Raw genomic sequence first — 46,693 nt, 5'->3', positions numbered from 1 at the left:
CCATGAGCATGACCGCCGCCCCGAGGAGGTACCTGGACAGGCCGCCCTCGTCATCGGTGTCGGTGGTCGCGATGAGGACGAGGCCGGACAGGTAGACCAACAGCAGGAGCGGCTTGTACAGGAGGCAGGCGAAGAGCCAGCCGATGACCTTCGGGAAGATCTTCAGGCCGGGAACCAGGGAACTCGCCGCGGCCAGCGGCAGCAGGCAGGAGAGCAGGTAGACGATCGACTTGATCATCGCCAGGACGATCATCTGCGCGATGAGGCCGAGGATCACCGCGAGGCTGATCAGATAGGTGACGGCCTCGCGCGCGGGGCCCTCGGCAATCCCCAGGTCGTTGTCACCGGCGCCCACCCGCATGATGCTCGGGTAGACCTCCTGTGCCGCGACGAGGAAACTGACCTGCCGCGAACCGTTGCTGTTCTCGTAGGGCGCCGAATACGTCCCGGTGTCCAGGATCATCTGGGTCAGCGCGCTGCTGAAGCCCGACAGGACGTAGACGAAGAAGAGTCCGGCGAACGTGGTGATGATGACCGTGAGGAGGCCTCGGACCAGGTCCATCATGGGATCGAGCCGACGGGTCCAGAGCAGGCGTATGGCCGCCACCAGGATGCCCAGCGTGGCCAGGAAGAGGATCAGCGGGTTGAAGACGTTCTGGAGTTGCAGCACGCCCTCTTCGACGACGATCCGGTTGCTGCCGTACTCCTGTTGGAGGGGCGCCCCGCTGCCGCTGGTGATGAGCAGGCCGAACATCCGCTCGATGAGGCCCTGAAGGCTCTCCGTGATCCAGCTCGCCGTCGCCTCGTTCTCCATTTACTCACCCCCCTGGTTCAGAATTCGACCGCGCCCCCTCTTATGGAAGGCCGTACTATCCGACGTTGCAGTAGTCGTCCCCGACTTGGTCCTCGCGCTTGTTCCCTTCCGCCCATTCGGGGAATTCCGTGCAGATGTAGTACTTGTGCATCGCGGGTTCCCCGCGCCCTGCTCGTGCGTATTCACTCGGAACGTCGTCGAAGTGGTCGACAGGGTTGTCGGGACACGAATCGCTTTGGTTCCACAGGCTTGAGGGGAGGTTGGCGCAGTGGTACCTGGCCCAGATCCAGTTGTCGCCGTTCAGGAGGTCCATGTCGTCCTGGCCCGGGGTACAGGGGGAACGCGTGTAGGTGTTGCCCTCGTGGAATCCGGAGACGAAGCAGTACTCGTAGCAGTCCTCTTTGCCGTCGTACGTGCAGCGCTCGTCGTCGGGGCCGGTCAGCGGCACGGTGTGGGAGAGCCGCTCCCACCCGTCGTCGTCGGGGCAGAGGAACTCTTGGGAGTCGGGGTCCCGGAGGGCCCCCTCGCAGCCGGCGGCATCCTGTTCGATCTCGTTCTGCTCGGCCGCGACCCCCGCGATGAGGGACCCGAGGTCGTTCTCCGTCTCGTGGTGGGAGCCCTGGAGCAGCATCCCGGCGAGGGAGCCGGACGCGATCAGCAGGACGACCCCGAGGACCACCCAGGGGAGTTCGGCCATACCGCGCGCGGCGATCCAGGGGTCCCCGGTGAAGTTGGCGTGGATCATGCGCCCGCCGATGATGATGAGCGCGAGGACGCCGATGACGGCCCCGACCCAGGCGACGTAGCCCAGCACCTCGTTCCCCGACTGCTGGAACTGCGCCATCGCCAGCGGGGTCCGCGCCGCGTCAGCGGGGATCAGCTCATACGCCATTCCGCTCTTCCCCCCGACCTCTCACGATCCGGTTCACGACCCGATGAGCGTGGTGACCACGGGAACGGCGACCAGCATCAGCGAGACGCCCATGACGGTCCACACCACTCCGCCGACACCGTCGGCGGCCACCTCGGATCGGCCCAGCTTGCCGATCGCCATCTTGGCCGCCGCGTACAGGATGCCGATGACCCCGATCACGACGACGACGCCCTGCGCGATGTTGAGGAGCCGACCGACGGGGTCCCCGTCGGGATCCTGCGTTCCCCCGACCCCCCAGTCCGGCATCCGGGGCCGGACGTCCCAGGTCACCTCGGCGGGCAGGGCCGCGGCCAGGTGCACCGCCTCCGCGAGGGGCGGCAGGAGTTCCGGCGCCACCGTCAGCCGCCCGCGACGTTGGCGACGGCCCGGATGATCGGGATGGCGACGAGCATCAGGGAGATGCCCATGACGGTCCACACCAGTCCGCCGACACCGTCGGCGGCGAGGTCGGAGCGGCCGAACTTGCCGATGGCCATCTTGCCGGCGGCGAAGAGGATCCCGATGATGCCGATCACGACGATGATGCCCTGGCCCCAGTTGAACACCTGCTGGATCGGATCGTGCCCGTCCTCGAAGGCGGGCAGGTCCGGGTTGGTGCTCCAACCGAAGGCGCCGTCCATCGGAACGGCGGCCATGTGCGTGACCAGGTCGTTGGTGGCGTTCAGAACGTCCATGCGTTTCCAGTTCTCCTTACCCTGAGGCCTGTCGCGCCAGGGTCTCGCTCGCCGCCGTGTGGCACGCGTTCCTGATCTGGTCCAGGGCCCGTCGCGCCCTCGTCGGAAGTTTCACCCGGTCCGCGTCGACGGCGTCCACGTAGCGCAGGGCCGGGACGAACGGGAAGCGGACGAGGAGGCCGACGCGGTCGCGCACCAGGCCCAGACGCGCCGCGGACTCCGCGGGCTCGGGCCCGGCTCCGTCCGCCACGACCACCAGAACCGCGGGCCGGAGGCCGTCGCCCTCAAGGACGTTGATGACCTCCGCTGCGCGGGCGGTCGAGGCGACGCTGTTCCGCGAGGCGAGGACCAGGGGGCGTCCGAAGGCGCCGATCCCGCCCCTGTCGGACGAGTAGGCGCCAAGGTCCCAGGGGGTGTTCAGCAGCACTCGCAGCGTGGTGGTGCCCGCTCCGCCGTGGCAGCCGAGCACGACCATCTCCCTGGCCCAGTCGGGCAGAGGCGGGTCCGCCGGTTCGCCCTGATCGGTACCGCCGGTCTGTCGCCTCCTCATGTGGGTCCCCTCGTCCGTGTCGTGAAGGCACCGCCTCCCCTGCCGGGGTCGGCACTCCCGGCGCGGCTGTCGTCATGCCGCGCAGGGCTGGAATCCGGGGGAGTCCGGAGGGCGGTCACCCGCCCTCGGAAGGCCCCGTGCCTCTCCGCACCGTGGGAAGTGTCGCGGCGGTCGCGAGAATGCGGTGGCGCCGTCGAACCGGGTTCGGGGGCCGAACAGCAGGCTATATATACCGCACCGACCCGAATCCGATCAAGTGATCGTTTTCATCCCCACTACTTTGCGTGATCAGCCGAGGATGGGAAACACTGGAAAGTGAATAAAGGCGATCTGTTTTCACAAACGCAGAAGAGCCGACCCACTCTGCTGCGTGACAAGCCTTGATCAATGACCATCCGACAGGCGACCACCGCAGGCATCCCCCGTTCTTTCCGAGAGGAAACCAGCGGGCCGTCAACCGAAACGTTATCGGATATCACTCTTCGTGATGCTCTTGTTGTCCTAATCCCATTGCATTCTCGCATCTCCCCCTGTACGCATGGGTGAATCTGTCCGCCCTCACGTCTGGTGGGTACCCATGATCAGAACAGCGTGTCCGTCATGAGCGACTTCTCCGGCGGTTCGCGGGAGAAGACGATCGTGTTCGGGATCCTCGCCGCCCTGGTCGTCGCCCTGGTCGTCCTGGCCCAGCAGATCCTGTCCGACCCGGACGAGGAGGCCGCGCCCCCGACGGACGCGTCCGTCGAGTCCGGCGGGGGCGAGGCCGTCGGGGACGTGATGTCGCTGATGCCGTACTCGGAGGCGGAGATCCGGTCCGGCGCGGAGATCGCTCGGGGCTTCATCGAGGCCTACAGCGAGATCGACCCCGACGAGAACAGCGAGGATCGGCTCGCCCGTCTCTCCCCGTTGATCGCCGAGGAGTTCTTCGGCACCGTGGAGAACCTCATCCTCACCACCCCGAACAGCGGGACCTCCCGGGACCCGCAGCGGACCAGCGCGTCAGCTGTTGTCACGGGGATTCGCAACGTCGGCACCGCAGCCATCATCTTCGAGGTGGAGGTGCGGACCCTGAGCGACTCGGGAGAGGACGAAGCGTCCGAGCCCCTCGCCTACGCGGTCACCATGGTTCCCGAAGACGACAGCTGGGCCGTCTACGCCTTCCAGGACGCGTCCATCGGAAACGACGGTGAAGGCGCATGAGCGGCATTCGCACCGTCTCCGCCGCCACGGCGGGTAGCTGGCTACGAGTACGCGATTTCCTCCCCCGGTCCGGACGCGACGGCGACCGGGGCAACGCGACCGCACGGGTCGGGGGCGGCGTCACGGCGCTCGCGGTCATGGGGGGCATCGCCTACGCCGCCACCATGTGCGGCCCGACCACCGGCACCACCGCGAGCGGGGCCGACTCGGCGACCTCGTCGTCCGGTATCGTCCAGGCGTCCTCGTCGTCCTCGGCCACGACGATCACGATCAGCTCACACGGAGAGAATGGCGCCCCTCCAAACAAGTCCGTCCGGGTGGACATTCCAGAGAACATCCTGCGGATGCACCTCACCGCCGCTGAGACCTATGGCATCTCTTGGGAGATCGTCGCGGCGGTCGGCGCGATCGAGACCCAGAACAGCCAGTACAGGTCCGGGGACCCCGCCTGGCCCACCGGCCTGGAACCAGGGGAACGCAACCCCTACGGTGCGGCCGGAATCGTCCAGTTCGGAGTACTCGACCCTCTCAACGGCCCGAACGACGAACGACCACCCCGTGACAGGGTTGGCGCCGCGTCGAACGCGTGGGGCGGAGAACCGAGTGAGGCTGTCTCGAACCGCCCCGCGTACAGGCTGGGGGATCCCAATCCGGGTATGGGTCCGGATTCGAAATATCCCGGGACGGTCGTCCCCTACTTCGGCGTCGACGGAAACGGTGACGGGGAAGTCAACGTGTGGGACCCGCAGGACAACATCACCTCTGGAGCGTTCCGGCTCGCCTACTACAAGAAAGAGGCCGAGAAGAACGGATCGGGCTCCGTCTGCCCGGGGCAAGGGGACATGACCCCGACCGAGTGCACGATCTACAAGCACAATCCCGCCCCGTGGTACGTCGCGCAGGTACTGGAGGTGCACGACTACTACCGCGACTCCGGCATCGCTCCGCAGTCACCCTCACTCCAACAGGTCTCCTCGGCCTCGGGTCAGGGCCGGGACTGCGAGGAGCGGGGCGGCGGCGCGACGCAGGCCGCCTTCCTGGGCGGCGTCGGGGAGAGGCACCGCACCGTGGTGGAGTTCGTGAGGGACAAGATCGGGACCCCTTATGTCTGGGGCGGGGTGGGTCCCAGCGGATACGACTGCTCCGGCCTTCTCCTGGCTGCGTGGGACTCCGCAGGGGTGAAGATCCCCAGGGTGACCGATTCCCAGTGGAACATGGGTGAGCCCGGACCCGGTTACGGTGCGCCCGACCCGGACAACGGCTACGTGGCGGCAACGGCCCATGCAGTGCTGAACCGGGACCAGGGGGACACGCTCGACGTCTCGGTGTTGCAGCCGGGAGACTTCGTCTTCTTCCATTACCCCGGCGGATCGCCCTTCCCGTCGCATGTCGGTATGTACAGCGGTGGAGGGCAGATGATCCATGCTCCGGCTCCGGGTAAGCACATCATCGAGGTATCGATCGAAAGCGGTCACTACCAGTCCGTCTTCGTGGGAGCGGTCCGGATCAGCCCCGACTCCTCCGGCGATGAGGACAGCTTCGCGGCGTGACGGCCCGTCCCCGTGTTCCATGATCCGATCGAGAGGATGATTCACATGGCCTTTCCGATTTTGGCCGCTGTCGGCATCGCAGCAGGTCACGGCGTTCGTTTGCTCGCACAGAGGGCGGGCACCGCAGCCGCCACCCGGGGTGGGGCCTGGCTCACCGCGAGAGGCGGTTGGAAGGGCCTCGCCAAGGGGGCGTTCCTGGGCGGTCTCAAGTTGGGTGCGAAAGCCGGTGCCAAGGGCCTCATGGCCTTCGGCGGCCTGGCCGTGGGCGCCGGCGCGGCCGTCCTGTCGGCTGCGGCCAGCAATCCCACCGGGATGCTGGGCGCGATCGCCGCGATCGCCGCAGGTGCCGTCAGCGCGTCCCAGGCCTACGGGATGGGCACCCCGAGCCTGGGGTTGAGGAAGACCGTCAAGGGTGCGCAGGCCTTACCCTCGTGACGCCGTCGCCCCCGGGCCGCTCCCTCGGGGGCGGTCCGTCCCGTCACTACCGACTCGTGCGCTTTCGCCTCGATCGCGCTATCTTCACGCTGGTGACCGCCTGCCCCGGGTTCTCCCGCTGACACGCCTCCCCGCCGCCGGGAACGGCGGTGGCGCTCCACCTCCAGCACTTCACGCGGAAAGACGCCCTCTCCATGAACACCCACGTCTTCCCCCCCTCGGACTCCCCCCTGTCCTCCGACGACGCGGTCATCCGCGCCGATGAGTTCGACGGCATCGCCGCCTCCGTCGAGGCAGCGGTCCTGGGCAAGTCCGATGTCGTACGCCTCGCGCTGGTCGCGATGCTCACCCAGGGCCACATCCTGCTGGAGGACGTACCCGGCACCGGCAAGACCACCCTGGCCCGCGCCATCGCCGCGAGCGCGAACGGCGACTGGCGGCGCATCCAGTTCACCCCGGACCTCCTGCCCTCCGACATCAGCGGCGTCACGATCTTCAACCAGGGGACCCGCGAGTTCGAGTTCCGCCCCGGCCCCGTGTTCGCCAACGTCGTCATCGCCGACGAGATCAACCGGGCCTCGCCCAAGACCCAGTCGGCCCTGTTGGAGGTCATGGAGGAGCGGGCGGTCACCGTCGACGGGGTCCAGCACGGCGTCCCCTCCCCCTTCCTCGTCGTGGCGACGCAGAACCCCGTGGAGATGTCGGGCACGTACCGGCTCCCCGAGGCCCAGCTGGACCGGTTCCTGGTCCGCCTCACCCTCGGTTACGCCGATCCGGCGTCCGAACTCGCCATCATCAGGGGCGACCGGCTCACCACGCCCGAGGACCTGAAGCCGACCGTCGACGCCGAGCGGATGGCCGCCATGCGGAGCGACGCCCGGCGGGTGTTCGTCCACGACTCCGTCTACGAGTACGTGCTCCGCGTCGCCCACGCCACACGCGACCACCGGGAGCTGAGCGTGGGCCTGTCGACCAGGTCGACGGTGGCCATGGCGAGGACGGCCCGCATGCTCGCGCTCGTCTCGGGCCGCCCCTTCGTGGAGCCCGAGGACGTCAAGCTTCTGGCCCAGCCGGTATGGGCCCACCGCCTGGTGCTGTCCCCCGAGGCCTCGGTCGGGGGCCGTACCGGGACCGACGTCCTGGAGGAGATCCTCCGCGAGACCCCCGCGCCGTCCCCGCAAACGGCCGGGGACCCGGCGGGCCGCTGATGCCGACCGTCCGGGGATGGCTCGTCGTCGGGGCGGGCCTCGTCCTCCTCGCGGTGGGCGTCGTGTCCCAATACCAGGAGCTGGCGCTGCTCGGCGGCGTGGCCGTGACCGCGGTCGCCGTGGCGTCGCTCGTCGTGGGGCGTCCCGCCGCCGTCGCGGTCCGGCGCTCGCTCCCCTCCCCCCGCACCTCTCCGGGGTCCACCCTGCGCGTCCGCCTGGAGATGCGCAACTCCGGCCGGCGCTCCGTCCGCGTGGTCGAGCCCGTGCGCGGCCACGGGGGCGAACGGCCGGTCCGGCTGCCGCCCCTGGGCGCGCGCGCCGCGGGCGAGTCCGAGTACCGGGTCAGGGCGACCCGGCGCGGAGTGGTTTCCCTGGGCCCCCTCCGGGCCGGACGCGCGGACCCGCTGGGGCTCGCGGCGGTGTACCGGGAGTTCGGCGGCACCGACCAGGTGTGGGTCCATCCCCGGTGGGAGCGCCTGCGCACCGTCCCGGTCGGCCGGGTGGCCGACCCGGAGGGCACGGCCGACGGCGCCCCGGCGGGTGCACAGACCTTCCACTCGCTGCGCGACTACGTGCCCGGCGACGACCTGCGGCTGGTCCACTGGCGCAGCTCCGCGCGGCTGGACAAGCTCGTCGTGCGGGAGTACATCGACACCTCCCAGCCCCGCCTCCACGTCATCGTCGACGACCGGCCCACGGCCGGGGGAGAGGAGCGCCTGGACGGGGTGGCGAGCGCTGCCGCCTCGGTGCTCGCGACCGGTGTGCGGGCGTCGCTGCACTGCGAGATGAGCCTGGTGAGCGGCCGGGGGCGCGACAGCACCGGGGGACTGCCCCCGCTGCTCGACCTGCTGTCGGAGGCGCGGCCAGCCCCGGACGCCGACCTCCCGCAGGCCTTCCGCCTGGCCCGGACCCGGCCCGCCGGGGACACGGCCGTCCTGGTGAGCGGTGCGCTCACCACCACCGAGCTGCGGTCGTTCGGCGAGCTCGGACACCACTACTCGGCCCTGGTCGCGGTGACCGTCGGCGCGGAGGGCCGGCCGAGCGCCCCCGCGTCGGTCACCCTGCTCACCGCCGGCGACGCGGCGGGGTTCGTCGAACGCTGGAACGAGACGTCATGGCCACGCTGACCCCGCCGCGCCCCCCGGAGACCGCGCCCGCCCCCGGGAGGGGGCCGGGCGCACTCCTCCGCGCCCTCCTGGCCGCCGCCGGCCTGGTCATGGCCGCCGCGGCGGGGGGCGTCGCCCTCGCGCCCGGCTACGCCGAACCGGGACCCGTCTACGCGGTGCTGCCTCTGTGCGCCCTGCTCTCCGTCGCCGTGACCCTGGCGGCCCGAGCCCGACTGGCTCCGCTCGCCGGGATCCTCGTCGGGCTGCCCCTGCCACTGGCGGGCGTGGTGGTGTGCGCGGTCCGACTGCCCGGCCAGGGGACGGGCGTGCTGGAAGGGACGGTGGAGGCCCTCCTCCACTCCGGAGCCCGCATCCTGACCAGCGCGGCGCCCACACCCCTGAGCGTGGACACCCTGACGCTGCCACTCCTGGCCACCTGGATCACCGGTGTCGCGTCGGTACTGCTCTGGCAGGGAAACCGGCCCGCCCTGGCCGTCCTCCCCGGTCTCCTCGCACTCGTCGGCGCCGTCGTCCTCAACGGCCCCGTGGCCCCGCCGGGGTTCCCCTCCATCGGCCTGGTCGCGGTCGCCGCGATCCTGCTCATGGCGGCGTCCTCCGACGACCGGTCGGCCGCGCGGGGGCGCACGGGGCCCGAGGACCTGCGGATCGAGGTCGACGCCCCGGAGGCGCACCCGCCCGGGCGGCTCGGACGGGTCCTGACGACCGTGCTCGCGGCGGCGCTGGCGGCCACCGCCACCGTGTTCGGCGGTCCCGTCCTGCTCGCCTCCTGGGAGGTGGATCCGGGCGACCCGCGCGAGGCCGTGCGGCCTCCCCTCGCGCCGGAGGCGGCCCTCAACCCGCTCGGCTACCTGTCGGCCTGGGCCGCCGAGCCGGACGAGCCGCTGCTCACGGTCCGGTCCGAGGAACCGGTCGACCTGCGGTGGGTCGCCCTCGCGGACTTCACCGGGACCACCTGGCTGCCCGAGGGCGGCTACCGCGCGGCCGGAGAGGTGCTTCCCGATCCCGTGCCGCCACCGCCGCACGCGACCGGTGTCCGGGCGGAGATCTCCGTCGGCGACGACCTGCCGGGCGGCTGGGCGCCGGTCGTGGGGGTTCCGCGCCGGGTCGGACTCCAACCCCTGGGCTACGACGCGGTCTCGGGGACGGTGGTGAGCGCGGACGGCGGCATCGCGGGCGCGCGCTACGAGGTCACCGGTGACGTGGCGGACTGGAGGGCGGCCGAACTCGCGGAGGCGTCCGTTCCGGCCGACACGGTCTTCGACCGCTACCGCGAGCTCCCCCCGGGGGCGCCGACGGTCCTGAACGACGTGGCGGCCGCCGTCGCCGGCCAGGGGTCGCCGTACGAGCGGGCCGTCCTGCTCTCGGAGTACCTGCGGGAGTCCCACTACTTCTCGGCGGAGACCCCCGGGGGCCACGGTTACGCCAACGTGGCGGGCATGCTGGCCCCGCCGGGGCAGGAGGGCGGCGGAGGGACCTCCGAGCAGTTCGCGAGCGCCTTCGCCATGCTCGCCCGCGCGGCGGGCCTGCCGAGCCGCGTCGTCGTGGGGTTCGGCTCCGGCACCGACGGGGGGGACGGCGTGCGCACGGTGCTGACCGGCGACGCTCTGGCGTGGGGCGAGGTGTACTTCAACGGTGTGGGGTGGGTCCCCTTCTCCGTCACGCCCGGGGAGGAGGGGGAGGACGAGGCAGAGGAGTCCTCCTCCGGCGCCGCCGAGGCGGAGGCCCCCGAGGAGTCGGACGACGCGAACAGCCTGGAGGACGACGCCGACCCCGGCACCCCGCCGGAGGGGGACCGCGAGGCGGCGCCCCTGTGGCCCTTCCTGTCCGCCGGGGGCGCGCTGCTCGCCGCCGTGTGCGCCGTGCCGGCGCTGCGGCTGGCGCGGAGCCGGTGGCGGCTGCGGCCCGGTTCCCCCGACCGGCGCGTGCTGGGCGCGTGGCGGGAACTGCGCGACCACCTGCGCCAGTGCGCGAGCGCGCCGCAGCCGGGGCACACCGTCGGCGACACCGTGGCGCTCGTCCAGGACCTCCTGCCCGAGGAGGGGCGGGAGTGGGCGCGGGTCGACCTGCGGCGCCTCGGCGGGGCTGTCAACCGGGTCGGCTTCGCCCCCGGCTCCGGGCTCTCCGAGACGGAGGCCGCGCACATCACCGACGGGGTCCGCCGCCAGTCCCGCGCGCTGCGGCGCACGCTCGGCCGCGGCAGGAGGCTGGCCTGGTGGTTCGATCCCCGTCCCCTGTTCTGGCGGGCGCCGTGACGTCCTCCTCCGACCGTCGCCCGCCGCACGGCGGGGAAGGGGCGTTCCATGAGTAGCACGGGTTCCGGGAACAGCACGGGGGCCGGCGGCGGCAGCCTCGTCCCGGGGTTCCACTCCCTGGAGGTGCTGCACCGCGGCACCGCCTCGACCGTCTACCGGGCCGTCCCGGACGCGGGCGGGGAACCTGTCGCCGTCAAGGTCCTGCGCGGCCCGGACGGCGGGGCCGAGTCCGAGCGCCTGCGCCGGGTGTCCGGTGTGCCGGGGGTGGTGCGGGTCGTCGACCACGGCTCGACCACGTCGGGGCGCCCGTTCGTGGCCATGGGGTACCACGGTGGCGGGGACTACGGCCGGATCCTGCGGGACCGCCACCCGCTGCCTGTGGACGAGGTCGTACGCGTCGGCCTGGACGTGGCCGCCGCCCTGGCGGGCGTGCACGCCCTGGGCCTGCTCCACCACGCCGTGGAGCCCTCCAACGTGCTGGCCGGTGAGGAGGGGGCGGTCCTCGCGGACGCGGGCGCGGTGCTGCCCGACGGTGCGCTCCCGCCGCCGGTCGGGCCGCGCACCGACGCGCTGCTCCACACCCCGCCGGAGGTGGTGCGGGGCGAGCCGCCGACCGCCGCCTCCGACGTCTACCGCCTGGCCGCCACCCTGTGGGAGCTGCTGGCGGGAAGCCCCCCGTTCGGCGAGGGCGCGGAGGCCGCCGCCGACCCCTTCGGCTACCGGGAGCGCGTGCTCGGCGGCCAGGCGCCGGGGCCGCCGCGTGCCGGTCTGCCCGCCCCACTGGTCGCGGCCATCGCCCGGGCGCTCGACGCTGGTCCCGAAAACCGCTTCGCCGACGCGGAGGGCTTCGCCGCGGCCCTGGCCGCGGCTGCCCGCGGAGAGGCGGAGACGACCGCCGCCGGAACCCCGGTACACGTCGAGGCCCCGGACGTGCCGGACGCGGTCCCGACGTCCACGCCGGTCCCGACACCGAGCGCTCCCGCCGCACCCGCTGTTCCCGAGGCCGCACCGGAACACTCGGGGGCACCGACGGCGGACGCCCCCGGGCCGTCCTCCCCCGCGTCGGAGCCCGCCGGAACTCCGCACGCCGCGCCCGCCCCGCCCCCGGGCCACGACGCGGACCCCTGGCGGGGGCTGGTGGAGTGGGAACCGCCCCGGAACGCCCCCGCGCCCCCGCCCGCCCCGGCGTTCGGTGCGGGCACCCCGTACGCGGCCCCGGCCGGTCACGCTCCGCACCGGCCGGTCCCGCACCGGTCGGCACCGGACCGCGGACTCCCGCCCCCGCCGGGCACCCGCGAGGCCGGGGAACCGCGGTCGCGGCGGCTGCGCCTCGTCCAGGTGGTCGTGTCCGCGACGGCGATCGCCGTCATCGCCCTGGGGCTGGTGGCGTTCGTGTACCCGGGCCCGGTCGCCGAACTCCTGGCGTCGGTCGGACTCACGGAGCCCGCGGAGGACCCGGCAGGCGCCGGGTCCGCTCCGGCCGACCCCTCCTCGGCCCCGCACGCCGCCGTCTCCCGGGAGGCGGCCCCCACGGACGTCGAGATGGAGGACTCCGGCGAGACCGTGGTCCTCACGTGGAAGGACAACGCCGGGGAGGGCGCGCCCCACCACGTGGTGGGCGGCCCTGCGGGCGACACCTACGCCGCGCTCACCGAGGTGGGGCCGGGCACGGCGGAGGCGCGGGTGACCGGCCTCGACGCCGCCGGGGAGTACTGCTTCGTCGTCATCGCCGTTCTGAGCGCGGACGAGGTCGCCCCCTCGGAGGAGGCGTGCACGGAGCGCGGTACGGGGTGAGGGAACCGCCCGGGAGGGCGGGTGCCCCGTCCGGCGGTCCGGCAGTCCGGCGCACCGCGACCCGAACCCCGGACTGGGTCCGGTCAGCCTCCGCAGTTGACGCCGGACCAGGTGGCCGATCGGTCACCGGCGGCCCCCGACACGTCGACGCAGGCCTCCTCCGCCTGGACGTAGACCGGCCCGGCGCTCCCGGAGCCGGTCAGCCACTGCGCGCCGCCCGCACCGTCCGTGCGGCGGATACCGATGTCCGCGTAGCCGCCGCTGCTGACGGTCACGGCGCAGTTGTGCCCGGTCGCGCTCTCGTAGTAGAGGTAGACGTTGCCCTGCCCGTTCGGGAGGGGCTTGGGCCATCCCTCGGCGTCGTTGGTGTACTGCAGCGCGCCCCCGGGTCTGGACGCGTTGCACAGCGCCTCGGGGTCGGCGCCCTGGGCGGCGGTGGCCGAGGACATCACCAGGACGGCGGCGGCCACGACGGCAGCGCCCGCCCAGGTCCTCCGGAGCCGTTTCCAGCGGGGGGTCATCTGAACTCCTGTTCGCACCTGGACTGGCTACTGGTACCGGAGTCGGCGGCGGTCCCGTCCGCTCCCACGGCGACCACGGTGAAGGAGTAGCAGCGTCCCGTCGCCCCGCGCCCGAGGGTGTGGGAGAGCTGCCCGCCCCCGGCGGAGGAGCCGGTCACCGTCACGGCGCCGAGCCCCCCGTCGCCGTGCGGCGTGACCGTGTACTCCGCCGCGCCGTCGACCTGGGACCAGGTCACGGTGACGTTGTTCCCGGAGACCGCGTGCGAGACGCCCGACGGCGCGCCCAACTGCACCTCGGGCATGGTGAGCGGGTCGCTGTCGGTCGACTCCCCGCTCACCATGCCCTCCGTGCGGGCGGTGACGGTGAACGTGTAGGTCTCGCCGGGCGACAGCCCCGCGACGTCCACGGACGTCTGCCCCGAGGTGCGGTCGCTGGGGTTGTCGCCGGAGTCGGACCTGGTGGCGACCAGGTAGTCGTTGGCACCCTCGACCGCGTCCCAGGAGACGGTGGCCGTGCCGCTGCCCGACGCCGTGGCCGTCACGCCGGCGGGGGCGTCCGGGGCCTGCGGGCCGGGCACGATCTCGGAGGTCTGCCCGGCCGGCCCGGTGCCGTGGGAGTTCACCGCGCGGACCATGAACCGGTAGGTGGAGCCGTTGGTGAGGCCGGTCACCTCGGTGTCCAGCTCGTCTCCGCCGACGGTGACCCTGCCTCCCGCCCAGGTGATCTGGTACTCGTCCACGGGCGCGTCCGGCGAGTAGGCCTCCGGCCAGCTCAGGAACGCGGAGCCGTCCCCGGCGGTGACGGACACGGGCGTGGGCGCGCCGGGCGCCTCCCCCGCGTCGGGTTCGTCCGGGGCGGGGTCCCGATCGCCCGCCCCCGCGGGGGTGGGCTCCGAGGCGGGCGCGGACGGCTCCCCGGGCGTGTCCGCGTCGCCCCCGGGCTCCGGGGCCTCCGCACCCGGGTCGGGGACACTGCCCTCGGTCTCCGGCTGCTCCTCGACGTTCCCGCCCGGCAGCGGCTGCGGCGCGGGAGCGCCGCCGTCCGCGTCACCCGGGCCGGGAGGCGGGTCGGCCTTGTCGACGACGGTGGCCCCGCCGTCCGGGTCGACGATGGCGGCCACACCGGTGTGGGGGGAGTTGATGTACAGGTGCCCCTCCCGTACCTCCAGGTCAAGGGGGCCCTCGGCCCCGGGCAGGGAGACGGGGTTGAGCTCGGCGCCCTGCGCGTCGAAGACGCGGACCGTCCCCTCGTCGGGGAACGGCACGTAGACCCGGCCCTCGTAGGCGGTCGCCGTGCCGCCACCGTCGCCCACGGAGAAGTGCCCCATCTCGGCGGACCCGGCCGGGTCGGTGACGGTGACGACCTCGCCGTCCCCGGGCAGGGTCACCGCGACGACGTCGCCGTGGGTGCGGGTGGGCATCTCGGCCCCCTCCAGCGCCACGGGCGCGTCCGTGACCACGGGGTCGCCGTCACCGCGCACGGCCACCACGCGCCGGCCCCCGGGGTCGGTCACGAGAGCGCCGTCGTCGAGGACCGTCATGGCGATGTCGGTTCCGGGCTCGGCCACCGCCAGCGTCTCGGTGATGGCGGCGTCCTCGTCCTGGATCCGCACGCCGACGGCCGTGCCCTGCGTGGGCACGCCGAGCCAGAGGGTGTCGGACTCGTCGAACGCGCCACCGGTCAGGGGCGCCGGAACGTTGAGCGTGGCCCCGGTGGGTTGGAGGGTGGCCGGGTCGACCGCCTTGATCTCACCCGTGGCGCGGTCGATCACCGCCGCGGTGTCCTCCCCCAGGACGAGGCCGAAGTCGCCGTCGCTCCCGAGTTCGAGCACGCCGGAGAACCCCATGCGTCGGAGGTCGACCGAGGTCACCTTGCCGGTGGCGGGGTCGTAGAGCAGCAGGTACTCGTCGTTCTGGACGACCTGGACGTCCACGCCGGCGGCTTCGGGCAGGGAGGCCACGAGGTCGACCGCGGCGTTGTTCCCGTTGACCCGGACGGCCTCGCCGACGGGGCTGGTCCACAGCCAGACGGTGCCGTCGGACATCTCGTCGGCGCGCCCGACGGCCCCGGTCCCGAGGACGGAGCTGACGACGGCCGCCGCGAGGAGCGAGACGGTGATACCCGAGGCGTGGGAGCGCGTGCGCTCACCGACCGCCCGCGCCCAGCGCCGCAGGGGGGCGGGGCGAGGAGCCGGCGGTGCGTGTGCCGCGGAGTCGGAGGAGGGGTCCACCATGCTTGGCTCCCGTTTGCGAGTGGCTCACCATCCCGCCGGCCGGCGGACACCGGATCTGCGTCGACGGGGGATTCGGCGCGGATCAGGGGCCGGGGAGAGGATGAAGGCACAGAATGTCTACCAGTGCACCGATAGCACAGTCAATGTTGTTTTGTGGTGCTTTGTAAGGCACCGCGACCGGAGTCCCCTTCCGAACGCGCGGCCCGGACCCGGGCCCGGTCAACCCCCGTCGCCGGGGGACTCCGCCGGGTCGGTGTCCGGCTCGCCCCCGGGCCCGTCCGTCGGCGTCGCGGAGGGGTCCTCCCCGGGCGCGTCCTCCGGCGTCGGACCGTACACGAAGCGCTGCCGGTCGTGGACGAGGATGGCGTACCCGCTGTCGGTGATCCCCTCCACGTACGCCGAGAGGTCGTCGCCGACCACGTCCATGGTGACCGCGTCGAGCACCAGCTGTTCGTCCGCGCCGGTGTTGCCGCGGGAGTCGCCGTAGACGAGCCCGTCGAAGGCGAAGGCCGGGGAGATCGACCCGTCCTCCTGCTCCAGTCCCCAGAGGACCTCTCCCTCGGCGAGGTCGACGGCGACCGTGGTGGCCTCCCCGCTCGCCTGGGGCAGCAAGAGGGTTCCGGTGGCGGCGTCGTACAGGTTGCCGACGGTCCCGGCCGGGTCGAACGCCCCTGCGGCCGGGTTGGTGCCCGGTTCTTCCAGGGTCCACAGCAGGTCGCCGGTTTCGGGGTCGTGGGCGGAGAGCGTGGAGGGCGCTTCGGGCTGGGCCCACCGCAGCAGCATGACCGCGTCGTCCGCACCGCCGTCGGCTTCGGTCTCCTCGTCCGTCGCGTCGGTCCCGTCCGTCGCACCGTCCGTGGCGTCGGCTCCCCCGCCCCCGTCGCCCCCCTCCGGGTCGGGCAGCGGGTAGAAGCCCATCACCTGGGGCGGGAGGACGAGGCCGGAGGTGTCCAGGCCCAGTTCCCCGTCCTCGCCGTCGACCGTCCACAGCTCCTCGCCCGCCGTGTCGGCCCCGACGGAGCGTGCGTGCAGGGAGGCGCCGCCGGACGCCAGCAGGACCAGGTCGTTCCGGGCTGCCACGGGCACGCCCAGCGCCGGTTCCCCGGCGTCGTCGTCGGAGTCCGGGTCGTCACCGTCCCCGGAGGGGTCGTCGGGGGCCTCGGACCCCTCGGCCTCCTCGGGTTCCTCGGGTTCCTCGGGCGCGGCGAAGTCGTAGGACCACAGCTCCCCACCGTCGGCGTCGAGCAGCGTGAACTCCCCGTGGGGCTCCTCCGCGCTCCACCCGCCGGGACGCCGCACCCCCAGCCCGTCGAGGTAGGCGTCGCCCTCCTCCTCGGGCTCCCACACCGGCTCGCCGCGGGAGTCCAGGACGAACGGGGCGCCGTCGGGGTCCGCCATCGACAGGACCCTGGCGCCGTCGGAGCCGGAGTCGAAGCCGCGGAAGCGCGCCTCGCCCTCCCAGAGGGTGTCTCCGGTCGCCGCGTCGTGCAGGAGGTGGCGGTCCTCGCCGCCGGAGCTGACCAGGAAGGCGTCCCCGACCGGGCTGATCCGCACGCCGAGGGGGTCGTCGAGGATGTCGTGGGTGCCGGCGGAGTCACCGTGCAGGTACCGAAGGACCTCGCCCTCGACACCGGGCGGTGCCTCGCCTCCGAACGAGGTCGGGACCGGGGCGGGTTCCGCCTCCGGAGAGGGCGCGGGAGGCTCCGGATCGCCGGTGCACCCGGCGACCAGCAGCGCCGCGAGGCCGCAGGTGAGGGCCTGGGGCACCCGTGAGCTGCGCATGGACGTTTTCTCCCCACGAACGATGACGTTTACGGCAAATCCTAAGCCGCGCCGTGGTCCGCCGATACAGATGGACCACCACCGTTACAGCCACGTGAACGTGGCGCCCGGTGGGATCAGGGCTCGACCTCGACGATCGTGACGCCCCTCACCTCGAACTCCGCCCTCCCCCCGGTGAGCTCGGCCAGGCGGAGACCGAAACCTTCCAGGTCGGTCTCGGGCAGTGCGACCTCGATGCGGACCCGGTCCTCGTAGGCCACCCCGCGCACGGTCAGCGACGAGTCCCGCAGGTCGCTCTCCAGGCGCCCGCCGAGCACGTAGTCGGCGAACACGTCCACGACGAGGAGGCGCCGCCGTTCCAGGACCCCCATCTCGTCCACGGCGGCGGAGACGGCGTTGCCGTAGGCCCGGATCAGCCCTCCGGCGCCGAGCTTGGTCCCGCCGAAGTAGCGGGTGACCACGGCCACGGTGTCGGTCAGCCGCCGGTGCCTGAGCACCTCCAGCATGGGCACGCCCGCGGTTCCCGCGGGTTCGCCGTCGTCACTGGAGCGCTGGACGCCGCCGTCGTCCCCGAGGACGTACGCGGTGCAGTTGTGGGAGGCGTTCCAGTGCTCCTTGCGCCGCTCGGCGATGAAGGCGCGGGCGGCGTCCTCGCCGTCCACCCTGGCCAGGGCGCAGACGAACCTGGACCTCTTGATCTCCAGCTCGTGCTCGCCGCCGCGTCTGATCGTTCGCATGTCGCCTGTTCGGCAGGGGTCGTGGTCGCAGACCAGTGTCCCATCCCGCTACGATCCCCACTGTCGAGGAGGCCGGAAGGCGTCTCGACCTGTTGCGCGAAAACGGCCCCTCCCCCGCGGCCTTCACACTCAGGACGGCCTTCCCACCCCCGACACCTCACGTTCCGCACGACTAGTTATCCATTCATCACCTTGGGTAATGTTGCGGACGACCGTCGAGAACACACCGGGAGTTCCGCCATGCGCACGTCACCGCTCACCGTCGGCTTGGCCCTGACCGCGTTCCTCGCCACCGGGTGCGCGCAGGCAGACCAGGAGACCAGCGACGGTTCGGCGTCCTCGGCCCCGCCGGTCTCCCAGCCGACCGCGTCCCCCAGCGTGACCGCCTCCATCTTCATGACGCCTGCCGAGGGCGTGGGGGCCGTCACCTACGACGAGACCGCCGTGCCCGAGGGGGCGACCTCCGACGTACAGGTCCGCGTCCAGGACGGGGCGACGTACGTGCAGTTCACCGGCACCAGTCTGGAGGCCGACCGCGACTTCGGCGCCCACGTGCACACCGAGCCCTGCGGGGCCGAGCCGGAGGACGCCGGCCCCCACTACCAGAACGACCCCGACCCGGCCGCGTCCGAGGACGAGCCCTCGTCCGACCCCGCGTACGCCAACCCCGAGAACGAGGTCTGGCTCGACTTCACCACGGACGAGGGCGGCAGCGCCCAGGCCTCGGCCACCGTCGACTGGGAGTTCCGCGAGGGCGAGGCCCAGTCCCTCGTGCTGCACGAGCAGCACACCATGACGGAGCACGGCGAGGCGGGCACCGCCGGGGACCGCCTCGCCTGCGTCACGGTCGAGTTCTGACCCGCACCGCGGCAGAACACGGCGTACGGGGCGCGCGGGCGGCCGGTCAGTCCGGGAGCAGGCGGCGCAGCAGGAGGCGCTCGCCCAGCGCCCACCCCGTGGAGGTCAGCAGGTAGAGGGCCGCGGCGAGCGGAACGAACGCGGCGATCACGACGGTCGTGTACTGCATGTAGGTCAGCGGCCCGGTGAGCTGCGGCATACCGGGGTTGGCCGCCGCGTTCGCCCGCATCACGGGGAGCATCAGGTAGCGGCGGTTCGCCCACGCCACGAGCGCGATCAGGCCGATCAGCACCGCGAACACCGGGGCCACCAGGACCCCGTCGGCACTCGCCGCCATCGTCGCGCCCAGCTCGACGCCGCCGAACGTGTGCGCCAGCATCGGGTCGTCCGCTCCCCCCGCACCGATGAACACCCCGTACAGGGCCACGACCACGGGCATCTGGGCGAGGGCGGGCAGACAGCCCGCGAGCGGGGAGGTGCCCTCCTCGCTGTACACCCTGCGCTGCTCGGTGACGAGTTTCTCGGGGTTGTCCCGGTGCTTCGCGGTGATCTCCGCCAGGCGCGGCGCGATACGCGCCCGCGTCTTCTCCGCGCGGACCTGCATCACCCCCAGCGGGACGAGCAGGAGGCGGACGACGACGGTCAGTGCCACCACCGCGAGCCCGGTGGCCAGAGCCCCGGTGAGCGGTGTGAGCAGGGTGGTGAACGTGGCGAGGATCGCCGAGAGCAGGGTCATGGCGGCCGCGATCGGCCCGAGGCTGTACAAGGTGGGTCGGCCCTTCGTCTGGGGTGGGAGACAGACGTCAGGCCGCTCGGACCGCGCCGCAGGGGGCGCGTGCACACGCGTGGAACGGTCGTCGTACGGGTGTGCCGTAACGGTCAGCGAGCGGCCGGAAGGGCCGCGCCGGGAGCCCTCGGACGGGGCCGCCCGGCCGCGTCGGGGTCCCGGAGCGTGAGCACGGGCAGGCGCGCCGACCTGCGGCGCATCGCGTGCGCGTCGCCCGTGGCGGTGTCACCGACGGGCCAGAGCGCGGCGCCGTGGAGGACGAACAGGGCTATGGCCGCGCCGACGGCGGCGACCAGCAGTGCCAGGGACCCGGGCGCGGGCAGCAGCTCGGAGGGCACGAAGCCCAGCATGAGGAACTCGAAGAACGCGAGAAGGAGGCCCATGCCGCCCTCCTCCCTGGCTTTCTCCGCGTTTGCGGGTCGACACGCATCCTATCCGTGGTGCTTCGGTCGGACAACGCCCGTTGCGGTCAGGAGAAATCCGCCGACACTCCGCCGGGGCTCCTCACCTTTCGCGTGGCCCTGTAGCTAAATGACACAGAGTAACCATCTCCGCACTCGCCAGGCGCCGTCGTGCCCGTGCGAACCCGGCTGAAAAGGGGAGTCCCGTGCCGATCCGCCCTGCGAACCTCGCCACCATGTCCGCCACCATCGCCGGAGCGATCGCCGGGCTGTCGAGCAGAGAGGACCAGGCGTCCCCGGTCCGGATCACCTTCGAGTCGGGTTACCAGCAGACCGTGGAGAACGGCGGCTGCCGCGCCCTCAAGACCGGGCAGGGCGGCGTCACCGAGGTCTCGACGGAGGCCAAGGTCAAGTTCGCGCTCTTCTCCGGCACGAGCTGCCAGGGCAGCCGCGCCCTGGCCTCGGGGCACGGCACCGTGAGCTTCGGCGACCCGGTCCTGGCCGGGGCCATCGTCATCGGCTGAGTCCGCCGCACCGCGCCCGTCGCACGGGGCCCGCCCGTGGCGGCCGGGCCCCGTGGCGGCCGGGCCCCGTGGCGGCCGGGCCCCGTGCCCGCCCGGCCGCCGCGGGGCCGCCTTCGGCACCAGGACGGGACCGACGGGCGGAAAGGACCGGCTATCCCCGGCCGGCGGCCTGCCTGTCGTCGTCGGGCACCCAGCGCAGGACGTCACCGGGTTGGCAGTCCAGCACGCGGCAGATCGCGTCGAGGGTGGTGAAGCGGACCGCCTTGGCGCGGCCGTTCTTCAGGACGGCGACGTTCGCGGGCGTGATCCCGACGGCCTCGGCGAACTCCCCTACCGACATGTTGCGTCGGACGAGCAGAAGGTCCAGTTCGACGACGATCGCCATCAGACCACCTCGGAGATCTCGGTCTGCAGGTCCGTCGCCTTGCGCAGGAGGCCGCGCATGAGGACGAGCAGCATCGCGAAGGCCCCTCCCGCGCAAGTGGTCACGAACGCCGCCCCCAGCGCGCCGAGCACGTCCATGCCGTCGCCCGGCGAGGGGATGTCCCACACGAACAGGTGCACGGTCACCCCGGCGGTGAGCAGCGTCGCCACGACGGTGGACCCGATGACGACGTCCACCCAGAGAAAGGCCCTCTCGGTGAACATCGCGTCGCGCTGGACCATGGCCAGCAGCATCCACACCGCGAGGAGGGCGACCTGGACGCAGGCGACGCCGATGATCGCCACTGTCACGTAGGGCACCGCGAACGGCGCGTAGGGAGGGAAGAGCGCGACCTCGTCGGCCGCCACCCCCGGGATGACCGCGAACTGACCGAAGAGCCCCACCAGGATGGCCATGGCGACGCCGGCGCGGAGGAGGTGGGTGAAGTACCTGTGCATGTATCGATAATCAATGGTTTTCTATCGAAAGTCAATAGATCGCGTCGTCAGGGAGAGGACCAGGCGGGAGGAGCTGTGCCCCCGCCGACAGGGCTGTCCCGCGTCCGCGACCGTCCAGGGGGAGCGTCCTACCCCCCCGCCGCGGCGCCCGGCCCGCGGATCCCGGCGACGCCGTCGGGCAGGACCTCCAGGGTGTCCCTGGGAGAGCGCAGGACCGCGCCGGCGACCGCGTGCCCGAGCCGCAGGCGCCGCTCCACGGGTAGCCCGTCGAGCAGCCCCGACAGGAACCCGGCGGCGAACGCGTCGCCCGCGCCGACCGCCTCCACCACCTCGACCTCGGGGGCCGGGGCGAACACGGCCCCGGTGCCCTCGAAACAGGTCGCGCCGTGCTCGGCGTCCTTGACGACGAGCATCCGGACCTCCGGCAGCACCGCACGCACGTCCTCGGCGGTCGGTGTGCCCCACAGCCGCTCGGCCTCGTCCCGCCCCACGAACACCACGTCGGCGCGCCGGGCGAGGTCGAGCAGCACCGGTGCGGCCGCTTTCGGCGCCCACAGCGCGGGCCGGTGGTTGACGTCGAAGGAGCGCAGCGCCCCGTTGCCGGTCCTCCGGTCCAGTAGGTGCTCGACCAGGGCCGACGCGCGGGCGGACAGCGCCGGGGTGATACCGGACAGGTGCACGATCCGCGCGCCCCGCGACCACACCCGGTCGGCGTCCGCGGCCGACAGCGCGGACGCCGCCGACCCCGCGCGGTAGTACAGGACCCCCGCGCCGCCGGGAGCCGTGTCCTTCACGTACAGGCCGGTGGGGCGCCCGGGGTCCACGACGACGCCGCGCACGTCCACACCCCACCTGGCCACGGCGTCGGTGACGATCCGGCCGAAGGGGTCGTCACCGACCCTGCTCACCCAGGCCGACGCGTGCCCGAGGCGGGACAGGGCGACGGCCACGTTGGACTCGGCACCCCCGGTGCCCACCTGGAGGCGGGTGCCGGCCGCGAGCGCCTCGGGCGAGGTGAGCACGGCCATGGTCTCGCCGACGCAGACCGCGTCGATCCCGCTCGTCGTCACTCCCGAGTCCCCTTCCGTTCCGCCGGGCCTCCGGCCGGCGCCGTGCCCGACGGCACCCCTCCAGTGTGCGCGCTCACCCCCGGTTCCTCCGAACGGACCTGCCAGGCAGGCGGTCGGTGCGGTGCCCGTCCCTCACCGTGAACTCCCCGGAGACCAGGACGTGGTGGACGCCCTCCGGTGACCGGCGGGGCTCCTCGTAGGTGGCGCGGGCGGCCACGGTGTCGGGGTCGAACACGACCAGGTCGGCGACCGCCCCGGGCCGGACGACCCCCCGGTCGGCGAGCCCCAGCCTGCGGGCGGGCCGCGAGGTGAGGTGGTGGACGCACTCCTCCAGGGTGAGGATTCCGAGTTCGCGCGCGTAGTGGCCGAGGTAGCGGGGGAACGTGCCCCAGCCGCGCGGGTGCGGTTTGGCGCCGACGAGGATGCCGTCGCTCCCCGCGGTGTGTGCGCCGTGGCGCATGATGGTGCGGATGTTCTCCTCGTTACCGACCTGGAGCAGGCAGCCGCTCCGCAGTTCGTCGGCGACGAGCAGGTCCATGTAGAGGTCCCCGGGGTGCTCGCCGCGCTTCTCGGCGAGGTCGGCGACGGACGAGCCGACCGCCCACGACAGGGAGGGGTCGGCGACGCCGGTGATGACGATGGCGTCCCAGTCCATGGGGACGCCGTGGTTCCCGTCGGTGCCCTCCACCTCGATCTCGTGCAGGACACGCGCCCGGGTCGGCGCGTCGCGCAGGCGGTCCAGGGTGGCGGCGGTGCCGCCGGTCTGCACCCAACTGGGCAGCGGTGCGCCGAGGTAGGTGGCACTGGCCCGGTAGGGATAGCTGTCCAGGGTGACGTCGAGTCCGTGGCGGCCGGTGGCCTCGTCGATGGCGGCGAGGACCTCGGGGGCGCGCCCCCGGTTCAGCGGGAAGTTGACGTGGCAGTGCGCGAGGTGGAGGGCGACGCCCGCGCGGCGGGCGACGTCGAGGCACTCCTGGTAGGACTCCACGACCCTCGAACCGTAGTTGCGGTGGTGGGGGCAGTAGTAGCCGCCGGCCGCCCGGACCGGGGCGAGCAGGGCGACGATCTCGTCGTCGGTGGCGTACATGCCGGGGGTGTACGTGAGCCCGCTGGAGAGGCCGTGCGCGCCGTCCGCCATGCCCTGGGCGACGATCGCGCGCATGCGGTCGAGTTCGGCGGGGGTGGGCGGGCGGTCCTCGCCGCCGAGCACGGCCATGCGCACGTTGCCCTGGGGGACGAGGTAGGCGGCGTTGACGGGGGCCCCGGCGTCGACGCGGTCGAGGTACTCGCCGACGGTGCGCCAGGAGTGGTCGAGGTCGGGAGTGCCGTTCCATCCGGCGAGCTGGGCGCGGAGCTCGTCGGCGGTGCCGTCGGTGACGGGGGCGTAGCCGAGGCCGTCCTGGCCCAGGACCTCCAGGGTGACGCCCTGGAGGGTCTTGGCCTCGTGCCCGGGGTCGGCGAGGACGGCCAGGTCCGAGTGGGAGTGCATGTCGATGAACCCCGGGGCGACGGCGAGCCCGGTCACGTCCACCGTCTTCCCGGCACCGCGGGCTCCTCCGGGCGGGACGACGGCGCTGACGCGCCCGCCGCGCAGGACCAGGTCCGCGCTCCGGGACGGACCCCCGGTACCGTCGATGACCCGTCCGCCGGTGAGTACCGTCTCAGGCTGCACTGTTCCTCCGTTCGGTGCCCCGGGTCCCGTTCCGGCGCGACACCGGGGCGGTGGTCGGTGTGGCCCAAGATACGCTGCGCCGAAGATAATTGGTAACTTTGTTGCCAATAAACATGCTCCCGACCGGCTGCGATTCTGTACGAGCACGGGCGGGCGCATGCGTCCGCGACACCCGACCAGAGGAGTTCCCCGATGTCCAAGAAGGCGATCCGTACCGACAAGGCCCCCGCTCCCGCCGGCGCGTACAGCCAGGGAGTCGTCGCGGGCGGGTTCCTGTACACGGCGGGCTTCGGCCCCCAGGACCCGGAGACCGGCCTGGTGGCGCCGACCGTGGGCGAGCAGACCGGCCAGGTGCTGGCCAACATCTCCGCCGTGCTCGCCGAGCAGGGCCTGACCCTGGACGACGTCGTCAAGGCGACCGTCCACCTGGAGAACCTCAAGGCGGACTTCCCCGAGTTCAACGCCGTCTACCAGGAGCACTTCTCCGCCCCCTACCCCGTGCGCACGACCGTGGGCTCCGACCTGGCGAACATCCTCGTCGAGATCGACGTCGTCGCCAAGCTCCGCGACTGACGCGTCCCGCACCCGCCGTGCCGCCCGCACCGAACCGGGCGGCACGGCCAGGCCGGAGCACCGCCGCCCGGCTCAGAGGAGGCCGAGCAGGATGCTCCCCGAGCTGACCAGGCCGTGCACCACGAGCAGCGGCCACATCCGGCGGTACCGGCTCCACAGGAGGCCGAGGAACAGTCCGGGACCGCGGCCTGGCGCCGACGGACGGGTCAGGCGTCCCGGCGGGCGCGGAACACCAGGTCGCGGGTCGTGTACGTCACGCCGTCGAGGGTCTGCTCCCCCCGGCGGGCCTCGTCGACCAGCACGGTCCACCCGTTCTCGGGCAGCGCCGCGACCAGCTCGTCACCCGTGTAGAACATCTCCTCGATCGGCGGGCGCGGAACGCCGTCGGCGAGGTCGCGCGGGTGGTGCGCGACGATCAGGAGCTCTCCCCCCGGCACGACCGCCGCGGCGAGACCGGCGACCAGACGCGAACGCGCCTCCGGGGGCAGGTGCATGTACTGCGCCGACACCAGGTCGAACGCGTCGGCACGCGGCGACCACGCGGTGATGTCGGCCTGCCTCCAGGTGATCCGCCCGGCGACCTCCGCGCCGTGTTCCGCCGCGCGGGCGGCGGCCCTCTCCAACGCCACGTTCGAGATGTCGACCGCGGTCACCCGCCACCCGCGTTCGGCCAGCCAGACCGCGTCCGCGCCCTCCCCGCTACCGACGTCCAGCGCCCTCCCGGCCACCGCCCCCTCGGCCTCGGCGACCAGGTGGCGGTTGGGGTTGCCGCTCCACATCGCGGGGGCCGCGGCGTAGCGCTCGTCCCAGTCCTGCTCCGTCACCGGCACACTGGGCGCCCCCGTGCCGTGTCCGTGTCCGTGTCCCGTGTGCTCGTGGGCCATGTCGACCACCTCCGTGTCCCACTCTTCCCGGGTGCCGCGCGGAACCCGAAATCCTTTGCCGAAACGGCAAGGCGCGCCGAGGGCGCGGGGTGGGAAATACTCCGCTGCGGAATCCGCGGCCCGGGAAAACGCGGAAACCGACCGGAGAACGGCTAGGAACCCCCGGAGAACGGAAAACGGGGCGCGGCCAGAAAAGTGCTTTCGCCCACAGGGGCACGGGCGCGGAGGGCGGTCCGGAGCGCCTCCTGGCTCCGGCTAGCCGGCGGGTTCGGTGAAGTCCTCCAGGCACAGGTCGAGCAGGGCCTCGATCCTGGCCGTGAGCCGCTCCCGGTCGAGCGCCCGCAGCGCGGTCGCACCCTCGACCAGCCGTACCCGGCTCAGCCCCAGCATGACCGCCGCCACCAGGGACCCGTGCGCCCGCGCCCCGCTCCCGCCCAGGTAGGCGGCGAGCGGGTCGATCATCGCGGTGGTGATCCGCCCCTGGTAGACGGCTTGGAGGTCGGGGTCGCCCGCCGAGTCGTCGAGGGCGCGCTGGAGCGCGGTCCCCTCGCCGTGGAGACGGCTCACCGCGTGCTCCGCCAGGCGCCGGGTGAGGGTGTCGTGGTCCCCCTCGATCAACCCGGGGAAGACCCCGTCCTCGCGCAGGATCTCGGTGAGGAGACCGCGTTTGGCCCCGAAGTAGCGGTTGATCAGCGCGACGTTGACGCCCGCGTGGGAGGCGATCATCCGTGAGGAGACGGAACCGTATCCCTCATCGGTGAACAGTTCCCGGGCACTGGCGAGAATGCGGGCCCTCGTCACTTCGCGGCCGCGCGTCGGCCCGGCACCGCTTCCGGTTTCGTCCGGACGGTCCATCTGCATACCCCTTGGCGGCCGTGATCTGGCTTTCAGGATTCCAGGTTGACACCTCGGAACACCCCGTGCATACCGAAACGGGAGCAGAGATACCGATTTGACAGGTCAACACCGTTTACCTATACCAGAGGGAGGACGTCGCCCCCGGCAGTGAGCCGCGGGGCTTTCGTACGTCCGTGATCGGGGGACCTGTGGAAGAGCGGTTGCGTCAAGAAGGAGAAACCCGGAGCATCCCCCGGAAGACGGTGACAGCCCGAACGGTGGGCCCTGATTCCTCCGACCATCCCACCCCTGGAACCTCCGACGCCTCCAGCGTCCGTACGGCCCCACCCCCTCCGGCAGAGCAGGACTCCCCCTCCGACGGCACCCCCGCGCTGCCCCCGCGCCGCGTCGTGCACCGCATCATGGTCGGCCTCGTCCTGGCCATGCTCACCTCGATGCTCACCAACTCCATCGTCGGCACGGCCCTGCCCACGATCATGGGCGAACTGGGCGGCCAGGACCGGCTCGCGTGGGTCGCCACCTCGGCCCTCCTGACCATGACCGCGTCCACCCCCGTGTGGGGCAAGCTCTCCGACATCTGGGGCCGCAAGCTCCTCTTCCAGGTGGCGCTGGGCATCTTCATCGTCGCCTCGGTCGCCGCGGGCCTGGCCCAGGACATCAACTGGCTGATCGCCGCCCGCGCCCTCCAGGGGCTGGGCATCGGCGGTCTGGCCACACTGCCCAACATCATCCTCGGCGACGTCGTCTCCCCGCGTGAGCGGGGACGCTACAGCGGACTCATCGGCATGGTGTTCGGGGTGTCCACCGTGCTCGGGCCGCTGGTCGGCGGGTTCCTGGTGGACAGCCCGCTCGGTTGGCGCTGGTGCTTCCTCATCACGGTGCCGCTGGCCGTGGTCGCGTTCGTCGTCATCCAGTTCCTGTTCAACATGCCGTTCGTGCCCCGCCGCGACGCACCCGTGGACTGGGCGGGCGCCGGGCTGATCTTCAGCTCCGCGAGCACCGTGATCGTCCTGCTCAGCCTGGGCGGCACCCAGATCGAGTGGAATTCGCCCCTGGCGTACGCGCTGGGCGCGGCCGCCGTCCTGCTCACCCTGGCGGCCGTGGTCGTGGAGCGCCGCGCCAAGGAGCCGATCATCCCGGCGCGCCTGTTCCGCGACCGCACGTTCGTGCTGGCCTCGCTCGGTTCGGTGTGCGTCGGCATGATGATGTTCGGCCTCATCATCTACATGCCGCAGTACCTCCAGATGGTGCACGGGATGTCACCGACCGTGTCGGGCATGATGACGCTGCCGCTGGTGGCGTCGTTCCTGGTCACGTCGATCGGCTCCGGCTACGCGGTGAGCGGGAGCGGCCGTTGGAAGGCCTACCCGGTCGTCGGCATGCTGCTGTGCGTCGTCGGGTTCGTCGCCCTCGGCCAGGCCCACCTCGACCCGGGGCTGACCACGGTCGTCGTCGGCCAGGCCCTCGTCGGCCTCGGCTTCGGCCTGAACATGCAGCTCCTCCTGCTGGCCACCCAGAGCTCCCTGCCCGTCGCGGACATGGCGTCGGGAACGGCCTCCGTCGTGTTCTTCCGCAACCTCGGCGGCGCCACGGGCGTCGCCGCGTTCGGCGCCGTGATGGTGGGACGGCTCAGCACCGAGCTGGCACAGGCCGAGGCCGCGGCGCGGACACAGGGAGCCGCGGACGCCGAGGCCGGGGTGGAGTCGGGGGCCGCCGAACTGTCGGTCGGACTGGCCGACGCGGCCGAGGCGGCACAGGGGTCACCCGACCTGGTGCACGCGCTCCCCGAGCCGGTGCGCGACGTGATCGTCGGCGCCTTCGACCATGCGATGCAGGGCGTGTTCACGGCCGGTGTGCCGATCGCGGTGCTGGGGCTGGTGGCCGTGGCGTTCATGAAGGGCGTGCCGCTGCGCGGCGCTGCCGGGGCGAAGGCTCCGAAGGCGGCCCGGAAGGGGCGGCGGGAGCAGAAGTGACCTCCGGGTTGGAGAGGGTGAGGGCCGGCCCGGTCTCAGAGGTAGCGGCGGAAGCCCTCGGCGGAGTTGTCGAAGCCCAGGGCCGCACAGAACTCGTGTGCGCCGTTCCTGCTCTCGTGTGAGAGGAGTTCGACCTTGTAGCACCCGGCCCGCGTGGCGCGGTCCAGTGCGTCCTCCATCAGGGCCCGGCCGATGCCCCGGTCCCGGGTCAGCGGGTCGACCACCAGGTTGTCCACCACGGCCCAGGGCTGGGCGTCGTGGGTGAGGTTGGCGACGACCAGCAGGCCGAGGGTGCCGATGATCTGACCCCGCTGCTCCGCGACCAGGACGGTGCGGTCGGGGTCGGTCTCCATCCGGGTCCACGCCCTCACCGCTGCCGAGGACATGCGAACGTTCGCGCTCTGCGTGTGGGTCGTGTCGCCGAGCTCACGGAGGAGACGCAGAATCGCACCGAGGTCGGACCGGATGGCCGCGCGGATAATCATGGCTTCCGGAATCGTAGCCGACAGCCTGCGACAAGGCGGACGTCACCCTACAACCGGCCACAAACCACCGAGGGGTGGGGGCTGGGCCCCCACCCCTGGATTCCTGCTCCGCATGGGTCGTCGTACCGTCCACGGAGTGTCCGACGGTTACGGCTTCCGGATGACCCGGACCCCGTCGTCTCCCGTGGGCGGCTGGTTCGGTCCGGACTCCGGACGCCGGTAGACACCCGTGATGCCGGGGTCGCCGCCCGCGTCGCCCGCGGGCGGGGTGGCCGGGGCCTGCTGGGCCTGCTGCCGCTCCCGCGGGCCCTCCGGCGCGGGCCCGGTGAACCGGGCGCCCTGGGGCGGGTGGGGAGCCGACCCGGTGCCGCCACCGTTCTTCGCTCCTTCCTCCGGCGACCCGCCGGCAGGCTTCGGAGCGCCCTGGTCGACCTGCTGGCCCGGCCTGATGACCGGCTTGATCCGCACCGTCGCCTGGTCCGGCTCCTGCTGGAGCGGAGGCAGCTTGGTGGTGGCCTCGTCCTTCTGCTCCGGGGCGGGCGCGGGCCCGGACCCGGGCTTGGCACCCGCGTCGGGCGCGACCGGCTGGGACGCCTGGGAGGCCTCGGAGCGGTCCGGCCCCGTGCGGGGCTTCTCCGCTTCGGGCCCCGCAGCCTTCGGCGCGGGCCTGCCCGCGGCCGCAGGCCTCACCGCCGCGGGCTTGTGCTCCGCGGCCGGGGTGGTGGCGTCCTCCCTCGACAGGCCGGTCTCCAGCGCGCCCGCCTTGTCCTCGGCCTCGACCAGGTCGGCCAGGGTCGAGTGCATGTCCTTGAGGCGTCGCAGCGCCTCTGCGTGCGTGGCGGTGAGAGTGGCCAGCCGGCGGTCCGCCGTGTCGTGGATCTTCTTCGCGCGGGCCTCGGCCTCGCCCAGACGGCGGTCGCCCTCCTGCTTGGCCTGGTCGCGGAGCTGGTCGGACTCCTGCTTCGCGGCGGAGACCATCTCGTGGGCCTCCGCACGCGCCGAGGACACGATGCGCTCGGCGTGCGACTCCGCGTCCTTGCGGTGCTTGGCGATCTCCTCCTGGGCGCTCTTCTCGATCCCCTTCACCTCGGTCTCGACCTTGGAGCGACGCTCCTTGGCCTCCTCCTCGGCGATCCTGAGGATCTCCGCCATGCGCGCGCTGATCTGCTCGTGCTCAGGCTTGACCTGGGCCTTCTCGCGGGCGATCGCGAGGTCGCGCTTGTACTGCTCCAGCTCGTCGTCCATCCGCTGCAAACGCTCGCGGATGCTCTTGAACTGGTTGTCCATCCGTACGTAGTAGTCGTCGACGTGCGCCTTGTCGTATCCGCCCTTGCGCACCGTCGGAAACCGGTCCTGCTGCAGTCCGCCGCCCGGCAACATATCGCTCATGTGCCCTTCATGTCCTTACACCGTTGAGTGCACGTCGTATCAACGTGGGAGTTGCCCCGTACCCCATTGTCCTGGGAAGACCCATCGAGTCCTGGAAACGACATCCACTCGATTTTGTCCCGTTTGCCCTGATTCGACCGCATGAGGGGCACCGGCCGCGAGCAGAGCGTGACGTCGCGGACGCCGTCCAAACGACCAAGGTAGACACGTGCGGCGCTGCCGCGTCAAGAGTCCCGACGGGTGGATCGCCGCGCGGACCCCGGTCACGTTCTTACTAAGGTATGCGCGATCATCCCCGTACGGGGGCAGAGCGGTCAACTTCCCACCTGTCTCACCGTGCACGGGGACGACCACCACACCGAAACGATGTTGGAAGGGCCAGGACATGGGTAGTGCGACGGACGGCCAGACGGAGGGCGGACCCCTCGGACCGCGGATCGGCGGCGCCCCCTTCGGGAGGCCCGAGATCCACCCGACCGCGTGGATCGCCCCCGGCGCCACCGTGGTCGGCCGCGTCCGGGTCGGTGCCGAGAGCAGCGTCTGGTACGGGTGCGTGCTGCGCGCCGACGGCGAGGACATCGTGGTCGGGGACAGGGTCAACATCCAGGACCAGTGCGGCATGCACTCCGACCCCGGCCAGCCCGCGATCCTGCACGACGACGTGAGCCTCGGCCACAAGGCCATGGTGCACGGGGCGGTCGTGGAGGAGGGGGCGCTCATCGGCATCGGCGCGATCGTGCTCGGCGGTGCCCGCGTGGGACGGGGCGCGCTGGTCGCGGCGGGCTCCCTCGTCCCGCCCGGCAAGGTGGTTCCGCCCGACACCCTGTGGGCGGGCGTCCCCGGCAAGGTGGTCCGCGAACTGAACGACAACGACCGGCTCGTCCTCGCGCACACCCCCGCCCACTACGCGGCGCTCGCACTGCAGCACCAGGAGGTGGTCTGGGCCTGACCCACGGGCACGGCCCGAACGGACGCGGCGGCACCCGCCGCGTCCGCCCCTCTCCGTCGGCGGACCACCGGACCGATGGGCGATTCGGGACTTCTGGCTAACCCGGGTGAGCCCCCCACTGGTCCTCACGAGTCATGCGCGACCGATACGCCCCCGCGTAGCCTGAAATCCTTACGCCCGTGGGGCCGGGTTGGTCGCGCCCGCAACCACGAGGGCCCGGTCCGGGGGCCACCGGCACACGCTCGCGACACCCGGGAGGTGGGCGCGCGTGGAACACGACACACACCTGCGCCCGCTCGTCCGCCCCTTCCTCCACGACGACGTCGCCCTCGACGAGATCGACCTGTACACGGAGGTCCTCATCGCCGTGGCCGTCGCCGACCGACCGCTCAGCGCCGCCGAGATCGACCGCGTCCTCGGCCTCGCCCCCCGACCCGCCGGGGACGACCCACCGGACGCGGCCGCCCCCACCCCCGCGGAACCTGCCTCGCCCCCGAGGCCGGGGACGGGTGGTGAGCCCCGTGAGGGCGCCCGCCGGGAGGACGGACCCGTCACGGCGCACGCACCGGGCTCCCATCCGGCCCCTCGGCCCGGTGAGGCTCCGCCCAGGCCCGGCAGGCCGGGCAGACCGTCGCACCGCGGCAGGGTTCCCGAGCAGAGCCGCCCGCCCGAGGCACCGCTCACCGGCCCGCGTCTCCTCCCCCGGCAGCGGCCGTACCCCGGCCCGTCCCCGCTTCCGCGCTCCGTGCCGTTCACGATGCGGGCCCTGCCCCGCCTGCCCCTGCCGCCCTGGTCGTACTGACCCCGCGCAGCGGTTTCCCGGCGCCCCCTCCCGGTTCCCCTGAAACAGGCCTGTTCCGGCCACGCCCTACCGCTCCGCCGCGGCCCCCACGGGGTATTGGCCCCTCAGGATCCCTTCTGTCCCCCCGAGGCGCACACCCTTCCAGGAGCCGCAGATGTACGCAGACGAACCGGACCGACAGGAGCCCCGAGGCGGTGGGGACGAGCGTTCCCGGCGCCGGAAGGTCGGAGAGGACGAGCCCGCGCGCAAGGTGACACTCGCCATCGCGCTCGCGGTGACCTTCGTGTTCGTGCTGGTGACCGCCGCCGGGGTCGGCTGGTTCCTGTCCGATGACGGCCCCTTCCCGGGTGGTGGAACCTCCGCGCCGGACGAGGGTTCGCCCACCGGCGAGGGGGAGGGCGACAACGCCTCCGACGGGGACTCCCCGTCCCCCGAGGGCATGGTCGAGGACCCCCGTTCGGGTCTGACCTACCAGCTCCCGGGAGAGGGCTGGCAGCGGCTCGGCGACGACGAGGTCCCCCCGGAGTACCACTCGTACGCCGTGTACGGCGCAGCGGACGACCCGGACGCGATCATCGTCACCGGCAGCGAGCAGCTCCACGCCGCGGAGCCGATGCCCGTCGCGGGGGTGCGGCTCGCGGTGGAGTCGCTGGGCGGCCTGGTCACCGACATCGCCTCGCTTGAGGTCGAACCCTCCGGTGGGACCGAGGTCGACGGCTCACCCGCGTTCGGGGTGGCGGTGGACGGAGGAGGGGAGGACGCCTCCTACGGCCGGTTCCTCCTGGTGGAGACGGGTGACCGGAACGGCGCGTTCATGCTCGGTATCAACACGGCCGGCGGGGACGAGGCCTCCGCCGCGATCGACGAGGCCTTCGCGTCGGTGGGCGTCCTCTGACACCGATCACCGACCGCCTCAGAGCGGAAGGACGGCCCGGAGCAGGAAGCCGTCGTTCTTCGTGCGCACGGCGGACAGGGTGCCCCCGCCCATGGAGACGCGCTCGGACAGGCCCGCCAGACCGTTGCCGGAGGTCTCCTTCGGCGCGCCGCCGGCGCGCGCCCCGTCGTTGGACACCTCCACCACCAGGGCCCGGCCCACGGTGGTGCCCTTCGCCGGGGTGAAGGCGATCTGGCACACGGTGGCGTCGCTGTGCCGGAGCACGTTGGTGCCGCCCTCGCGCACGACCCACGCGGCCAGGGCCGAGGTGCGCGGGGGCAGGTCGAGACCGTCCAGGCCGGAGACGGACACGACTGTGCCGTTGGCCGACAGGACCGCTCCGACGGAGGCCACCTCCTCCGCGAGAACGACCTCCCGGTAGCCGCTCACCGCCGTGCGCACCTGCTGCAACGCCTTGCGGGCGAGTTCGTGCACCTCGTCCATCTCGTGGGAGGCCCGTTCGGGCGCGCGGTCGACCAGTCTGTTCGCCAGCTCGGCCTTGACCGCCAGGGCCGACAGGCTGTGGCCCAGCAGGTCGTGCATGTCCCGGGCGAACCGGAGCCGCTCCTCGGTCACCGCCAGCCGGGCCCTGGCCCTCTGGCCCTTCACGGCGTCGTTGGTGACGTCCCACAGCCAGATGGAGGCGAGGGATCCCGCGGCGAGGCAGAGCGCCCAGACGATCGAGACGATCCACGACACGAGGAAGGGGACGAACTGGATTTCCAGTGGGCTCAACGGGATCAGCAGCCAGGGCAGCACCAGCAGGAACACGCTGACCAGGGCACCGCGCGTCCGGGAGGCCACGAACACCCCGACGCCCCACCACGCACCGAGAAAGAACATGTTGCTGATGGGGATCTGGAGGGCGGCGGAGGCGACGCCGGCCATCGCGATCGAGCCCCAGTAGAGCCGCGGGTCGGGGTCGCGCCGCCCGTCGAGCCGGTCCCGGAGCATGACCAGCATGATCACGCCGAGAGGGACGGCGAGGGCCTCCGCCAGGACGACCCTCCACAACACGACCGACTCGGCTCCGGCCATGAACTCCAGGAGCGGCAGGAAGACCATGATGAGGAGGACGAACACCATCGAGCCGAGGATGATGCGCCGGGCCACGCGGAGCTTGCGCTCGGTCTGCCGGTTCCCGGCGGGGTCGGCTGCGTGGTTCCTCAACGGTTCTCCTCCTGGTCGGGGGCGCTGCTCGGTCGGTGTCCGGTCCGGTGTCACTCCCGCAGGGGGAGGACCGCCCGGAGCAGGAAGCCGCCGTCCTTGGTCCGGGCCGCGGAGAGGGTGCCTCCGCCCATGGAGACGCGCTCGGACAGGCCCGCCAGTCCGTTGCCCGAGGACGCGGCGCGGTCACCGCCGCCCCGCGCCCTGTCGTTGAGCACCTCCACCACCAGTGTCACCGGTCGGTCCGGTCTTCCCGGCAGCCGGGTGAACGTCACCGCGCACCGGGTGGCGTCGCTGTGCCGGAGCACGTTGGTGCCGCCCTCGCGCACCACCCACGCGGCCAGGGCCGAGGTGCGCGGGGGCGGGTCGAGACCGTCCAGGCCGGAGACGGACACCCTGGTCCCGTTCGCTTCGAGGACACCGGCCACGGAGGTGACCTCCCCTGCCAGGTCGACGTCCCGATAACCGCTCACAGCGCCCCGCACCTGCTGCAACGCCGATCGGGCCAGGTCCTGCACCTCCGACATCTCCGTCTTGGCCCGGTCCGGTGCCCGCGCGGCGAGCCTGCTCGCCAGCTCGGCCTTGACCGCCAGGGCCGACAGGCTGTGGCCCAGCAGGTCGTGCATGTCCCGGGCGAAGCGCAGGCGCTCCTCGCTGACGGCCAGCCGGGCGCGCGCCGCCTGCCCGCGGATCGCGTCGTTGGTGATGTCCCACAGCCACAAGGTGGAGGCGAACAGGATCCGCAACAGCAGCGCGTAGCCGATGCCCAGGAACCAGGGGAAGGCGAAGGCGAGCGGTGGCACCCCCAGGGTCAGGGGCAGGGCGAGCGCCTTGAGCCAGCTCAGTGCCGCGATCGCCAGGCCGAGGTTCCGGCTCCTCCGGGACGGTAGGGCGTTCGCGACCGTCCCCCACCAGGTCGCCAGGACCAGGGCGGAGTTGAGCAGGTTCTGGGTCGCGGCGAAGGCGACGCAGCTCAGGACGAGCGACCAGAGGACCAGTCGGCGGTCGACACCACGCCGGCCGCCGACGCGCTCCCGGATGAGGAGGACGAGCAGGACACCCGAGCCGAGCGCGGCAGCGGACGCCACCGCGGCGAGCCACAGCGGGAGGCCGACGTCCGACGGGAAGGAGGCGTCCATGCCCGTCCAGAAGGCCTGGGCCAGCACCAGCGGGTAGATCGACCCGACGGTGATCATCCGGGAGATCCGCAGCCGGGTCGCGTTCCGCGCGCTCAGCTCGTCCGGATCGACGGCCTTGTCCACCATGCCCACGGTCCCCCCTCCGCACGTACCCCCGACGCCCTGCCAGGCGCCCCCACCGCCGTCCACAGGCCCGGGAACGCACTGGTACGGCCCACCCCACCCTGTCAGGGTGGTGGAAAAGCTCTGACAGGGGAGGTCGGATGAGAGTTCGGGGCGGAGGGACCCCCCGCGCTCCGGCGTGCCCACACATCCAGGCCGTCCGCGCCCCCGGCAGCTTCCGGAGCGCCGCCGTCCGCGGACGCCGGGGCGGTCGTCCGTCCACGACCGCCCCGGCGTCCCGGTTCCCACCGCCGGTCACGGCTGGCGGGGGTCCCACTTGAAGAACCTGCGCACCAGCAGCGCGAAGACCACGGTCCACGCGAGCACCACACCGATCGAGGGGAGCGCCGCCGCCCACAGGCCCAGGGGGCCCGGTTCCGTCGCCGCCTCAAGTCCGCCGAACACGTCGTAGCCGGTGAAGGCCGCCTGGGCCATCAGGGTGACCGGTGCGACCGGCAGGAGCATCATCGCCTCGCGCAGGGGGTCCGGCAGCATGCCCAGGGGGATGAACAGCCCTCCCAGGAACAACAGGATCATCATCGGGACCATCGCCGCCATCTGGGCGGCCTCGGCGTTGCGCACCATCGGGGTGATCAGGAGCCCGAACAGGGTCATCGGCACGGTACTCAGCAGCACCGCCACCAGCAGCATCACCGGGTCCTGCGGCATCGATCCCGTGAACGCGGCGGTGACGGCGGTCATCAGCACCGCGACCAGCAGGGAGAAGAGCGCCACCACCCCGATGATGGCGCCGAAGATCGCCGCCTGCGGCACTCCGCTCACCCTCAGCCGCTTCAGCACCAGCGCCTCCCGGCGCGCCGTGAACACGTTGGAGGCGTGCCCGAGTCCGACGATCAGGCCGATACTGCCGAGCGTCCCCGCCATCGACATCGCGGTGCTGTCCACCCCGGGGAAGACCTCGTAGGACTCCATTCCCAGGGAGACCACGAGCAGGAACATCGGCAGGGCGAGGAACATCCACGCGGTCTTGTACCGCACGAACAGCGTGAACTCGGTCCGTGTCAGGCGCACGGCCTGCCGGAACCAGCCGATGGTGGGCCTGGGCCGGCGCGGGGCCGCGGTGGCCCCGGTGCCCTCGGCGGCCGCGGTGGGTGTGGTCATGGTGTGCTCCTCGAAGGTCTGTGTGGAGATGGCGTGCGCGCGGCGCGCGGCCGGTCGGCGTGTCGGCCGGTCCCGCGGTACGGGGTCTCAGCCCGAAACGAGGTCCGCGGCGCCGTCCGCGACCCGGAGGAACACGTCCTCCAGGGAGGCACCGCGGACCTGGAGGTTCTTGAGCGTTGTCCGGTTCTCGGCGGCCCACCCGATGAGTGCGGCGACGGCGTGGTGGGCCCGCTCCGCGACGTCGCCGCCCAGGACGGTGTACGTGGCCCACAGGGAGTGGTCGCGCGTCTCCACGGCCACCTCGGCGTCGGGCAGCCGGGGCAGGTCCCCGGTCCGCACGTCCTCGGGGAGCACGAAGCTCACCCGGTCGCCCCACCCCGCCAGGACCCCGGCCAGGGTCCCCTCGATCCGCACCTCTCCCCGGTGCATGATCGCGAGCCGGTCGGCGAGGCGCTCGGCCTCCTCCAGGTAGTGCGTGGTGAGGAGGATCGCGACGCCGTCCCTCTTCAGGTCGCTGATGATCCGCCAGGTCTCCTGGCGCGCCTCCGGGTCCATGCCGGTGGTCGGCTCGTCCAGGTACAGGACCTCGGGGCGGGTGACGAGGGCGAGCCCGAGGTCGAGCCGGCGCTTCTGGCCTCCGGACAGCTGACGGACGGCGACCCCGCGCTTGTCCAGGAGGTTCACCAGGCCCAGGATCTCGTCGGCGCCGCGCGGGTCGGCGGCGAGGTCGTGTGCGAGGGAGACGGTCTCCTCGACGGTCAGGTCCTCCAGCAGTCCGCTCCCCTGGAGGACCGCGTTGGTGCGCTCCCGGACGCCGGACGGCTGGCCGTGGGGGTCGGCTCCGAAGACCCGGACCGTGCCGGAGCTGGGCTTGCGAAAGCCCTCCAGGGTCTCGATGGTGGTGGTCTTGCCCGCGCCGTTGGTCCCGAGGAGGGCGAAGAGTTCTCCGGGGTGGATCTCGAAGGACACGCCCCGGACCGCCTCGAAGGAGCCGTAGTGCTGTCGCAGGTCGCGGACGACCACCGCGGGCCCGGTGGTGTCCGGGACGGGGTCGTGGGCCTGGGCGGTGCGCGCTGTGGTCGTCATGCGTCCAGGTTCCCGCGGCGCCGGGCCCCGGCACAGACTCCGTTGTCACCGGCTGCCGATGTGGAATCTCCCGGCGCCCGCACTGACAAATGTCATCCGGTTCGGCCGCGGGGCGTCGGGGCCTCCCGCACACGCCCCTTCCCCCAGGATCGCGTGCGGGAGGCCCGCGCTGTCAGCGAGCACGCCCGGCCCCCTCATCACTTGCGTCGGGCGTCCTCGCTGACCATGGGGGACCGTCCGGTGCGTCGGCTGATCCCCTCCCCCGTCGGACGGTCCGGCCGGACCGGCGGGGAACGGCCCCCCGACCAGACTCCCGACCCATATCCGACCGTCTCCACCCGAGGGCGGTTCTGTCCGTTCCCACATGCTCGAATCGGACCGACACCTGTGCGGGGTGTCGATAAGAGTTCTACACGAACCCCGGCTTCCGCGTGGGGAGAACCGCATTCATGAAGAAGTTTCATTTAGCCAATCCCCGCCCCGGGAGTGCGTTTCGCGGGAAGCAGCCTCCCGGGAAACTCACCCCCGAAGAAGACCGCTCCCACGCCCGCCCGGGAAACGTCGTGAATACCGCGCGCCGATGGACGGTGCGTGGTCACGGGGGCCCGGAACCCCGCTTGCATACGACGTCGCAGGGTCCGCAGGGCCCTTGCGGTGCGCCCCCGGGACAGCCGAAATCCCCGGCCCGACCGGCCATACGGAAGTCGGTAACGCGGCTCCGGGTACCACCGTTTCGGATTCACCCGGACAGCCTCGAAGAACGTGAGGGGGCAGCCCTCGATGATCTTGTGCTTATAGCCGATTTCGACGCCCAAACTCGCTATAAGCACAAGATCACGCCGAATAGGGTGGAAGCGCTAATACGCGCGGAGGTGGTCGCGCAGGGAGCGGGCCACACGGGCCATGAGCGCCTCGGCTCCCGGCTGGTGGACGGCCGGCACGCGCGACTCGGTGAGCACCGAGACCGCGAACACCTGGCCGTCGGCGTGCTCGACCACCCCGAACTCGTGGCGCAGGTTCAGCAAAGTGCCCGTCTTGGACGACCAGGTGGAGACGTCGGAGGTGAAGTCCGGCGCCAGACGGTGACGCAGGACGTTGCCGCGCATCAGCTCCCGTACCCGCGCGGCGATCCCCGGATCGATCACCGAGGGCCGCCACAGAGCCTCCAGCAGGTCGGTGAACGCCCGTGCCGACCCGGAGCTGGCCCGGGTCACGTCGAGCTGGGGGATGCGGTGTCCGCGCCCCGCCGTCCCCTCGCCGATGGCCAGCGAGTGGGCCATGTGCGCGTGGTCGGGGCCGAGCAGGTCCGCGGGCGTCTCGTTGAGGTCCCGGAGCTTGTGCCGGACGGTGATGCCGCGCAGGCCCGCGGAGCGGAGCCAGGCGTCGACCCGCTCGGGCGGGGTCACCTCGAACAGGGTGTCGGCGGCGGTGTTGTCGCTCAGACAGGTGCTGAGGTAGAGCAGGTCCTCGATGCTGACCTTCGCGGGGTGGCGGAACCTGCTCATCCCCGTGTGCATCGGGATGTCGCTCCTCCCCGGCTGCACGAGGACCTGTTCGGCACCGTCGATCTCCCCGGCACGGATGCGTTCGAGCGTGGCGACGGCGAGCGGGACCTTGACGAGCGAGGCCGTCGAGAACTCCAGCTCGGGTTCGATGCCGAGTTCCTCCCCCGTGTCGAGGTCGCGGACGAGGAACGACCCCCGCAGGCCGGCGTCGTCGAGTTCGCGGCGCAGATCCCGGACCAGTCCGGTGGCGCTCATTCGGCCTCCCCCTCTCCGTCCGGTACGCCCAGGCAGCGGGCGATCTCCCGCCCCAGGAGCACACGCAGCCGCTCGGCCTCCTCGCCGGTGTCGGCGACCACCGCGTATCCGCGCGCGAGGCTGATCCCGCCGGTCCGACGCCAGTGCAGTCCCAGGTCCCCGGCCTGGCGGCGGGAGCACAGCAGGAGGTCGTCCGAGCCCAGCACCTCCGCGGCGGCGGAGGCCAGGGAGGCGGCCACGGCGACCTGGGCGGGCCGCAGTCCGACGGCGTCCCGCAGCCGGTTGAGGGGGTCGCGCACGTGCGGGACGTCGTCCTCGGGCTGGATCCAGACGCGGCGGCCCGGTGAGGCCGACCTGTCGCGGTCCACGCGCAGGGTCTCCGCGTAGACGGCGCCGCCCCGGGGCTCCGCGGCACTCGCCAGTCCGAGGGGCACCGTCCAGGCGCCCTCGCCCGGCGGGGTGCCCACCAGGGCGGCACGGACCTCGCGGGAGCCCAGGAGCTCGGTCCGGGCGGAGGGCTGGACGGGGCGAAAGTCCAGGTTCAGGCCCTCCCGACGGGCCTTCGCACCGAGCTCTGCGAGGTCGCGGGTGGCACAGGTGTCAGGCACGGCGAGGCGCAGGGGGCGCAGGACGGCCCGCTCCGCGTCGTGCTCCATCTCCTCCGCCAACTGGACCAGGCGCCGGGCGGACGGCAGCATGTCGCGCCCGAACTGGGTGAGGGTGGCCCTGCGGGTGGAGCGGTCGAACAGGCGGGCCCCCAGGTGGCCCTCCAGTGCCGCGATGCGCCTGCTGGCGACCGGCTGGGGGATACGGGCGGCAGCGGCCCCGAGGGTGAAGCTGCCCCTCTCTCCCACGTTCACGAACGCCTTGCAGGCGCCGACGAGATCCATGCCGGTCACCCTATGTCTCTTCGGCATGGAAGGTGCCCTTCCCTCCAGGGAGCGCATCACGGTCGGCGGCACCGCCGCGGCGGAGGCCCCGCGGTCGCTCCGCCCACCGGGGGAGGCCGTGCGCCCGGGACGCCGGGGGGCGCATGAGGGGCACGGGGTTACGGTGCGGTCTGCGTTTCAGAGGTGACGGCGGCGACGGCCGCGTCGACAGCCGCCCGCTGGGGGGCGAGGGACGCACCCGGCGGACGGCGGACGGCACTGAGCCAGATCCCGTCGACGAGGACCAGCAGCAGTTCCACCAGTGCGTCGGGGTCCTGTCCCGGTGCGAGTTCCCCCTGCTCTTCGGCGTACCCGACAGCCGTCCTGAGGGAGGCTCGTGCCTGTTCGTCGAGTTCGGCGAGGACGGCCGCGAAGGCGGCGTCCACGGCGGCACGTGCGTAGAACGCCGACCAGACGCGTGCCTCGGCCAGACGGTCCCCGTCCGTCGGCAGCACGTCGAGAAGGACCTGGCGCAACCCGTCGGCGAAGGTCAGTCTTCCGGGGCCGACGCGCACACGCGAGATCCGCGCGGTCACGGCCGCGAGCACCTCGCGAAGCGCGAAGTGGAGCAGGTCGTCCTTGGTGCCGAAGTCGCGCTGGACGGCCCCCACGGACAGCCCTGCCTCTGCCGCGACGGTGCGGATGCTGACGCCCTCCAGGCCCTCACGGGCGGCGATCCGATGGAGCGCCGCGGCCACCCGCCGACGGCGGTCTTCCCTGTCTACGTACCTGGGCACGGCCATATTGTGGCACACCCACACCGTTCGATACGATCGTATCGATACATACGTATCGAATGGAGGAAGCATGGATCGCCCACCCGCCCCCCGCACCGCCGGACAGCGGATCGCCACCGCAGGCCGCCGCATCGCGCTCGCCACGGCGTTCACCACCGCCCTGACCGGGACGGCGGCCACCGCGCTCGTGCTGTTGCCGCCACCGTCATGGGAGGCCTGGCAGTACGGACTGCTGGTGTTGGAGTTCAGCCTGCTGTTCGCCACCCTGGCCGCCGTCGGACTGGTGCTCGCCCTCGCCTCGCGCAGCCGGAGCCACCCGGACACGGCGCAGCGGGCCGGACCGGACGCGGGCCGGTGGCGGCGGCGACTCGCGGCGGCCGCGGTCGCGGCCAACGCCGCCGTCCTTCTCGCGGCGCTCGTGCCCCCCACCGCGATCTGGTCCACCGCACGCGCCGAGGGCGCCCGGCTCAGCCTCGGCGGATACACCGCGGGACTCGCCACCAGCACCGACCGGGAACCCGAGACCCGCACCTACCTGCGGACCGAGGCCTCCGGCACGGCGCCGCACGACACGGAGGCCGAGGAACTGGTCCTCGACGTGTGGGAACCGGCGGAGAGGGGCGACGCCCCGCTGCCCATCGTGGTGAACGTCCACGGAGGCGCCGACGACCTGCCCCAGAGCCTCCTCCCCCGCTGGGACGCCTGGCTCGCGGACGGCGGGCGCGTGGTGTTCGACGCGGACTACCGGTACTTCCCGGACGGCGACTGGTCGGCCTCCGTGGCCGACGTCAAGTGTGCGATCGGCTGGGCCCGCGAACACGCGGAGGAGTACGGGGCGGACCCGGACCGGGTGGCGGTCACCGGCCAGTCCGCGGGCGGCCTGCTCGCGCTCCTCGCCGGGTACACGTCGGCGGAGGAGATCCCGCCGAGCTGCGACGTCCCCGAAGCGGACGTGGACGCGGTCGTGGCCTGGTACTCCGTGGCCGACGGAACCGACGAGGCCCCCGAGGTCCCGTGGCGGCAGCGCCACTCCCCCGTGGGCGACGACCTGGACGAGGGCTCCGTGCGGATGATGGGCGGCACGCCGGAGGAGGTCCCGGAGGAGTACGAACTCATCTCACCCCTCCACCAGGTGTCCGCCGACAGCCCGCCCACCCTGCTCGTCATGTCGGGCCACGACCTGTTCCTGGGGACGGAGGACAACCGCCGCCTCGCCTCCCGGCTCGACGGGTCGGGGGTCCCGTACCAGCACCTGGAGATCCCGTGGGCCGAGCACATGTTCGACCTCAACTGGGGCGGCTTCGCCAGCCAGCTCACACGGCACACGCTGGACGCGTTCCTCACCGACCACCTCGCCCCGTGAGAACCGGTCCGCCCGACCCCAGGGTCCACGGGCGGGCCGCCCGTGGACCGGGTGGACGCGGAAGGGGCCGGGCACCGGCCACGAGGACTCTCGCGACAGGTGCCCGGCCCCGGCGTCGGCGCGTGTGCGCCGGCGGTCAGGCGTCCGCGGCCTCGGCCTCCTTGGGGGCCTCGCCCCGGACCGAGCGCAGCAGCAGCTGGGAGACGTCCACGACCTCCAGCGTCTCCTTGGCCTCGCCCTGCGACTTCTTCTCGTTGATCGCGTCGCCGAGCATGACCTGGCAGAACGGGCAGGCGGTGGAGACGGTGTCGGGGTTGGTGGTCAGCGCCTCGTCCACCCGCTCGGTGTTGATGCGCTTGCCGATCCGCTCCTCCATCCACATGCGGGCGCCACCGGCGCCGCAGCAGAAGCCCCGCTCCTTGTGGCGGTGCATCTCCTGGGTCTTGACCCCGGGCACCTGCGCCATGATGTCGCGCGGCGGCGTGTACACCTTGTTGTGGCGGCCCAGGAAGCAGGGGTCGTGGTAGGTGATGTTCTCGTCCACGGAGTTGACCGGGGTGAGCTGCCCCTCCTCCACCAGCTTGGCCAGCAGCTGGCTGTGGTGGACGACCTCGTAGGTACCGCCGAGCTGCGGGTACTCGTTGGCGAGGGTGTTGAAGCAGTGCGGGCAGCTGGCCACGATCTTGGTGACACCGGCCTCGTTGAGCGTCTCCACGTTCTGCTGCGCGAGCATCTGGAAGACGTACTCCATGCCCAGGCGGCGGGCGGGGTCGCCGGTGCAGGCCTCCATGCCGCCCAGGACGGCGAACTTGACGCCCGCGATGTCCAGGAGTTCGGCGATGGCCTTGGTGGTCTTCTTCGCCCGGTCCTCCAGTGCTCCGGCGCAGCCGACCCAGAACAGGTACTCGGTGCCCTCGGGCAGCGTGTCCTCGACGACCTGGACCTCGACCGGGTTCTCCTGGGAGGCCAGCTCGGCGATCCAGTCCATGCGCCGGTCCTCGGCCATGCCCCAGGGGTTGCCCTTGTTCTCCAGGTTCTTGAGGAGCGTGTTGGCCTCGGACGGGAAGTTGGACTCCACCATCACCTGGTAGCGGCGCATGTCGAGGATGTGGTCGATGTGCTCGATGTCGACCGGGCACTGCTCGACGCAGGCACCGCAGTTGGTGCAGGCCCACAGCTCGTCGGGGTGGATGACGCCACCCTCCTCCTCGGTGCCGACCAGCGGCTTGTTGAGGAGGGCGAGGACGTCCACGCCCGCGTGGCTCTCGTCGGGCTTCTCGGCGAGGGTCTCCTCGGTGATGCCCTGGAGGAGGTACGGGGCCTTCTCGTAGGCGTGCCGCTGGAGGTCGAGGATGACCTTCTTGGGCGAGAGAGGCTTGCCGGTGTTCCACGCGGGGCACTGCGACTGGCAGCGGCCGCACTCGGTGCAGCTGGTGAAGTCGAGGAGGCCCTTCCAGGTGAAGTCCTCGATCTTGCCCGCCCCGAACGGGTCCTCGTCCGGGTCGGCCTCCTCGAAGTCGAGGGGCTTGGTGCCGGACTTGTCCATCATCTGCTTGGCCGCGCCGAGGGTCGGGGTGCCGTCGGCGTTGCGCTTGAAGTAGATGTTGACCGGGGCGATGAAGCGGTGCCAGCCCACGCCCATGGTGAGCTTGAGGGCCAGCACGACGAAGAACGCGTAGCTGATGATCAGCTTGAACGCGGCGACCAGGGCGATCGCCGGGTCGGCGACCGCCAGGTCACCGGGCAGGATCGCGCCGACGGCGTGGGAGATCGGGGTGGCCCAGACCGGGAAGGGGAAGGTGTCGGAGGCGACCTTGAACCCGCGGATCACGAAGATCGCGAAGAGCAGACCGATGATGTACGCCTCGACGTAGTAGCCGGTCCACTGCTTGGAGTTCATGAAGCGGGACTCGCGGCCGATCCGCGCGGGGCGGTTGACGAACCGGTAGGCGGTCAGGCCCAGGATGCCGACGAGGCTGGTCCCGGCGATGAACTCGATCGCCAGGCCGTAGATCGTCCAGTCGGCGATGACCGGCAGCGAGAAGTGCGGGTCGAAGACCTCGCCCTGCGCTTCCACGACCGTGAAGGCGAGCAGCGGGAACGAGACCATCACGAACCAGTGCGCGACACCGATCCAGGGCCGCTTGAGCATGCGCCCGTGCCCGAGGATCTCGATGACCGCCATGGTGAGCCGTTGTCCGAACGGCCCCTTGCGCTCCGGCTCCACCGCACGGCCCACACCCACGGTTCGCACGATCTGGCGGATGGCCAGACCGAACAAGGTGAACGCGACCACGGCGAAGACCGAGGTGATGATGCCCAGCGTCAAGTACAGAGGATGCATCGCCGGAGGCCTCCCATCCTGCTTCTCTTCGGCCGGTGCGCCACACACCGGCGGTCTGAACTTATGTTACTAGCGGGTAATCGCGCGGCCGCCACCGGATCACCCCACCACCGAACGGGGTTCCGACGGGAACCCCGCCACAGCGGCGTGCGGAGCGGGCTGCGGGCCCCGGCCTCCGCACGCGCACCGACGCCGGCGGGCGTCAGCGCTACAGAACCACGCGGGTACACCCGGGTTGACTCCGGACACACCGCACGTCCCCCTATATGTAGCGGACCGCGGCCACCGGGGGACGCCCCGGGGCATCGGTGGGACCACCAGAGATCAACCCCGATCCCAGGTTGGGGCACCGGGGAGACGGGGGCAACCGGAAGCCGGGGGCTGTGGAAAACCGGCGCGGGCACCCCGGGGGACCCCTGGAGAACCCCGGCCTCCCCTGGTTTCCGGGTCAAGGAAGTCCCCGAGTTGTCCCGGGGTTCGCCCATTTCCCTCGTGAAGAGTGCCCAGGTCGGGAACGTCCCGACCTGGTCGGCCGTTGTCAGGGCGTAGGAAGTAACTTGAGTCTGGTCGACTCAACTGACTTGACAGCTTCCACTCGACGAAGCAAACTTACGTCTGAACGACTCAACTTTGACGGAGGAAGCAACTATGGCTCGTGCGGTCGGAATCGACCTCGGTACGACGAACTCGTGTGTCGCGGTCCTGGAGGGCGGCGAGCCGACGGTCATCGCCAACGCCGAGGGTTCCCGCACCACCCCGTCCGTTGTCGCCTTCGCGAAGAACGGTGAGGTTCTCGTCGGTGAGGTGGCCAAGCGCCAGGCCGTCACCAACGTCGACCGCACCATCCGCTCGGTGAAGCGCCACATCGGCACGGACTGGACGGTGAAGATCGACGACAAGACCTTCAACCCCCAGCAGATCAGCGCCTTCGTGCTCCAAAAACTCAAGCGCGACGCCGAGGCCTACCTGGGCGAGGACGTGGCCGACGCGGTCATCACCGTCCCCGCCTACTTCAGCGACTCCCAGCGCCAGGCCACCAAGGAGGCCGGCACGATCGCGGGCCTCAACGTCCTGCGCATCATCAACGAGCCGACCTCGGCCGCCCTCGCCTACCACCTGGAGAAGGAGGAGGAGGCGACCATCCTGGTGTACGACCTCGGCGGCGGCACCTTCGACGTCTCCCTCCTGGAGGTCGGTGACGGCGTCGTGGAGGTCAAGGCGACCAACGGCGACAACCACCTCGGCGGCGACGACTGGGACCAGGCGATCGTCAACTGGCTGGTCGAGCGCTTCAAGAACTCCAACGGCGTGGACCTGTCCAAGGACAAGATGGCCCTGCAGCGCCTGCGCGAGGCCGCGGAGAAGGCCAAGATCGAGCTCTCCAGCTCCAGCGAGTCGGGCATCAACCTGCCCTACATCACGGCCTCGGCCGAGGGCCCGCTGCACCTGGACGAGAAGCTCTCCCGCGCCGAGTTCCAGCGCCTGACCTCCGACCTGGTCGAGCGGACCAAGACCCCGTTCCAGCAGGTCATCAAGGACGCCGGAATCAGCGTCGACCAGATCGACCACGTGGTCCTGGTCGGTGGCTCGACGCGTATGCCCGCCATCGCCGGCCTGGTCAAGGAGATGACCGGCGGCAAGGAGCCCAACAAGGGCGTCAACCCGGACGAGGTCGTGGCCATCGGCGCCGCGCTCCAGGCCGGTGTGCTCAAGGGCGAGGTCAAGGACGTCCTGCTGCTGGACGTCACCCCGCTGTCGCTGGGCATCGAGACCAAGGGCGGCGTGTTCACCAAGCTCATCGAGCGCAACACGACCATCCCGACCAAGCGCTCCGAGATCTTCACGACGGCCGACGACAACCAGCCGTCCGTGCAGATCCAGGTGTACCAGGGCGAGCGCGACATCGCCCAGTACAACAAGAAGCTGGGCGTCTTCGACCTGACCGGTCTGCCCCCGGCCCCGCGCGGCGTCCCGCAGATCGAGGTCGCCTTCGACATCGACGCCAACGGCATCGTCAGCGTCACCGCGAAG

43 protein-coding genes and 1 pseudogene (1 of these 44 running past the window's edge) are annotated in these 46,693 nt (G+C 72.0%); 17 read left to right on the top strand and 27 right to left on the bottom strand.

From position 1 onward, the window contains the following. From ACFWTE_RS04760 to ACFWTE_RS04740, 5 genes and pseudogenes are all read right to left on the bottom strand, one after another. Positions 1–814, bottom strand: a pseudogene (locus ACFWTE_RS04760) (hypothetical protein); the annotation flags it as partial. A 55-nt stretch (positions 815–869) separates the two neighbouring features. Further along, positions 870–1,706 carry a TrbC/VirB2 family protein gene (locus ACFWTE_RS04755; protein WP_378777981.1) on the bottom strand — a complete coding sequence of 279 codons (837 nt, stop codon included), beginning with the start codon at positions 1,704–1,706 and terminating at the stop codon, positions 870–872. 33 nt (positions 1,707–1,739) lie between these two features. Then, complete coding sequence (locus tag ACFWTE_RS04750; protein ID WP_378777980.1) at positions 1,740–2,084, bottom strand: hypothetical protein; 345 nt, start codon at positions 2,082–2,084, stop codon at positions 1,740–1,742. Positions 2,085–2,086: 2 nt separating this feature from the next. Then, entirely contained in the window at positions 2,087–2,422 is a 336-nt protein-coding gene (locus ACFWTE_RS04745) for a hypothetical protein (protein WP_378777979.1), read from the bottom strand. A 16-nt stretch (positions 2,423–2,438) separates the two neighbouring features. Continuing rightward, the gene (locus ACFWTE_RS04740) at positions 2,439–2,972 is read right to left on the bottom strand and encodes a hypothetical protein (protein ID WP_378777978.1); all 534 of its coding nucleotides are present in this window, start codon (positions 2,970–2,972) and stop codon (positions 2,439–2,441) included. 600 nt (positions 2,973–3,572) lie between these two features. Between ACFWTE_RS04740 and ACFWTE_RS04735 the strand changes: the two genes are divergently transcribed. The 7 genes from ACFWTE_RS04735 (at position 3,573) to ACFWTE_RS04705 (ending at position 12,538) form a co-directional block, all read left to right on the top strand. Further along, positions 3,573–4,172, top strand: a complete 600-nt coding sequence (locus tag ACFWTE_RS04735) for a hypothetical protein (RefSeq protein ID WP_378777976.1) — start codon at positions 3,573–3,575, stop codon at positions 4,170–4,172. Further along, positions 4,169–5,722 (top strand): NlpC/P60 family protein, encoded by a 1,554-nt coding sequence (locus ACFWTE_RS04730; protein WP_378777975.1) that lies wholly within the window; start codon positions 4,169–4,171, stop codon positions 5,720–5,722. Before ACFWTE_RS04735 ends, ACFWTE_RS04730 begins: the two co-directional genes overlap by 4 nt. A 99-nt stretch (positions 5,723–5,821) precedes the next feature. Then, positions 5,822–6,157 carry a hypothetical protein gene (locus ACFWTE_RS04725; RefSeq protein WP_378777974.1) on the top strand — a complete coding sequence of 112 codons (336 nt, stop codon included), beginning with the start codon at positions 5,822–5,824 and terminating at the stop codon, positions 6,155–6,157. A gap of 194 nt (positions 6,158–6,351) precedes the next feature. Next, entirely contained in the window at positions 6,352–7,365 is a 1,014-nt protein-coding gene (locus ACFWTE_RS04720; RefSeq protein WP_378777973.1) for an AAA family ATPase, read from the top strand. Then, on the top strand, positions 7,365–8,492 hold the full coding sequence (locus tag ACFWTE_RS04715) for a DUF58 domain-containing protein (RefSeq protein ID WP_378777971.1): 1,128 nt from the start codon (positions 7,365–7,367) through the stop codon (positions 8,490–8,492). Before ACFWTE_RS04720 ends, ACFWTE_RS04715 begins: the two co-directional genes overlap by 1 nt. Then, the gene (locus ACFWTE_RS04710) at positions 8,480–10,744 is read left to right on the top strand and encodes a transglutaminase-like domain-containing protein (protein WP_378777970.1); all 2,265 of its coding nucleotides are present in this window, start codon (positions 8,480–8,482) and stop codon (positions 10,742–10,744) included. The genes ACFWTE_RS04715 and ACFWTE_RS04710 overlap by 13 nt, the downstream gene beginning before the upstream one ends. 48 nt (positions 10,745–10,792) lie before the next feature. Beyond that, positions 10,793–12,538, top strand: coding sequence for a protein kinase (locus ACFWTE_RS04705; RefSeq protein ID WP_378777969.1), 1,746 nt, complete (start codon positions 10,793–10,795; stop codon positions 12,536–12,538). A gap of 83 nt (positions 12,539–12,621) precedes the next feature. On the opposite strand, the gene ACFWTE_RS04700 is transcribed toward ACFWTE_RS04705, so the two are convergent. The 4 genes from ACFWTE_RS04700 to ACFWTE_RS04685 all read right to left on the bottom strand — a co-directional run bounded on the left by ACFWTE_RS04700 (position 12,622) and on the right by ACFWTE_RS04685 (position 17,812). Then, entirely contained in the window at positions 12,622–13,059 is a 438-nt protein-coding gene (locus tag ACFWTE_RS04700) for a spore-associated protein (protein ID WP_378777968.1), read from the bottom strand. Then, positions 13,056–15,293, bottom strand: coding sequence for a fibronectin type III domain-containing protein (locus tag ACFWTE_RS04695; protein ID WP_378777967.1), 2,238 nt, complete (start codon positions 15,291–15,293; stop codon positions 13,056–13,058). Before ACFWTE_RS04695 ends, ACFWTE_RS04700 begins: the two co-directional genes overlap by 4 nt. A gap of 219 nt (positions 15,294–15,512) precedes the next feature. After that, positions 15,513–17,075 carry a hypothetical protein gene (locus ACFWTE_RS04690; protein ID WP_378777966.1) on the bottom strand — a complete coding sequence of 521 codons (1,563 nt, stop codon included), beginning with the start codon at positions 17,073–17,075 and terminating at the stop codon, positions 15,513–15,515. Positions 17,076–17,191: 116 nt separating this feature from the next. Then, positions 17,192–17,812: a YigZ family protein gene (locus tag ACFWTE_RS04685; protein ID WP_378777965.1), complete on the bottom strand. Its 621-nt coding sequence runs from the start codon at positions 17,810–17,812 to the stop codon at positions 17,192–17,194. Positions 17,813–17,847: 35 nt separating this feature from the next. On the opposite strand from ACFWTE_RS04685, the gene ACFWTE_RS04680 reads away from it, so the two are divergent. Both ACFWTE_RS04680 and ACFWTE_RS04675 read left to right on the top strand, forming a co-directional pair. Further along, positions 17,848–17,988 (top strand): DUF3291 domain-containing protein, encoded by a 141-nt coding sequence (locus tag ACFWTE_RS04680; RefSeq protein WP_378777964.1) that lies wholly within the window; start codon positions 17,848–17,850, stop codon positions 17,986–17,988. A 64-nt stretch (positions 17,989–18,052) separates the two neighbouring features. Next, a complete protein-coding gene (locus tag ACFWTE_RS04675) occupies positions 18,053–18,670 on the top strand; it encodes a superoxide dismutase family protein (protein WP_378777963.1) in 618 nt (205 codons plus the stop codon). A gap of 46 nt (positions 18,671–18,716) precedes the next feature. Here ACFWTE_RS04675 and ACFWTE_RS04670 read toward each other — a convergent pair whose 3' ends face one another. Together ACFWTE_RS04670 and ACFWTE_RS04665 are read right to left on the bottom strand one after the other, a co-directional pair. Beyond that, a complete protein-coding gene (locus ACFWTE_RS04670) occupies positions 18,717–19,436 on the bottom strand; it encodes a YidC/Oxa1 family membrane protein insertase (protein WP_378777962.1) in 720 nt (239 codons plus the stop codon). A 113-nt stretch (positions 19,437–19,549) separates the two neighbouring features. Beyond that, entirely contained in the window at positions 19,550–19,840 is a 291-nt protein-coding gene (locus ACFWTE_RS04665) for a DUF6412 domain-containing protein (protein WP_378777961.1), read from the bottom strand. Positions 19,841–20,064: 224 nt separating this feature from the next. On the opposite strand from ACFWTE_RS04665, the gene ACFWTE_RS04660 reads away from it, so the two are divergent. After that, complete coding sequence (locus ACFWTE_RS04660) at positions 20,065–20,382, top strand: hypothetical protein (protein WP_378777960.1); 318 nt, start codon at positions 20,065–20,067, stop codon at positions 20,380–20,382. A gap of 151 nt (positions 20,383–20,533) precedes the next feature. Here the strand turns inward: ACFWTE_RS04660 and ACFWTE_RS04655 are convergent, their stop codons facing one another. The 4 genes from ACFWTE_RS04655 to ACFWTE_RS04640 form a co-directional block, all read right to left on the bottom strand. Then, complete coding sequence (locus tag ACFWTE_RS04655; protein WP_378777959.1) at positions 20,534–20,767, bottom strand: helix-turn-helix domain-containing protein; 234 nt, start codon at positions 20,765–20,767, stop codon at positions 20,534–20,536. After that, the gene (locus ACFWTE_RS04650; protein ID WP_378777958.1) at positions 20,767–21,264 is read right to left on the bottom strand and encodes a DUF2975 domain-containing protein; all 498 of its coding nucleotides are present in this window, start codon (positions 21,262–21,264) and stop codon (positions 20,767–20,769) included. Before ACFWTE_RS04650 ends, ACFWTE_RS04655 begins: the two co-directional genes overlap by 1 nt. Before the next feature lie 128 nt (positions 21,265–21,392). Further along, on the bottom strand, positions 21,393–22,334 hold the full coding sequence (locus tag ACFWTE_RS04645) for a sugar kinase (protein ID WP_378777957.1): 942 nt from the start codon (positions 22,332–22,334) through the stop codon (positions 21,393–21,395). 73 nt (positions 22,335–22,407) lie between these two features. Continuing rightward, positions 22,408–24,006 (bottom strand): amidohydrolase family protein, encoded by a 1,599-nt coding sequence (locus ACFWTE_RS04640; protein ID WP_378777956.1) that lies wholly within the window; start codon positions 24,004–24,006, stop codon positions 22,408–22,410. Positions 24,007–24,198: 192 nt separating this feature from the next. On the opposite strand from ACFWTE_RS04640, the gene ACFWTE_RS04635 reads away from it, so the two are divergent. Continuing rightward, positions 24,199–24,579 carry a RidA family protein gene (locus ACFWTE_RS04635; RefSeq protein WP_378777955.1) on the top strand — a complete coding sequence of 127 codons (381 nt, stop codon included), beginning with the start codon at positions 24,199–24,201 and terminating at the stop codon, positions 24,577–24,579. 206 nt (positions 24,580–24,785) lie between these two features. Here the strand turns inward: ACFWTE_RS04635 and ACFWTE_RS04630 are convergent, their stop codons facing one another. Further along, on the bottom strand, positions 24,786–25,463 hold the full coding sequence (locus tag ACFWTE_RS04630; protein ID WP_378777954.1) for a class I SAM-dependent methyltransferase: 678 nt from the start codon (positions 25,461–25,463) through the stop codon (positions 24,786–24,788). 255 nt (positions 25,464–25,718) lie between these two features. Further along, complete coding sequence (locus ACFWTE_RS04625; RefSeq protein ID WP_378777953.1) at positions 25,719–26,318, bottom strand: TetR/AcrR family transcriptional regulator; 600 nt, start codon at positions 26,316–26,318, stop codon at positions 25,719–25,721. Positions 26,319–26,722: 404 nt separating this feature from the next. Between ACFWTE_RS04625 and ACFWTE_RS04620 the strand changes: the two genes are divergently transcribed. Continuing rightward, complete coding sequence (locus ACFWTE_RS04620; RefSeq protein WP_378777984.1) at positions 26,723–28,294, top strand: MDR family MFS transporter; 1,572 nt, start codon at positions 26,723–26,725, stop codon at positions 28,292–28,294. A gap of 35 nt (positions 28,295–28,329) precedes the next feature. On the opposite strand, the gene ACFWTE_RS04615 is transcribed toward ACFWTE_RS04620, so the two are convergent. Together ACFWTE_RS04615 and ACFWTE_RS04610 are read right to left on the bottom strand one after the other, a co-directional pair. Then, positions 28,330–28,779, bottom strand: coding sequence for a GNAT family N-acetyltransferase (locus ACFWTE_RS04615; protein ID WP_378777952.1), 450 nt, complete (start codon positions 28,777–28,779; stop codon positions 28,330–28,332). A gap of 147 nt (positions 28,780–28,926) precedes the next feature. Then, a complete protein-coding gene (locus tag ACFWTE_RS04610; RefSeq protein WP_378777983.1) occupies positions 28,927–30,159 on the bottom strand; it encodes a cell division protein DivIVA in 1,233 nt (410 codons plus the stop codon). A 394-nt stretch (positions 30,160–30,553) separates the two neighbouring features. On the opposite strand from ACFWTE_RS04610, the gene ACFWTE_RS04605 reads away from it, so the two are divergent. The 3 genes from ACFWTE_RS04605 to ACFWTE_RS04595 all read left to right on the top strand — a co-directional run bounded on the left by ACFWTE_RS04605 (position 30,554) and on the right by ACFWTE_RS04595 (position 32,814). Beyond that, complete coding sequence (locus ACFWTE_RS04605; protein WP_378777951.1) at positions 30,554–31,117, top strand: gamma carbonic anhydrase family protein; 564 nt, start codon at positions 30,554–30,556, stop codon at positions 31,115–31,117. A gap of 268 nt (positions 31,118–31,385) precedes the next feature. Next, complete coding sequence (locus ACFWTE_RS04600) at positions 31,386–31,919, top strand: hypothetical protein (protein WP_378777950.1); 534 nt, start codon at positions 31,386–31,388, stop codon at positions 31,917–31,919. A 154-nt stretch (positions 31,920–32,073) separates the two neighbouring features. Then, positions 32,074–32,814: a hypothetical protein gene (locus ACFWTE_RS04595; RefSeq protein ID WP_378777949.1), complete on the top strand. Its 741-nt coding sequence runs from the start codon at positions 32,074–32,076 to the stop codon at positions 32,812–32,814. Positions 32,815–32,832: 18 nt separating this feature from the next. On the opposite strand, the gene ACFWTE_RS04590 is transcribed toward ACFWTE_RS04595, so the two are convergent. The 7 genes from ACFWTE_RS04590 to ACFWTE_RS04560 form a co-directional block, all read right to left on the bottom strand. Beyond that, positions 32,833–34,023: a sensor histidine kinase gene (locus tag ACFWTE_RS04590; RefSeq protein ID WP_378777948.1), complete on the bottom strand. Its 1,191-nt coding sequence runs from the start codon at positions 34,021–34,023 to the stop codon at positions 32,833–32,835. A gap of 50 nt (positions 34,024–34,073) precedes the next feature. Continuing rightward, positions 34,074–35,285, bottom strand: a complete 1,212-nt coding sequence (locus ACFWTE_RS04585; protein WP_378777947.1) for a sensor histidine kinase — start codon at positions 35,283–35,285, stop codon at positions 34,074–34,076. A gap of 291 nt (positions 35,286–35,576) precedes the next feature. Further along, the gene (locus tag ACFWTE_RS04580; protein WP_378777946.1) at positions 35,577–36,443 is read right to left on the bottom strand and encodes an ABC transporter permease; all 867 of its coding nucleotides are present in this window, start codon (positions 36,441–36,443) and stop codon (positions 35,577–35,579) included. An 87-nt stretch (positions 36,444–36,530) separates the two neighbouring features. Next, positions 36,531–37,529, bottom strand: coding sequence for an ABC transporter ATP-binding protein (locus tag ACFWTE_RS04575; RefSeq protein WP_378777945.1), 999 nt, complete (start codon positions 37,527–37,529; stop codon positions 36,531–36,533). A gap of 857 nt (positions 37,530–38,386) precedes the next feature. Next, a complete protein-coding gene (locus ACFWTE_RS04570) occupies positions 38,387–39,289 on the bottom strand; it encodes a serine hydrolase (protein ID WP_378777944.1) in 903 nt (300 codons plus the stop codon). Next, positions 39,286–40,179, bottom strand: coding sequence for a LysR family transcriptional regulator (locus ACFWTE_RS04565; RefSeq protein ID WP_378777943.1), 894 nt, complete (start codon positions 40,177–40,179; stop codon positions 39,286–39,288). The genes ACFWTE_RS04570 and ACFWTE_RS04565 overlap by 4 nt, the downstream gene beginning before the upstream one ends. Positions 40,180–40,337: 158 nt before the next feature. Further along, the gene (locus ACFWTE_RS04560; RefSeq protein WP_378777942.1) at positions 40,338–40,961 is read right to left on the bottom strand and encodes a TetR/AcrR family transcriptional regulator; all 624 of its coding nucleotides are present in this window, start codon (positions 40,959–40,961) and stop codon (positions 40,338–40,340) included. Between the two features lie 64 nt (positions 40,962–41,025). On the opposite strand from ACFWTE_RS04560, the gene ACFWTE_RS04555 reads away from it, so the two are divergent. Continuing rightward, positions 41,026–42,318: an alpha/beta hydrolase fold domain-containing protein gene (locus ACFWTE_RS04555; protein WP_378777941.1), complete on the top strand. Its 1,293-nt coding sequence runs from the start codon at positions 41,026–41,028 to the stop codon at positions 42,316–42,318. A 136-nt stretch (positions 42,319–42,454) separates the two neighbouring features. On the opposite strand, the gene ACFWTE_RS04550 is transcribed toward ACFWTE_RS04555, so the two are convergent. Continuing rightward, complete coding sequence (locus ACFWTE_RS04550; RefSeq protein ID WP_378777940.1) at positions 42,455–44,662, bottom strand: (Fe-S)-binding protein; 2,208 nt, start codon at positions 44,660–44,662, stop codon at positions 42,455–42,457. A 648-nt stretch (positions 44,663–45,310) separates the two neighbouring features. On the opposite strand from ACFWTE_RS04550, the gene dnaK reads away from it, so the two are divergent. Further along, positions 45,311–46,693: the 5' portion of a molecular chaperone DnaK gene (dnaK, locus tag ACFWTE_RS04545; protein ID WP_378777939.1), read on the top strand. The gene runs 471 nt beyond the window's last position; the window shows 1,383 of its 1,854 coding nt (coding positions 1–1,383); its start codon is at positions 45,311–45,313; its stop codon lies off the right edge, out of view.

The sequence above is a fragment of the Nocardiopsis sp. NPDC058631 genome, assembly GCF_042716955.1.
Classification (GTDB): Bacteria; Actinomycetota; Actinomycetes; order Streptosporangiales; family Streptosporangiaceae; genus Nocardiopsis.
Note: the sequence above shows the minus strand (reverse complement) of the source record. Positions and strands in the feature narration are given on the sequence as shown.

Bases quoted from the DNA above. Each gene is read 5' to 3' on its own strand.
- ACFWTE_RS04755 (WP_378777981.1), bottom strand. From the start codon at position 1,706: ATGGCGTATGAGCTGATCCCCGCTGACGCGGCGCGGACCCCGCTGGCG.
- ACFWTE_RS04745 (WP_378777979.1), bottom strand. From the start codon at position 2,422: ATGGACGTTCTGAACGCCACCAACGACCTGGTCACGCACATGGCCGCC.
- ACFWTE_RS04740 (WP_378777978.1), bottom strand. From the start codon at position 2,972: ATGAGGAGGCGACAGACCGGCGGTACCGATCAGGGCGAACCGGCGGAC.
- ACFWTE_RS04735 (WP_378777976.1), top strand. From the start codon at position 3,573: ATGAGCGACTTCTCCGGCGGTTCGCGGGAGAAGACGATCGTGTTCGGG.
- ACFWTE_RS04730 (WP_378777975.1), top strand. From the start codon at position 4,169: ATGAGCGGCATTCGCACCGTCTCCGCCGCCACGGCGGGTAGCTGGCTA.
- ACFWTE_RS04720 (WP_378777973.1), top strand. From the start codon at position 6,352: ATGAACACCCACGTCTTCCCCCCCTCGGACTCCCCCCTGTCCTCCGAC.
- ACFWTE_RS04715 (WP_378777971.1), top strand. From the start codon at position 7,365: ATGCCGACCGTCCGGGGATGGCTCGTCGTCGGGGCGGGCCTCGTCCTC.
- ACFWTE_RS04710 (WP_378777970.1), top strand. From the start codon at position 8,480: ATGGCCACGCTGACCCCGCCGCGCCCCCCGGAGACCGCGCCCGCCCCC.
- ACFWTE_RS04705 (WP_378777969.1), top strand. From the start codon at position 10,793: ATGAGTAGCACGGGTTCCGGGAACAGCACGGGGGCCGGCGGCGGCAGC.
- ACFWTE_RS04700 (WP_378777968.1), bottom strand. From the start codon at position 13,059: ATGACCCCCCGCTGGAAACGGCTCCGGAGGACCTGGGCGGGCGCTGCC.
- ACFWTE_RS04695 (WP_378777967.1), bottom strand. From the start codon at position 15,293: ATGGTGGACCCCTCCTCCGACTCCGCGGCACACGCACCGCCGGCTCCT.
- ACFWTE_RS04690 (WP_378777966.1), bottom strand. From the start codon at position 17,075: ATGCGCAGCTCACGGGTGCCCCAGGCCCTCACCTGCGGCCTCGCGGCG.
- ACFWTE_RS04685 (WP_378777965.1), bottom strand. From the start codon at position 17,812: ATGCGAACGATCAGACGCGGCGGCGAGCACGAGCTGGAGATCAAGAGG.
- ACFWTE_RS04675 (WP_378777963.1), top strand. From the start codon at position 18,053: ATGCGCACGTCACCGCTCACCGTCGGCTTGGCCCTGACCGCGTTCCTC.
- ACFWTE_RS04665 (WP_378777961.1), bottom strand. From the start codon at position 19,840: ATGGGCCTCCTTCTCGCGTTCTTCGAGTTCCTCATGCTGGGCTTCGTG.
- ACFWTE_RS04655 (WP_378777959.1), bottom strand. From the start codon at position 20,767: ATGGCGATCGTCGTCGAACTGGACCTTCTGCTCGTCCGACGCAACATG.
- ACFWTE_RS04650 (WP_378777958.1), bottom strand. From the start codon at position 21,264: ATGCACAGGTACTTCACCCACCTCCTCCGCGCCGGCGTCGCCATGGCC.
- ACFWTE_RS04635 (WP_378777955.1), top strand. From the start codon at position 24,199: ATGTCCAAGAAGGCGATCCGTACCGACAAGGCCCCCGCTCCCGCCGGC.
- ACFWTE_RS04630 (WP_378777954.1), bottom strand. From the start codon at position 25,463: ATGGCCCACGAGCACACGGGACACGGACACGGACACGGCACGGGGGCG.
- ACFWTE_RS04625 (WP_378777953.1), bottom strand. From the start codon at position 26,318: ATGGACCGTCCGGACGAAACCGGAAGCGGTGCCGGGCCGACGCGCGGC.
- ACFWTE_RS04620 (WP_378777984.1), top strand. From the start codon at position 26,723: ATGGTCGGCCTCGTCCTGGCCATGCTCACCTCGATGCTCACCAACTCC.
- ACFWTE_RS04615 (WP_378777952.1), bottom strand. From the start codon at position 28,779: ATGATTATCCGCGCGGCCATCCGGTCCGACCTCGGTGCGATTCTGCGT.
- ACFWTE_RS04610 (WP_378777983.1), bottom strand. From the start codon at position 30,159: ATGTTGCCGGGCGGCGGACTGCAGCAGGACCGGTTTCCGACGGTGCGC.
- ACFWTE_RS04605 (WP_378777951.1), top strand. From the start codon at position 30,554: ATGGGTAGTGCGACGGACGGCCAGACGGAGGGCGGACCCCTCGGACCG.
- ACFWTE_RS04595 (WP_378777949.1), top strand. From the start codon at position 32,074: ATGTACGCAGACGAACCGGACCGACAGGAGCCCCGAGGCGGTGGGGAC.
- ACFWTE_RS04585 (WP_378777947.1), bottom strand. From the start codon at position 35,285: ATGGTGGACAAGGCCGTCGATCCGGACGAGCTGAGCGCGCGGAACGCG.
- ACFWTE_RS04580 (WP_378777946.1), bottom strand. From the start codon at position 36,443: ATGACCACACCCACCGCGGCCGCCGAGGGCACCGGGGCCACCGCGGCC.
- ACFWTE_RS04575 (WP_378777945.1), bottom strand. From the start codon at position 37,529: ATGACGACCACAGCGCGCACCGCCCAGGCCCACGACCCCGTCCCGGAC.
- ACFWTE_RS04570 (WP_378777944.1), bottom strand. From the start codon at position 39,289: ATGAGCGCCACCGGACTGGTCCGGGATCTGCGCCGCGAACTCGACGAC.
- ACFWTE_RS04565 (WP_378777943.1), bottom strand. From the start codon at position 40,179: ATGGATCTCGTCGGCGCCTGCAAGGCGTTCGTGAACGTGGGAGAGAGG.
- ACFWTE_RS04560 (WP_378777942.1), bottom strand. From the start codon at position 40,961: ATGGCCGTGCCCAGGTACGTAGACAGGGAAGACCGCCGTCGGCGGGTG.
- ACFWTE_RS04555 (WP_378777941.1), top strand. From the start codon at position 41,026: ATGGATCGCCCACCCGCCCCCCGCACCGCCGGACAGCGGATCGCCACC.
- ACFWTE_RS04550 (WP_378777940.1), bottom strand. From the start codon at position 44,662: ATGCATCCTCTGTACTTGACGCTGGGCATCATCACCTCGGTCTTCGCC.